The organism is Bartonella taylorii 8TBB, assembly GCF_902825155.1.
Lineage (GTDB): Bacteria > Pseudomonadota > Alphaproteobacteria > Rhizobiales > Rhizobiaceae > Bartonella > Bartonella taylorii_A.
Genome location: NZ_CADEAG010000001.1, coordinates 173,015 through 230,685 on the forward strand (window position 1 = coordinate 173,015; position 57,671 = coordinate 230,685).

At 39.9% G+C, this 57,671-nt stretch carries 51 protein-coding genes and 1 pseudogene (2 of these 52 running past the window's edge); 32 read left to right on the forward strand and 20 right to left on the reverse strand.

Translation table 11 applies throughout. The features are described 5' to 3' along the window. Positions 1–2,562: the 5' portion of a leucine--tRNA ligase gene (gene leuS / locus J7R13_RS00870; protein WP_208437046.1), read on the reverse strand. 81 nt of this gene lie to the left of the window's left edge; only the first 2,562 of its 2,643 coding nucleotides appear in the window; its start codon is at positions 2,560–2,562; its stop codon lies beyond the left edge, outside the window. Positions 2,563–2,724: 162 nt separating this feature from the next. Here leuS and J7R13_RS00875 point away from each other — a divergent pair, with 162 nt between their 5' ends. The 5 genes from J7R13_RS00875 (at position 2,725) to J7R13_RS00895 (ending at position 8,689) form a co-directional block, all read left to right on the forward strand. Beyond that, positions 2,725–3,426, forward strand: coding sequence for a YggS family pyridoxal phosphate-dependent enzyme (locus J7R13_RS00875; RefSeq protein ID WP_208437047.1), 702 nt, complete (start codon positions 2,725–2,727; stop codon positions 3,424–3,426). A 648-nt stretch (positions 3,427–4,074) separates the two neighbouring features. Continuing rightward, positions 4,075–6,033: an acetate--CoA ligase gene (gene acs / locus J7R13_RS00880; protein ID WP_208437048.1), complete on the forward strand. Its 1,959-nt coding sequence runs from the start codon at positions 4,075–4,077 to the stop codon at positions 6,031–6,033. Positions 6,034–6,410: 377 nt separating this feature from the next. Continuing rightward, complete coding sequence (gene ftsE / locus J7R13_RS00885; protein WP_007552938.1) at positions 6,411–7,070, forward strand: cell division ATP-binding protein FtsE; 660 nt, start codon at positions 6,411–6,413, stop codon at positions 7,068–7,070. After that, positions 7,063–8,016 (forward strand): cell division protein FtsX, encoded by a 954-nt coding sequence (locus J7R13_RS00890; RefSeq protein ID WP_208437049.1) that lies wholly within the window; start codon positions 7,063–7,065, stop codon positions 8,014–8,016. Before ftsE ends, J7R13_RS00890 begins: the two co-directional genes overlap by 8 nt. Positions 8,017–8,113: 97 nt before the next feature. Beyond that, positions 8,114–8,689, forward strand: a complete 576-nt coding sequence (locus J7R13_RS00895; RefSeq protein WP_425523220.1) for a YdcF family protein — start codon at positions 8,114–8,116, stop codon at positions 8,687–8,689. Here J7R13_RS00895 and J7R13_RS00900 read toward each other — a convergent pair. The 8 genes from J7R13_RS00900 to J7R13_RS00935 form a co-directional block, all read right to left on the reverse strand. Then, a complete protein-coding gene (locus tag J7R13_RS00900) occupies positions 8,662–9,000 on the reverse strand; it encodes a hypothetical protein (RefSeq protein WP_208437051.1) in 339 nt (112 codons plus the stop codon). The two genes, J7R13_RS00895 and J7R13_RS00900, sit on opposite strands and share 28 nt — an antisense overlap. Positions 9,001–9,142: 142 nt before the next feature. Next, complete coding sequence (locus J7R13_RS00905) at positions 9,143–14,101, reverse strand: DEAD/DEAH box helicase (protein ID WP_208437052.1); 4,959 nt, start codon at positions 14,099–14,101, stop codon at positions 9,143–9,145. 966 nt (positions 14,102–15,067) lie between these two features. After that, entirely contained in the window at positions 15,068–17,050 is a 1,983-nt protein-coding gene (locus J7R13_RS00910) for a MacB family efflux pump subunit (RefSeq protein WP_208437053.1), read from the reverse strand. 3 nt (positions 17,051–17,053) lie between these two features. After that, positions 17,054–18,280, reverse strand: a complete 1,227-nt coding sequence (locus tag J7R13_RS00915) for an efflux RND transporter periplasmic adaptor subunit (RefSeq protein WP_208437054.1) — start codon at positions 18,278–18,280, stop codon at positions 17,054–17,056. Further along, complete coding sequence (locus J7R13_RS00920; protein WP_208437055.1) at positions 18,277–19,761, reverse strand: efflux transporter outer membrane subunit; 1,485 nt, start codon at positions 19,759–19,761, stop codon at positions 18,277–18,279. The genes J7R13_RS00915 and J7R13_RS00920 overlap by 4 nt, the downstream gene beginning before the upstream one ends. Before the next feature lie 60 nt (positions 19,762–19,821). Continuing rightward, positions 19,822–20,637 carry an exodeoxyribonuclease III gene (locus J7R13_RS00925; protein WP_208437272.1) on the reverse strand — a complete coding sequence of 272 codons (816 nt, stop codon included), beginning with the start codon at positions 20,635–20,637 and terminating at the stop codon, positions 19,822–19,824. 30 nt (positions 20,638–20,667) lie between these two features. After that, positions 20,668–21,276, reverse strand: a complete 609-nt coding sequence (locus tag J7R13_RS00930) for a LolA family protein (protein WP_208437056.1) — start codon at positions 21,274–21,276, stop codon at positions 20,668–20,670. A 115-nt stretch (positions 21,277–21,391) separates the two neighbouring features. Continuing rightward, entirely contained in the window at positions 21,392–23,827 is a 2,436-nt protein-coding gene (locus tag J7R13_RS00935; RefSeq protein WP_208437057.1) for an FtsK/SpoIIIE family DNA translocase, read from the reverse strand. 474 nt (positions 23,828–24,301) lie between these two features. Between J7R13_RS00935 and J7R13_RS00940 the strand changes: the two genes are divergently transcribed. Next, complete coding sequence (locus J7R13_RS00940) at positions 24,302–25,582, forward strand: ubiquinone biosynthesis hydroxylase (RefSeq protein WP_208437058.1); 1,281 nt, start codon at positions 24,302–24,304, stop codon at positions 25,580–25,582. A gap of 921 nt (positions 25,583–26,503) precedes the next feature. On the opposite strand, the gene J7R13_RS00945 is transcribed toward J7R13_RS00940, so the two are convergent. Continuing rightward, the gene (locus J7R13_RS00945) at positions 26,504–26,791 is read right to left on the reverse strand and encodes an H-NS histone family protein (RefSeq protein ID WP_208437059.1); all 288 of its coding nucleotides are present in this window, start codon (positions 26,789–26,791) and stop codon (positions 26,504–26,506) included. A 725-nt stretch (positions 26,792–27,516) separates the two neighbouring features. Between J7R13_RS00945 and J7R13_RS00950 the strand changes: the two genes are divergently transcribed. The 20 genes and pseudogenes from J7R13_RS00950 to virB11 all read left to right on the forward strand — a co-directional run bounded on the left by J7R13_RS00950 (position 27,517) and on the right by virB11 (position 41,947). Then, positions 27,517–28,173: a lysozyme family protein gene (locus tag J7R13_RS00950; RefSeq protein ID WP_208437060.1), complete on the forward strand. Its 657-nt coding sequence runs from the start codon at positions 27,517–27,519 to the stop codon at positions 28,171–28,173. A gap of 128 nt (positions 28,174–28,301) precedes the next feature. Continuing rightward, positions 28,302–28,604, forward strand: a complete 303-nt coding sequence (korA, locus tag J7R13_RS00955; RefSeq protein ID WP_208437061.1) for a KorA family transcriptional regulator — start codon at positions 28,302–28,304, stop codon at positions 28,602–28,604. Further along, positions 28,564–28,878, forward strand: a complete 315-nt coding sequence (gene trwL / locus J7R13_RS00960; protein ID WP_208437062.1) for a VirB2 family type IV secretion system major pilin TrwL — start codon at positions 28,564–28,566, stop codon at positions 28,876–28,878. The genes korA and trwL (J7R13_RS00960) overlap by 41 nt, the downstream gene beginning before the upstream one ends. Positions 28,879–29,015: 137 nt before the next feature. Beyond that, positions 29,016–29,330 (forward strand): VirB2 family type IV secretion system major pilin TrwL, encoded by a 315-nt coding sequence (trwL, locus tag J7R13_RS00965; protein WP_208437063.1) that lies wholly within the window; start codon positions 29,016–29,018, stop codon positions 29,328–29,330. A 147-nt stretch (positions 29,331–29,477) separates the two neighbouring features. Then, entirely contained in the window at positions 29,478–29,792 is a 315-nt protein-coding gene (gene trwL / locus J7R13_RS00970; protein ID WP_208437064.1) for a VirB2 family type IV secretion system major pilin TrwL, read from the forward strand. A gap of 146 nt (positions 29,793–29,938) precedes the next feature. Continuing rightward, positions 29,939–30,184, forward strand: coding sequence for a conjugal transfer protein (locus tag J7R13_RS00975; protein ID WP_208437065.1), 246 nt, complete (start codon positions 29,939–29,941; stop codon positions 30,182–30,184). 211 nt (positions 30,185–30,395) lie between these two features. Beyond that, positions 30,396–30,707, forward strand: a complete 312-nt coding sequence (locus J7R13_RS00980) for a conjugal transfer protein (protein WP_208437066.1) — start codon at positions 30,396–30,398, stop codon at positions 30,705–30,707. Between the two features lie 12 nt (positions 30,708–30,719). Continuing rightward, on the forward strand, positions 30,720–31,028 hold the full coding sequence (locus J7R13_RS00985; RefSeq protein ID WP_208437067.1) for a VirB3 family type IV secretion system protein: 309 nt from the start codon (positions 30,720–30,722) through the stop codon (positions 31,026–31,028). Positions 31,029–31,030: 2 nt separating this feature from the next. Then, positions 31,031–33,502, forward strand: a complete 2,472-nt coding sequence (locus tag J7R13_RS00990; RefSeq protein ID WP_208437068.1) for a VirB4 family type IV secretion/conjugal transfer ATPase — start codon at positions 31,031–31,033, stop codon at positions 33,500–33,502. After that, the gene (locus J7R13_RS00995) at positions 33,499–34,257 is read left to right on the forward strand and encodes a TrbJ/VirB5 family protein (RefSeq protein WP_208437069.1); all 759 of its coding nucleotides are present in this window, start codon (positions 33,499–33,501) and stop codon (positions 34,255–34,257) included. Before J7R13_RS00990 ends, J7R13_RS00995 begins: the two co-directional genes overlap by 4 nt. A 245-nt stretch (positions 34,258–34,502) precedes the next feature. Further along, positions 34,503–35,393, forward strand: a complete 891-nt coding sequence (locus J7R13_RS01000; protein WP_208437070.1) for a TrbL/VirB6 family protein — start codon at positions 34,503–34,505, stop codon at positions 35,391–35,393. 186 nt (positions 35,394–35,579) lie between these two features. Further along, positions 35,580–35,723, forward strand: a complete 144-nt coding sequence (locus J7R13_RS01005; RefSeq protein WP_208437071.1) for a TrwH protein — start codon at positions 35,580–35,582, stop codon at positions 35,721–35,723. Next, positions 35,720–35,815, forward strand: a pseudogene (locus tag J7R13_RS01010) (TrwG protein); the annotation flags it as partial. The gene J7R13_RS01005 and the pseudogene J7R13_RS01010, both read left to right, overlap by 4 nt. Positions 35,816–35,888: 73 nt before the next feature. Next, on the forward strand, positions 35,889–36,758 hold the full coding sequence (locus tag J7R13_RS01015) for a TrbJ/VirB5 family protein (RefSeq protein WP_246786249.1): 870 nt from the start codon (positions 35,889–35,891) through the stop codon (positions 36,756–36,758). Between the two features lie 245 nt (positions 36,759–37,003). After that, entirely contained in the window at positions 37,004–37,894 is an 891-nt protein-coding gene (locus J7R13_RS01020; RefSeq protein ID WP_208437070.1) for a TrbL/VirB6 family protein, read from the forward strand. A gap of 186 nt (positions 37,895–38,080) precedes the next feature. Further along, positions 38,081–38,224: a TrwH protein gene (locus J7R13_RS01025; protein ID WP_208437071.1), complete on the forward strand. Its 144-nt coding sequence runs from the start codon at positions 38,081–38,083 to the stop codon at positions 38,222–38,224. After that, positions 38,221–38,919, forward strand: coding sequence for a VirB8 family type IV secretion system protein (locus J7R13_RS01030; RefSeq protein ID WP_208437072.1), 699 nt, complete (start codon positions 38,221–38,223; stop codon positions 38,917–38,919). Before J7R13_RS01025 ends, J7R13_RS01030 begins: the two co-directional genes overlap by 4 nt. 13 nt (positions 38,920–38,932) lie before the next feature. Beyond that, a complete protein-coding gene (gene virB9 / locus J7R13_RS01035) occupies positions 38,933–39,754 on the forward strand; it encodes a P-type conjugative transfer protein VirB9 (protein WP_208437073.1) in 822 nt (273 codons plus the stop codon). Continuing rightward, positions 39,754–40,911, forward strand: a complete 1,158-nt coding sequence (gene virB10, locus J7R13_RS01040) for a type IV secretion system protein VirB10 (RefSeq protein ID WP_208437074.1) — start codon at positions 39,754–39,756, stop codon at positions 40,909–40,911. The genes virB9 and virB10 overlap by 1 nt, the downstream gene beginning before the upstream one ends. Next, positions 40,886–41,947 (forward strand): P-type DNA transfer ATPase VirB11, encoded by a 1,062-nt coding sequence (gene virB11, locus J7R13_RS01045; protein WP_208437075.1) that lies wholly within the window; start codon positions 40,886–40,888, stop codon positions 41,945–41,947. The genes virB10 and virB11 overlap by 26 nt, the downstream gene beginning before the upstream one ends. A gap of 1,116 nt (positions 41,948–43,063) precedes the next feature. Here virB11 and J7R13_RS01050 read toward each other — a convergent pair. From J7R13_RS01050 to rimM, 7 genes are all read right to left on the reverse strand, one after another. Next, positions 43,064–43,843 (reverse strand): succinate dehydrogenase iron-sulfur subunit, encoded by a 780-nt coding sequence (locus J7R13_RS01050; protein ID WP_208437076.1) that lies wholly within the window; start codon positions 43,841–43,843, stop codon positions 43,064–43,066. A gap of 14 nt (positions 43,844–43,857) precedes the next feature. Beyond that, positions 43,858–45,702, reverse strand: coding sequence for a succinate dehydrogenase flavoprotein subunit (gene sdhA / locus J7R13_RS01055; protein ID WP_208437077.1), 1,845 nt, complete (start codon positions 45,700–45,702; stop codon positions 43,858–43,860). A 5-nt stretch (positions 45,703–45,707) separates the two neighbouring features. Then, complete coding sequence (gene sdhD / locus J7R13_RS01060) at positions 45,708–46,094, reverse strand: succinate dehydrogenase, hydrophobic membrane anchor protein (protein ID WP_208437078.1); 387 nt, start codon at positions 46,092–46,094, stop codon at positions 45,708–45,710. Between the two features lie 15 nt (positions 46,095–46,109). Continuing rightward, positions 46,110–46,511, reverse strand: a complete 402-nt coding sequence (gene sdhC, locus J7R13_RS01065) for a succinate dehydrogenase, cytochrome b556 subunit (protein ID WP_208437079.1) — start codon at positions 46,509–46,511, stop codon at positions 46,110–46,112. A 475-nt stretch (positions 46,512–46,986) separates the two neighbouring features. Next, on the reverse strand, positions 46,987–47,427 hold the full coding sequence (rplS, locus tag J7R13_RS01070) for a 50S ribosomal protein L19 (protein ID WP_208437080.1): 441 nt from the start codon (positions 47,425–47,427) through the stop codon (positions 46,987–46,989). A 211-nt stretch (positions 47,428–47,638) separates the two neighbouring features. Beyond that, positions 47,639–48,337, reverse strand: coding sequence for a tRNA (guanosine(37)-N1)-methyltransferase TrmD (gene trmD, locus J7R13_RS01075; RefSeq protein ID WP_208437081.1), 699 nt, complete (start codon positions 48,335–48,337; stop codon positions 47,639–47,641). Between the two features lie 267 nt (positions 48,338–48,604). After that, on the reverse strand, positions 48,605–49,147 hold the full coding sequence (gene rimM, locus J7R13_RS01080; protein ID WP_208437082.1) for a ribosome maturation factor RimM: 543 nt from the start codon (positions 49,145–49,147) through the stop codon (positions 48,605–48,607). Positions 49,148–49,276: 129 nt separating this feature from the next. Between rimM and J7R13_RS01085 the strand changes: the two genes are divergently transcribed. Together J7R13_RS01085 and J7R13_RS01090 are read left to right on the forward strand one after the other, a co-directional pair. Then, on the forward strand, positions 49,277–50,098 hold the full coding sequence (locus J7R13_RS01085; RefSeq protein ID WP_208437083.1) for a SapC family protein: 822 nt from the start codon (positions 49,277–49,279) through the stop codon (positions 50,096–50,098). A gap of 2 nt (positions 50,099–50,100) precedes the next feature. Continuing rightward, positions 50,101–51,069, forward strand: a complete 969-nt coding sequence (locus J7R13_RS01090) for a tyrosine recombinase XerC (protein WP_208437084.1) — start codon at positions 50,101–50,103, stop codon at positions 51,067–51,069. A gap of 24 nt (positions 51,070–51,093) precedes the next feature. Here the strand turns inward: J7R13_RS01090 and J7R13_RS01095 are convergent, their stop codons facing one another. Next, entirely contained in the window at positions 51,094–51,372 is a 279-nt protein-coding gene (locus J7R13_RS01095; protein ID WP_004857923.1) for a BolA family protein, read from the reverse strand. A gap of 121 nt (positions 51,373–51,493) precedes the next feature. Here J7R13_RS01095 and J7R13_RS01100 point away from each other — a divergent pair, with 121 nt between their 5' ends. The 3 genes from J7R13_RS01100 to cobT all read left to right on the forward strand — a co-directional run bounded on the left by J7R13_RS01100 (position 51,494) and on the right by cobT (position 55,478). Further along, complete coding sequence (locus J7R13_RS01100) at positions 51,494–52,114, forward strand: J domain-containing protein (RefSeq protein WP_078691565.1); 621 nt, start codon at positions 51,494–51,496, stop codon at positions 52,112–52,114. A gap of 464 nt (positions 52,115–52,578) precedes the next feature. Beyond that, positions 52,579–53,565 carry a cobaltochelatase subunit CobS gene (cobS, locus tag J7R13_RS01105; RefSeq protein ID WP_208437085.1) on the forward strand — a complete coding sequence of 329 codons (987 nt, stop codon included), beginning with the start codon at positions 52,579–52,581 and terminating at the stop codon, positions 53,563–53,565. A 14-nt stretch (positions 53,566–53,579) separates the two neighbouring features. Continuing rightward, the gene (gene cobT, locus J7R13_RS01110) at positions 53,580–55,478 is read left to right on the forward strand and encodes a cobaltochelatase subunit CobT (RefSeq protein WP_208437086.1); all 1,899 of its coding nucleotides are present in this window, start codon (positions 53,580–53,582) and stop codon (positions 55,476–55,478) included. A 403-nt stretch (positions 55,479–55,881) separates the two neighbouring features. Here cobT and J7R13_RS01115 read toward each other — a convergent pair whose 3' ends face one another. Then, entirely contained in the window at positions 55,882–56,568 is a 687-nt protein-coding gene (locus tag J7R13_RS01115) for a VUT family protein (RefSeq protein WP_208437087.1), read from the reverse strand. Between the two features lie 117 nt (positions 56,569–56,685). Then, entirely contained in the window at positions 56,686–56,991 is a 306-nt protein-coding gene (gene rpmB / locus J7R13_RS01120) for a 50S ribosomal protein L28 (protein ID WP_208437088.1), read from the reverse strand. Between the two features lie 281 nt (positions 56,992–57,272). Here rpmB and J7R13_RS01125 point away from each other — a divergent pair, with 281 nt between their 5' ends. Next, positions 57,273–57,671, forward strand: the 5' portion of a protein-coding gene (locus J7R13_RS01125; RefSeq protein WP_208437089.1) for an SURF1 family protein. 378 nt of this gene lie beyond the right edge of the window; 399 of the gene's 777 nt are visible here — the first part of the coding sequence; the start codon lies at positions 57,273–57,275; the stop codon falls past the right edge of the window.

Sequence of the window (57,671 nt, forward strand, 5' to 3'; positions counted from 1 at the left end):
ATCAAGAGCCAAAACAGCTTCTTCAATCATCGCTTCATTTGCCGTTGCCAAAACAGTCACTTCACCACGCTTTTTACCATTAATCTGTACCGGCAAAATATAGGAATCTTCAACAATTAATGCAGGATTATAAACAGGCCAAGGAATCTCACAAATCAAATTTTTTCCTCCCAAAGCAGCATGACACTCTTCTGCCAAATGAGGCATTATAGGTGCAATCAATACAAGGAAAAAATCCATTGCTTGACGCAAAGCTTCCTTCATCTCACTCTCAACATCCTCTACCTTATTTAGTAAAGGCGCCATAATATTCAAGAATTCGTAAAGGCGCGCAATTGCCCGATTAAAGGCGAACTTTTCCAAATCGTCTTCCACAGCATGGAGCGTGCGATGCGCCACTTTTGAGAGTTCTAAAGCCGCACCCTGACGACCAGCACAAGGCACCACTTCTCTTAAAACCGGAGCACTCAAAGCCACACAACGCCAAACGCGTTGCACAAAACGATGCGCTCCTTCAACACCAGATTCTGTCCAAATAACATCTCGCTCAGGAGGAGAATCCGACAAAACAAACCAGCGCACAGTATCGGCTCCATAGGAGGCAATAATATCATCAGGATCCACAACATTCTTTTTTGATTTTGACATTTTTTCAATCAAACCAATCGTCACCTCACTTTGATCGGTCAATTTATAAGCCTGACGTTTTCCATCCTTTTCAACAATAGAAATTTCTTCTGGTGAAACCCACCCTTGGTCATCACGATAGGTTTCATGAACAACCATCCCTTGGGTAAAAAGCCCTTTAAAAGGCTCATCCACGCTCATATGCCCAATCAATTTCATAGCACGCATAAAAAAGCGTGCATAAAGAAGATGGAGAATCGCATGTTCAATTCCACCAATATATTGTTGCACAGGCAACCATTCGGCTATCGCTTGCTTGTCGACAGGTTCTTGTGCAAAAGGCGCAGTAAAGCGGGCATAATACCAAGAAGAGTCAACAAATGTATCCATGGTATCAGTTTCACGTTTGGCAGACTGACCACAGACAGGACAGGTTACTGTTTGCCATGTTTCATGACGCACAAGAGGATTGCCAGGCTGCTCAAAAGTGACATCATCGGGCAACACAACCGGTAAATCAGCACGCGGAACCGGAACCACTCCACAAGCCGCACAATGGATCATAGGGATAGGGCATCCCCAATAACGTTGACGCGAAATACCCCAATCACGCAAGCGAAATTGCACGGTCTTTTGCCCCTGGGGCTGCCCCCCAAGTATTTGCCCTTCAAGCCGTTTAGCTGCTGCTTCAAAAGCTTGTTGCGGTGTCAAGCCATCCAAAAAGTCTGAATTGATCATCACGCCATCACCAACATAAGCTGTTTCAGCAATCACAAAATCTTCCCTCTCAACCCCCTTTGGCAAAACCACCGGTCGCACGGGGAGATCATATTTACGTGCAAAATCCAAATCTCTCTGATCATGGGCAGGACAGCCAAAAACAGCTCCTGTTCCATAATCCATAAGCACAAAATTGGCGATATAAACGGGAATATGCACCGTTGGATCAAAGGGATGAACCGCCAAAAGTGATGTGCGAAAACCTTGTTTTTCAGCTGTTTCAAGCGCCGCGGTTGTTGTTACACCACACCGACAATTTTCGATAAAAGCATCAAGCGCTTTATCCTTTTGCGCTAAGGCTTTTGCAATGGGATGATCAACAGACAGCGCCAAAAAAGCAGCAGCAAAAAGCGTGTCAGGTCGTGTTGAATAACAGACAACTTCGTTAAACTCCGCACACCCATCATCAACATCATCTACCGACTTTAAAGCCCAACGAATCAGCAAACCTTGTGACTTCCCAATCCAATTTTTTTGCATAGTGCGAACTTTTTCCGGCCATTGCTCAAGCTCTTCAAGCCCTGCCAGTAAGTCTTCACTAAAATCACTAATTTTGAAAAACCACTGCGTCAATTCACGCTGTTCAACCAACGCACCAGACCGCCACCCCCGACCATCAACAACCTGCTCATTTGCCAAAACGGTGTGGTCAACAGGGTCCCAATTCACTTTAGCCACTTTACGTGCAACCAAGCCCTTTTGATAGAAATCAAGGAACAGTATTTGTTGGCGATGGTAATAATCCACATCACAAGTTGCAAATTCACGCGACCAATCTAATGAGAGCCCTAATTTCTTTAATTGCCCACGCATCACAGCAATATTTTGATAAGTCCACGTTTTTGGATGCACTTTATTCTGCATAGCAGCATTTTCAGCCGGCATACCAAAAGCATCCCACCCCATGGGATGAAGCACATTAAACCCCTTTGCACGTTTATAGCGCGCAACAACATCTCCCATGGCATAATTGCGTACATGCCCCATGTGAATGCGCCCAGAGGGATAAGGAAACATCTCTAAAACATAATATTTTTCACGACAATCTTCCTCCGCGGTCTGAAAAATCTTCTTTTCATCCCAAATCGTTTGCCATTTTTGTTCGTGGGCACGAGGATTATAGCGTTCACCTAAATTATAACGTTCAATCGTCATTCCTATTATACTCTTTATAAAATTGAACTAAAAAACTTGTTTTATGCTTCACCATGGATTACCCCCAAGGTCAACATTTTCAGTGAATATTTCACTAAGTATTTTTCAAAGTTCTCACGAACCATTATTTTATTGCTAAATAAAAACAGAAAGCACGAAAAAATGAGCACCCACACGACCCCTCATGCCCCCCCTCATGCCCCTTGTGTTGAAGCATGGAAAATCCTTCAAAAAGAGATTGCTGAAATATGTAAAGACTATAATCGCTCTTTAGAAGAGGTTCAACTTCTCGCTGTTTCTAAAACCGTCTCGGCAGATAACATTTTCCCCCTTTTGCAAGCAGGTCAAACGCGTTTTGCAGAAAACCGCGTGCAAGAAGCCCAAAAAAAATGGCCGCACTTGCGTCAACAGTTTGAAAATATCGAACTTCACCTTATCGGCCCCTTACAATCGAACAAAACAGCAGAAGCCGTCAAAATTTTTGATGTCATTCAAACGGTTGATCGCGAAAAAATAGCCAAGAGCTTGGCCGAAGAAATGCAAAAACAAAAAAGAACTCTCCCCTGTTATGTTCAGGTCAATATTGGCTTAGAAAGCCAAAAAAGTGGTATCGCACCACAAGAAGTGGTTTCTTTTGTTACCCAGTGTAAAAATCACTATGGTCTTGATATTATCGGACTAATGGCAATCCCCCCAGTGCAAGAAAACCCTGGTCCCTATTTCGCCCTTTTAGCAAAACTCGCAAAAAAAGCTGGTCTTCCAAAGCTTTCGATGGGTATGTCCAATGACTTTAAAACAGCTCTTCAATTTGGCTCTAACATTCTTCGTATTGGTTCTGCTTTATTTGGAAAACGCCCTGTCTGACAGCCTCTCTACTGAAATGTAGCGCAAAAAAAAACCATTTATAATAATGAGAACGATAAAGGTGCATGAGGTGCATTGCACATTTATAAAAAAACACCGCAAAATAAATGACCACAAAAAACATTCAGCACAGTTGTCGTAATAGCTCCCATAAAAACCACAGATTATATCAACCTCTCCAATCCGTGTGAACAATTCACCCACTTACCAAGTGTGTAAAGCAGACAAAGAGATGTTTATGGATGCACCCCCGACCCTAGAGCAAACCTACCAACTCAATAAGCCCCCTAAAATGCCAGATAGCGTAGCAATAGCTGTATTCAACAGCATGATAGCAACCTAAGGATAACAGAGAAACTTTCCGCACACTAGAAGGTAAAATACTGTCGATAATGCCTAAAAATAAATGGATTTACCAATGCGTGCACACAAGACAAGAGCTACGAAACTGAGTTCAGTATAAGCATCCTAAAACAGCATAAAAATCCCCTCTTAAATACAAACGCATCAGATTTGAAAAATTAACTATTTCAATATTTGTAATTTCGTCTAATCTCAAAATGAAAAGCTTATTGGGAATAACTCTGCCAAAAAACACAAAAATATAATGGCTGATTTTTCCAAATAATAAATGAGGAGAGGGAACATATGTCTGAAAAAATCTATCCAATACCAGATAATATCAAAAAAAATGCTTTGATCGATGAAGAAACTTACCACCAATGGTATCGAGAAAGCATCAATGATCCAGAAAGCTTTTGGGCAAAACACGGTCAACGCATTGAATGGTTTAAGCCTTATACAAAAGTAAAAAATACTTCATTTAATGGAGATATACCGATTCAATGGTACGAGGATGGAATAACAAATGTTGCCTATAATTGCATTGATCGCCATTTAAAAAACCATGGTGATAAAATTGCCCTGATTTGGGAAGGAGATAACCCTTACCATGATAAAAAAATAACCTATAAAGAGCTTTATCAACATGTCTGTCGTTTTGCCAATATCTTAAAGAACCACGGTGTAAAAAAAGGCGACAAGGTTACCATTTACCTCCCCATGATTCCCGAAGCAGCCTATGCCATGCTCGCCTGTGCCCGCATTGGCGCCATTCATTCAGTCATTTTTGCAGGTTTTTCTTCTGAAGCAATAGCACAACGTCTTGTTGATTGTGAATCAACCTTCATCATTACTGCCGATCAAGGCTTACGTGGAGGAAAACAGATAAACTTAAAAGAGACCGTTGATCATGCTATTGAAATAGCAACCCACCAGAATGTGCATGTCAATCAAGTCATGGTCATACGGCGCACCAGTGGAACAATTCATTGGGTAGAGGGACGTGATTTTTGGTACCATGAAGAAATACCTCATACCAAAACAGATTGCCCTGTAGAAGAAATGAATGCTGAAGATCCTCTATTTATTCTTTACACCTCAGGTTCAACAGGCAAACCAAAAGGTGTTGTACATACAACAGCAGGCTATCTCGTTTATGTATCGATGACACATCAATATGTTTTTGATTATCATCCTCATGAAATTTACTGGTGCACTGCCGATATTGGCTGGATTACTGGCCATTCGTATTTGGTTTATGGACCTCTATGCAACGGTGCTACCACTCTAATGTTTGAAGGAACACCAACCTTTCCAGACAAAGGCAGATTCTGGGAAATTGTCGACAAACACAAAGTAAATACGCTCTACACAGCACCAACTGCTATTCGTGCCTTAATGGGTGCAGGAAATTCATTTGTTGAACGCTCGACAAGAGCATCCTTGCGCCTTTTAGGCACCGTAGGTGAACCCATTAATCCAGAAGCATGGGAATGGTTTTATCATATCGTTGGAAACAATCACTGTCCCATTCTCGATACATGGTGGCAAACAGAAACAGGGGGGCATATGATCACCCCCCTTCCTGGTGCCACAAACTTGAAAGCAGGCTCAGCCACCCGTCCTTTTTTTGGTGTTCAACCACAAATCATTGATGCCCAAGGAAATATTCTGGAAGGAGAAGCAGAAGGCAATCTTTGCATTATTGACTCATGGCCCGGACAAATGCGCACCCTCTATAACGACCATGCGCGTTTTATTGAAACGTATTTTTCATCCTATAAAGGGAAATATTTTACAGGCGATGGGTGTAGGCGTGACAGCGATGGCTATTATTGGATTACAGGACGGGTTGATGATATTCTCAATGTCTCTGGACACAGGCTAGGAACAGCTGAAATTGAATCAGCGCTTGTTCTACATCCTGCTGTTTCAGAAGCAGCAATTGTCGGTTACCCTCATCCCATTAAAGGACAAGGAATTTACAGTTTTGTCACCTTAATGGAAGGCACAACCTCAAGTGAAGCATTGCAAGAAGAGCTGATTAAACATGTCAGAAAAGAAATCGGCTCCATTGCCATATTGGATAAAATTCAGTTTGCCCCTCAACTCCCCAAAACACGATCAGGAAAAATTATGAGACGCATTTTGCGAAAAATCGCCGAAAATGATTTTGGTAATCTAGGAGATATTTCAACTCTTGCCGAACCACAAGTTGTTGATGATCTTATTGCCAATCGCCAAAATAGAAACGCCATTGCTTAACGCAAAACACCAATGGTGGCTTTAGCCTTCCTGCTAAAATTATCTCGGCATTCTTGCTAAAGTCACCAAGAAAGGGTGAAGAAGAAAAACACCAGTAAACGAAAAAGATCACTGCTAAACCGACAAAACTCGAGTGAAAGCCTTCATGTTTCTGCTAGAAACACCTTGGAATTCCTGCTAAAATCATAAATAAAGGTAAAATAAGGAGATGTGACGATCAACAATATTCTTACAAGCAATATTTCTCAATAAAAAATGAGAAATTGTGAAAGAAAAAATATTGAGAACTGTAAAGTATAAACCGAACAAAAACCTAGAATAATGGGAGCAAAAATCCTTACAATGGTGCAATATAAAAGCAGAAGTGGTAACGAAAAGTGATTCATTTTGAGAATGTTGGTCTGCGCTACGGAATGGGCCCTGAAGTCCTTCGTGATATTAGCTTTCATATTCCTCCTGGATCATTTCAATTTCTCACAGGCGCCTCTGGAGCCGGTAAGACGTCATTGATGCGTCTTATGTTTTTGGCACTCAAACCAACCCGCGGTCATATTGATCTGTTTGGAAACGATACAGCATTACTCAAACGACAAGAGCTCCCCGCACTACGACAACGTATCGGTGTCGTTTTTCAAGATTTCCGTCTCCTTGATCACATGACCACTTATGAAAATGTCTCTTTACCTTTACGCATTAAAGGGCAAGAAGAAGCAACTTATCGCAGCGAAGTGGAAGATCTTCTCTGTTGGGTAGGACTTGGAGATCACATTCATGTTTTACCACCGGTTCTTTCTGGCGGCGAAAAACAAAGAGTAGCCATTGCGCGTGCACTCATTGACCAACCCGAAATCCTGCTTGCCGATGAACCGACAGGAAATGTTGATCCACCTTTGGCAAAACGCCTACTTCGCTTGTTTATAGAATTAAACCGTTTTGGAACGGCTGTCGTCATTGCCACCCATGATATTGCACTGATGGAACAAGTCGCAGCACGGCGTATGCTTCTCCATAACGGACGGATGACAATTCATGAATAAGTCTTTCCCTATTTTTACAAGCAATCAAAAAAACGCAACAGCTATTATTCCCAGCAGCAACATTTCTGGTCAAGCACTTGTTGCAGTGATTGCTATTATGACATTTCTCTCAAGCCTCACATTAATCGGTGTTGATTTGGTACAGCGTGCTGCTAACAGCTGGAGCAATCAAATCAGCTATGAAGCAACCATTCAAATACGCCCCATTGACAATGTTGATATCGAAACAGCCCTTCGTGATGCAGTTAAATTGGTTAAAACATTTCATGGTGTGCGAGATGCCACCATTGTTGATCAAACAGCTACGGAAAAATTGCTCGAACCATGGCTTGGAAAGGGATTAAGCTTAAATGAACTGCCCCTTCCCCGCCTTATTATCGTAACACTGAAAGAGAATGAAGAAATTAATTTTCGTGCAATCAATGACGCCATTAAAACACAAATTCCAGGAGGCCAGTTTGATGATCACCGTGTTTGGGTAAACCGTTTTTCAACAATGGCACATACAACAGTTTTTATTGGCTTTTCAATTTTAACATTGGTTCTAGCCTCACTGATACTCACAATTATCTTTGCCACACGCAATGCGCTGGCAGAGAATGTCCATATTATCAATGTCTTATATTTTCTAGGCACGGAAACCCTTTTCATTGCACGACAATTCGACTGGCATTTTTTTAAAACTGCACTACGTGGAGCGTTATACGGTGGTATCACAAGCGCATTTCTGTTTGCCGCTTTTACCTTGTGGACCAACTATAACCTAGGGAGAGTGGAAACCAGCCAAATAACCGCTTTGTTTGGATATATTTCTATAAGTTCTCTTCCCTATGGAAAGATTATTGGCCTTATTTTTTTCGTTTCTTTTCTTACCACACTGACAAACCGAATGACTATTCTGGCACAGCTTAAAAAAATAGATCAATGTGAAAACGGCTTATTTTAATTTTTATAACTTACGGCTCATATAATTCCAAATCATGACGCAAAGCAATTTAGAGCACCCTCAACAGAAACATACCAATCTATGGCATCTTTGCTATTTGTTGCGCTATTTCCCACCAACAGCATTTGCCCTTTTAATGGTCATTCTTCTTTTTTGTGTCGGTTTTATAGTTTTTTCTGAAAAAACCGAACAACTTCAACCACCAAATCCTTTGCCAAAAGCAGATGCAATCATCGTTCTTACGGGAGGAGAAAAACGCATAGAAGCAGGACTAAAACTCTTACAAAAGGGGCTTGGTTCGCGGCTCTTGATTAGTGGAGTCAACATAACAACCAATCTCCAGAGACTGAGGCATAATACGCATATCACCTCGCAGCTCTTTACCTGTTGCGTTGACATCGGACATAAAGCGATTAACACAAAAGGCAATGCCGAAGAAAGCGCAGATTGGATCAAAAAACACCGCTACCAAACAGTTTATATCGTCACCCACGATTACCATATGTGGCGCTCTCTGCGTGAGCTTAAATATCTCATGCCTAACGTCAATTTCATTGCTTATCCTGTTAAAAAGAGCGGCAATGAAAACACAATACAACAGATCAATCAAATACGTATTCTGTTATTCCAATATATCAAAACAATTCAAGTATACATCAGAACCGCATTCTGATCTTTGCCCTTCGGGTTTTCTAAAAAATTTGCCACTTTTTTTAAAAAATTTGTCACAAGCGGCACCATTGCTCTTTGCCAACCCGATGCAAAAAGCACTCGAAAACATTCATAAAAGGCATTTTTACGTCTTTCTTCAGTCTCCAAACGCAGCCCCACACCTATGACGCGCAAGCGAATAATTTTGATGACTAAGAGGAATTGATTTCCTCTCCACCCTAAAAAATAAAGCTTCTTAATCTCCTTCGATTTTTCAACAATCCGGCTTCTTATCTCATAAGTTCCACCTGCTGACCACGCACCGCAGTTCACTCTATGAAGCTCGACAAGCAATCCCTGCCCTAAATATTCATCACACCCGCTAAAAACACCTCACGTAGAAAGCTTTCCATAAGCTCTATCTCAAGGCCTTCTATCGAAGCTGTTTTCTCACCGCACCTCAAAAAGCGCTGTTTTATGGCCCAATGGATAGCTTAACATTTTCAGTTTCTCTCACTTCCAATTTTGGCAGACTGCGAACAATTTTCATTGTTTCCAAGCTTACCATAATAACCCGCTGAAACAATTCCAGAGGATAGGCCGGATTACCCACCGTTTCAACAGCATAGTGATTAGCATCATTAACAATCCCACTCGCTTTGTCCGTTTTGACAATCTGGCGTTCCATAACCCATTCAAGAGCGGGTCTGCCATTGACCACATACTCATAAGCTTCAAGAGGAATATTCTGCATCGTGATATATGCATTATAAACCACTGTACTTTTATCAATAGCACCGCGCCTACCGGCAAATTTCATCGCTTCAACATGATAGAAACTCTTCTCATCAGAAATCATCCAAGTGCGTGGATCACCTTGTTTATAGGTAACAGGATAGGGCTCAACCTCTTCATAATTCATATGCAAGTCACCAAGCTTCCGCCCCGCTGTCACAAAAGCCCAAAAATCCTCTACTCTTTTGACCGTTGGAATACGTGGCAATTCTTTAGACAAATTATGCGCATAACGCGCACGGTAATCTTCAGAATGCAAAATCCCATAAACATAATAAAACAAATCATCCTTTGTTATCATTTCACCAGGATAGGCAGCCTTAAAATATGCCAACCCTTCATCCGTGAGTGCATCACGCCGCTGCAAACCAGCTTTTTTGCTTTCCTCTGCAAAATTTGCAAACAAATGAACCTGATCCTCCTCTTGCTCTTCTAAAGATGCAGCATCTTCATAAATATATCTTGGAAAACATTGACCTTTTTCCATTGCATCCAAGTTGGGTAAACTCTTAGTCATCAGGACAGAAAAACCACTCCTTGCTCCAACTCCTGTAACTTGTATTACCCTGTTCTCAACCGCTGTTTCCATAGGGAATATACGCGGCATTTGATAAACTCTCTCATTAAAGATACGATTATAATAGAGCCACTGTCGTGTAAAAGGACGATAAAGACTTTGCACTAAACAATTACTTCTAAATTCGGAAAAATTTCCCCTTATTAACTCTTCTTTAAGACTACTACTCCAACTGATCTTTCTAGCATCTGTATTGACACAATCATTTACAGCATTTGCACGCACTTTTCGGTCAGAATGCGCATAAGCATTATTAAAATGTTCCACTTCATTGTTATAAAAAGTTATCGTGTTACGCATATTATCCGCTAGGTATTCATGACTAAAATTATATGTCCACGCATCACGACTAGTTGAAATACCACAAGAGAAATTTTCAAAGAGCTTTTTATCACTGCCCTTCTTATCACCTAAGGCTAGAAATTTTTCAAAATCACTGTTGCGCTGATCCAGCCAATCACCATGCTCATCTGGCGTAATCATCTGCCAGTCGTGTTCACGCTTAATCCCACCAACACTGCACAACCGCTGAAGTTTAGAGAGTTTGTCTTTTGTCGTGAGATTATCACCAATGTCATAATAGTAAATTTCGCACTGCTCAGTGACATTTGGATTTTTGATAAACAGTGTCACAGCAATACCTGTCATGCTTCCACTTCCGAAAACATTTTGTCCTTCTTGAGCAAGCCCTTTGCTCAACATATTTTTGCGAATATCACCCCGCAAATTGAGAACATAAATACTCGAAAATTCCTCACTCAAATTTTTTCTGAGTCCATCCATTGATAATTTTTCAACATAACCTGAACCAGAAACAAAACCAATAACACCACAATCTTTTATGCGATCACTTGCCCAACGAATGGCACGAATATAACTGTCATAAAGTTTATTAAGATTGCTCGCACTAGATTGAGCGGCATAGGTTTCACGAATGCGACAATCCAATTTAGGATAACCAATATTTTTCGCATTGTCGTTTTCACTTTTTTGCCCTACCGAATAAGGAGGGTTGCCAACAATAACACGAATATCCAGTTCCTTCTGGCGTGATCGACGTGTGCTGTTATCCACCAGCAAATCACTGATTAGGTCTTTTTCTTGCTCATAAAGCTGGAATGTATCGGTTAAACAAATTCCCTCAAAGGGAACATAATCTCCCCCCATCAGACCATGATAGGTTGTCTCAATATTAATGGCTGCAATATAATAGGCTAAAAGCACAATTTCATTGGCATGAATTTCATGACAAAATTTGTGCTTCATTTCTTCTGGTTTTATCAGACCCGATTGTAAAAGCCGCGTGATAAAAGTCCCCGTTCCTGTAAAGGGATCCATGATGTGAATACCAGATGAGCCAAGCGTTTGCCCAAATTCTTGCTCTAAGACATCATTGACAGAGTGCAGAATAAAATCCACAACCTCAATGGGGGTATAAACAATGCCTAGTTTTTCTACAGTGCGTGGAAAAGCATAACGAAAGAATTTATCGTAAAGCTCTATAATCAACCTCTGTTTTGCTTTTGGATCCGTAATTCCACTAGCGCGTAACTTTACACTTGCATAAAATTTCTCGAGGTCTTTGGATTCCTTATCAAGATTCGCCTCATCAAGCACATCAAGCATACGCTGCATAGCACGCGAGACAGGATTCTCACGTGTAAACTGATACCCCTCAAACAACACCTGAAAGACAGGACGCGTAATAATATGCTGTGCCAACATCTCAATCGCATCAGCCTCTGTAATCGCATCATTTAAATCATCACGCAGTTCTGCTACAAACTTGTCAAAGGCTTGACGCGCCTCAGTATCTGGCTCTGCCAGAATACCTGTTAACCGCGTGATATGATTCTTGGCAATCTCAGCAATGTTGCTCGCCCAATCTTCCCAATAATCACGTGTCCCACATTTCTTGACGATCTTTGCCATGATCGCACGAGAAAGTTCATCCACAGAGAAAGAAAGCTCTCCTTGTGCTTCATCGGTAAGAGTGAAATCATATTCCGGTGTTCCAATTCCCGCTCGTGCGGGTTGTGCGCGTAGTGGAAGATTGTCTACAACAGCCGTAACAGCCTGTAACTCAGTACTCTGCGTGACGCCAATAATCTCAATCTTACTGCTGATATCTTGCCCTAGTGATGCCTTATTAATTGTAGCATCAAAACGATCATCATGCGCCCGCAAAGCATTTAAAATTTGCCAAACAACCCGATATTTATCATTGTTGTTCAAAGCCTGTTCCACTGGAGTCCCAGAGGGAATACCAATCGGCAAAATGACATACCCCATCTTTTTGCCCTCAGAGCGACGCATCACACGTCCAACGGATTGCACAACATCAATCTGACTCTTGCGTGGATTTAAAAACATGATCGCATCAAGAGCCGGAACATCGACCCCCTCAGACAAACACCGAGCATTGGTCAAAATACGACAAACATCTTCACCACTATCAGCTTTCAGCCAATCAAGTAATGCACCACGATCCTTCGCATTGAAAGTGCCATCAACATGCTCAATTTCACACTTCAGAAAGTGCTCATTTTCCGTATTCTCTTTCGTATACTCAAGATATTCTCTAACAACCCCAGAAAATTCATCACGCACCAATTTAGAACTTTGAATAGTTTTACAAAACGCCAAAGCACGATGCATAGGGTGTGGATCCGCACCAACATCAGCCTTCAGATCTTGTTTTGTCAGCGCCTTATAACAGCCAATAATCTTTGTTGCATCATCAAGAACAAGCTCAGACTTGCCATCACTAAGACGCTTCTGAACAGCTGAACTGACCAATTGTTCGTCCACTGCTAAGACAATAACCTTATAATCCGTTAAAAGATCATTTTGTACTGCCCATGAAAAACCCCTATAAAAAACTGTTTTACCAAAAAGCTTTTCATCATCCATCGAAGCAAGAACCGCATCAACTTCATGAGCGCGACTTTTGACGTTATCACCAAAAATGCGCGGTGTTGCTGTCATATAAAGGCGCTTCTTAGCACGAATAACATCATTGGAATGCACCTTAACAAAATTGGATTCATCCTCTCCAACCAGCGTTGCCCCTGTTGTACGGTGCGCCTCATCACAAATAATAAGATCAAATGTTGGTAAACCATAATTTTTTTGAGCATCCGCAACCACCTGAATCGAGTGATAGGTTGCAAACACAACGGTCATTCTATCTGCAACACTCTTACCCACCTTTTCTGCAAGTTTAGCAGCATCGGTTGTCGCCGGAAAAGCAAGATCAAACACATCAATTTCAGCAACATCATCACTATTTTTACGACGCTTTCCCACTTGTGTATCTGAACAGACAGCAAAGGAGCGTAATCCGATTTCTGCATCCGTTGTCCATTCACGAACCGTCTGTGACATCAGCGCAAGAGAAGGAACAAGAAACAAGACAAACTTGCCTTCACCCACCAAATCCTCAGAAATTTTAAGACTGGTAAATGTCTTACCGGTACCACAAGCCATAATGAGCTTACCCCGATCTGCTTCCATAAGCCCAGCACGCACATCACGCAATGCCTCCTGCTGATGTGGACGGATTTTCTTTTTATCCTCCAGCACAATTTTGCCCTGGGCTGCAAAAGTTTCCCAACGGATCGGACTTTGTTGCATATTGGAAAGACTAATCCGTATAACAGGAATATCCTGCCCCCGTATCATTGTTTCAGCGTTATCACTCCAAGCACTTTCAGTACTGTCTATAACAACACGCCGCTTGAATGGAACTTTTCCTGATGCCGAAATAAAACTATCAATATCTGCTTTTTTAATCCGATATGCTGCATCATAAAATTTACATTGGATTGCCGCAAACCCCTCTTCATCGCGAAGCTTTGCCACAAGATCGATACCAGTATCACGACCATCCCAATCATTTTCATGCGCCCAATCTTTAAAGGTTTGAACCTTTTCATACTGATCAAACTGAAGAGGATCATGCGTCAAATAAGCAAAGGCAAAACGCTCAAAATATGTACCTTTGTCTCGTTCGGTACGCGCTTCATCACGATATGTCTGTAAAAGCGATTGCAGCGTCATGCTTTCCCCCCATTAAAAACATCTCTAACTATCGAGTCTAGAAAAATTGGTCAATGCTTATTGTTCCATCCAAAAGACTTTAGATAACTCGATTTACTGAATGCGCTGACTCTTTACAAGAGAATATTACGCGCAACAAAATAAACTGAGAAAGTTTTACTTATCAGCAAAAGAGTAGAATCTGCTTTCTCCTCATCTCTAATAAATATCAAGTAATTACTCACAAGAATGTAGAGATTTGCTTTATTATTTTGGTGAGCTTCTTTTTGATGTTTATCTATTGGAAAAATTTAAGCTCAATATCGTCTGGTGCTAAACGCAATAAAAGCATATCATAAAACCAATTACCGGCTATACCGACACATAATAATACAATGCAGTTATCAACATTCCCAGCAGTATGAGCCCCTAAATGTATTCATCTCATTCTTCCTACGCAGCTCCAGCTTCGTAGGAACCTATATCTCCGTCACATACAGCCATAAAGCATCCTAAACCAAACGGTTACCAATACCCACATCCCTCCCTTTACCATACAATTTATGAAAAAAAGAACCCGTCTACGAATAAACAAAAGGAAAACTACAGAGATCAACACGCTTTGTATACCAATTCGTTTTTTGAATATAGCTGTTTGGTGTTTAGACGCATTTGTTTATTATTTTATCGTTAACAGACACACTCTTCACGCCCCCTTTCCCCTTCTATTTTTAGATTAAAACCCTCAAGTCATCACACACCATATTTGTATAGCTACAAAATATAAGGGCAATTTATTCATGATAGGTTGTGCCGTAAAACTTCATCCTTTAACGTTATATAAAACACGCTCCACTTAACGAAGTAAGCATTTTCTAAAAAGGGCAGCGAATAATGCTAAACTTTGCCCCGCCATGTTTCGCTTCATAAACGCTTCATCCAAATAAAAAGCATAACAACAACCGTATTAACTACAATGATTAAAGCTTAATCGCGTGAGAGTGCGACAACAGGATCCAAACGTGAAGCTTGCCGCGCTGGCGAAAAGCCAAAACATATCCCAATAAGGGTGGAAAAAGTAAGGGATAGGATGATCGAATCGATTGTATAAATCAGGTGGATAGGCGCCTTAAATAGAAGAAATAAACCACCGATAGAAAGCCCAAACAGAATCCCAATACCACCACCAATCATACAAACCAAAATTGCTTCAATGAGAAATTGCTGCAAAATATCACTTTGGCGCGCTCCTACTGCCATACGCACCCCAATTTCATTAATCCGTTCAGAAACAGTGACCAGCATAATGTTCATCACTCCAATACCACCGACAATCAGTGAAATAGCTGCAATTGAAGACACTAAAAGCGTTAAGATATGTGTGCTTTCCATAATACGCTCACGAAAAAACTCTGAACTTCTAATAAAGAAATCTTCTCCACCATGGCGCATAATGAGAAAATGCCGCACCATCTTTTCAGCTAAATGTGAATCAATATGATCAGCAAGTTTAACCGTAATTGCCCGAACTTGTGTCGTTCCAAGAAAACGCGTTTGCACTGTCGTATAGGGCAAATAAACCTGCAACGTATTTGAAGTACCTCCCATATGTTGCGGATCTACAACACCAAGAATACGCACGGGCACATTACCCACATGCACAACCTTTCCAATGGGATTCTCATGACTATGAGGGAAAAGCACAGAAAGTGCTTCTTTTTCGATCACGAGATCAATGGCTCGCTCATGCACACTTTTCTGATCAAACAATCTCCCTTGAACAGCTTTGAGTCCTTGTGTTTGAAAATACTGTTCTCCCACCCCAGAAATCATAGCATTAGCTGCAACGTCACCAAAACGTATGGTAGAACTCGTTGAAAGTTGAGGTGTTACACCAGAAATATAAGGTAATCCAGAGAGAGCTTCTGCATCCGCTTCCACCAAGCTTGTTATTTTTTCTGCTTGTGGATCAGAGAGGCTTTTTCCAGGTAAAATTGTTAATGTATTAGAACCCAAACTTTTAAAATTTTCTAGAATTTTCTCTCGTGTACCATTTCCCAAAGCCACCATAGCAATAATCGCCCCAATACCGATAATCACCCCAAGCATTGTTAAAAAAGTCCGCATGCGATGCGCATTCATTGCCAACAAAGCCATAATAAAGGCTTCACGAAAACGCTCCGTAAAAGAACGAAAAAAACCAAGCAACTTTTGGTCTTTCAGATTTTGTTTTTCCTGAAGAGGTTTGTCCTCACGCCTTTTTTTTATAACTTTTGAGACATTATCAGCAATAATTTCTCCATCACTGATTTCGATAATACGCTCTGCTCTTTCAGCCACCTGCATATCATGCGTTACAATGATAATGGTGCGCCCTTCTTGATGAAGCTCATCCAAAATACGCAACACTTCTTGACCACTCTGTTTATCCAATGCACCGGTTGGCTCATCAGCAAGAATAACTTCTGCATTATTCATCAGGGCACGGGCAATAGACACACGTTGTTGCTGACCACCTGAAAGTTGATTTGGACGATGATTTACTCTATCCCCCATACCTAAACGCGTTAAAAGATCTTGTGCACGTTTTTTTCTTTCGCTCGGTGCACACCCTGCATAAATAGCTGGAATTTCGACATTGCCAAGAGCTGTCAATTCATTCAACAAATGATAACGCTGGAAAATAAATCCAAAATGATTGCGCCGCAAAGCAGACAATTCATCAGCAGTAAGAGAGGCTGTTTCTTTTCCTGAAATCCAATAGCGCCCAGAGGTTGATCGATCAAGGCAGCCTAAAATATTCATCAAGGTGGATTTTCCTGAACCAGAAGCCCCCACAATTGCCACCATTTCACCACGCTTAATGGTTAAATTAATATCTTTCAAAACAGTGACAAATGTTTCGCCGGCGGGAAACTTGCGCACAACATTTTCCAACACGAGGACAGCATCTGCTTTCTCTGCTTTCATGCTTTAGCTCTCATCTTCGTGATGTTCATCAGGAATATCTGGCATCACTCCATCGCGCGAACCTGTAATCACCACATCACCCTCATTAAGTCCTGAAACAATCTCTGCCATAACTTTATTATTAAGCCCAACAGTCACCTGTCTTGCAACCACCTTATCTTTCCCCTCCAAAACAGAAACCCATGCTTTACGTTCTTTTGTCTCATCGCGTAAAGCATCACTTGGAACCAACAAAACATTCTGAGCACGCCCTAAGATAATGTGAACTTGTGCGGTCATATAAGTCCGCAAAAAATTATCCGCATTATCAACATGCACAACCCCATTATAATAGATAGCCGAAGATATGAGAGCGCTAGAGCCCCCCACAGTACCGGGATTAATACTCACATCAGCGCGAATTGATTCGGGAGCCGGATCTACCCTTTCTAAAACGCCTTCATAACGACGCTGCGAATTTCCCAAAACGGTAAAATAAAGAGGTTGTCCGGCTTGGACTTTAAGAATATCGACTTCTGAAATTTGTGCTTTAATTGTCATTTTTGACAGATCACCTAAAATAACAATTGTTGGTGCCGATTGAACCGCATTAACATTTTGCCCTTCTTCTACAACCGTTGCTAAAACTGTTCCCGCTGAAGGAGCAGTTATCCGAGTATACCCTAGATTGACCTCTGCACTGTCCACATCAATCTGTGCTTGTACAATCTGCTGCCGAAGCTGAGCAATCTGCGCTTCGCGTATTTTCACTTGTGTTGCAGCATCATCGAGATTAGCCCGTGAAATTGCATGTGATTCAATCATTTTTTTCTGACGCTCTAAATTTTTCTGCGCAAGAGAAAGATAAGCTTCTTGTTCTACCAAACTCGCATAATAATGGGATAATGCTGCTTTTTTTCTTTTCAGATCATTTTCTTGATCTGTAGGATCAATTTCTGCCAAAAGATCCCCTTCTTTCACAACACTTCCTGGGAAAACGCGCATTGACACCACCCGCCCTGTTGCACGTGCACCAACAGCTACCAACCGATAAGGACGCACAAGACCAGAAGCCAAAACACTTTCCTCGATATCACCACGCTTCACCACTGCTGTCATATAAACCGGCGATGATGTGCCCCAAAAAACAGAACGAAGCCATAAAAAAAAGAGGAGAAGAAGGATACCAGTTAAAAATAAGGAAAGTTTTTTGTGTTTTGTAATGAAATTTTTTATAAAACTTTTTTTCATTGCCCTACTCTCGTATGCGAACGGGGTGCACCATCAACGACTTCCGGACGTGAAACATCAACCACACCATCCCAACCACCACCCAATGCCTTCATCAAGGTAATATATTGAGTAACCAAAGAAACACGGCTATCTTTAAGCGCCATTTGCGAAGAATAATAAGAGCGATTAGCATTTAACAATTCAAGGAAGCTGGTATTTCCATTTTCAAAGAGACTCCGCGAAAGTTCTAATGAATGGAGCGAAGCTTTATTTGCAACAATAAGCTTTTCTAATCGCTGGTGCTCTTTTGTCAATCTCACAAGCGCATTTTCCACGTCTTCTAGAGCTCCTAATACAGCAGCCCGATAAGTAATAAAAGCTTGATCACGCTGTGCACGTGCTACCGCCACAGACGCCACAACCTGCCCTCCATTAAAGAAAGGAAAACGAATCCCCGGTCCAAAAGACCATCCAATCGTTGAATTTTTCCATAATTGATCGATTGCCGTTGCACCTGTAGAAATATTCCCAGTCAAAGAAAGAGAGGGATAGCGATCCGCTTCACGCTGACCAATGCGTGCTGTCGCTTGGGCATATTGACGTTCTGCCCGTCGCAAATCCGGACGCGTCAACAAAATATCAGCTGGAATCCCCGCTGGTATTGGCCACTTTGGCTGCGGAATCTTTGCGTGCTTAGCATTCTTTTGCAAAAGGTCCTTCAAAGCCATAGGCACACGACCAGTTAAAACAGAAAGGCGATGAATGCTCATCGCTAAATTCGCTTCCATTTGTGAAATATCTGCTTCTGTATTTGCCATTTGTGCTTGGGCATTTGAAACATCAAGCTCAGAAATATCACCAGCCTTCAATTTGGCACGCATCAATTCATATGTTTTACGCTGAGATAAAGCAATTTGTCGCACAATCAACAATTTCTGTTGCCAACCACGCATTTGAACATAATTTGTTGCCACATCTCCCAACAGCGTCACCATTGTTGCACGCATATCTTCCACAGCCGCGTCAAGACCATAACGTGCTGCTTCCACCGCCCGCTTACGCCCACCAAAAAAATCAAGTTCCCAACTCGCATCAAACCCACTACGATATTGACTGAAAACCGCATCAGATTGCTCAGAATGACTACGTGTTCCTGAAATTGAACTTGACACACTGGGCAAAAGAGATCCCACAGCTTGCCCTAAACTAGCCCGCGCTTCACGAACCCGTGCTTTGGCAACGGCAACACTATTATTTTCAGAAATCGCATAATTCATTAAGGCATTTAAAACAGGGTCATTTAAACGCCGCCACCATCCTGCAAGCACATCCGCACGCCCAGACGTCTGCGCAGTTTGTTCACCCCAACTTGTTGGAACACGAAAAGATGTTTTCTGGTAATTAGGACCAACCATACATCCTGATAATATAAAAAAACACAGCAAAACACTATAGAGTAATCTATTAAAAGCAATACTTTTGCGATTTCTGATATGCATTTAATCTCCTGCATTTTTTCAGAATCAATACTATTATTAATACTTTATTTACTTCTTATTTCAGACTTGACGTGAAAAATCAAATATAGTTTGTACTGGAACATGATCTGAAGGCTGCTTCCACCCGCGTGCAACACGAAAAACCGCAAGATCTTCCATAAAAGGAACGAGATCTGGAGAAGACCAAATATGGTCAAGCCGCCGCCCACGATCCGCAAGCGCCCAATCACGTGCACGATAACTCCACCATGTATAAAGCTTGGTAGGAATGGGAATATGCAACCGCATCAGATCCACCCACCCACCTTGGCAACATAAAGCCTGTAAACGCTCAGTTTCAATGGGTGTATGGCTTACAACCTTCAACAATTGCTGATGAGACCAAACATCCTCTGCCAAAGGCGCAATATTCAAATCACCCACCAAAAGGGAAGAAAGACCATCTCCCTGATCAGCGCGAATGGAAGACATTTCTTCTAAAAAATCAAGTTTATGACGGAATTTTTCATTCACATCGGCGTCAGGAACATCACCCCCAGCGGGAACATAGAAATTATGGATCCTCACATCTCTGCCATGGGCTTCAACAATAACCGAAATGTAACGGCAATCTTCCTTTTGACAAAAAGAACGCTTTTCAACACTCTTAAAAGGCAAACGGGATACAACCGCTACACCGTTGTAAGATTTTTGTCCGCTCAATGCGATATGCTTATATCCAGCCGCTTCAAAAGCCTCAACTGGAAATAAAGCATCTGGACATTTTGTCTCCTGTAGACACAAAACATCTGCCGCAAAGATATCCAAATACTGAAAAACCTGCGCAAGACGCAAACGGATAGAATTAATATTCCAAGTCGCAATACGAAAGAACATTCGTTTCAATTCCGATACTATAACAGTGCACTATTTTTTTGAGGGAAGCGTGAACATCCCATCAGCAAACCTAAGGCCCGTCCGTACATTCATGATTTGAACAGTAGTTTCCAGATTTTGTTGATCAACAATTGTCCACTGCCGTAAAAGTGTGTTTTTAGAATCAAACACCATCCTTATTTGCCCTGCTCCAATGCTTTTATCCCGCAGAACAATTGTCACCGCCCCTGGATCTTCACGAAATGCTAATAAACGCCCTGTTGAAACATTAATCTTATCATCCAACAAAAACTTCATTGGCGTTTGAGAAAGCTGTGAAAAATTCCACGTATTCAGAGCACGATTGTTAATGCCAACAAATTGACCATCTGCAATGATCTGTAAAGGTAATTTTTTGTAAATAAAACGAATCTTTCCTGGACGCTCTAAATAAAATGTCCCCTGAGACGTTTTTCCCTTTGGACTAAACTGAATAAAATCACCTGTCATTGTTTTAATCGCTGCAAAGCGATTGACAACGTTCTGCGCTCTTACCACTTGTTGAGATGATTGTGAAACAGCAGGAAAAGTTAAGCTCCCAAAAACAATAATTCCAGCAAATGCAAAGATTTTTCTCCGCAGTAAAAAAAACGTTCCCATAAAAAAATGCTCCCAAGCGATACTGTTTTACCTTGCTAAAACAGCGAATGATAGATAAATACCCTCCTTTAAACGAGAAAGATATTGTTTTTAAAAACTATACAAAGCTTTTATTTTAAAAGCGTTCTTCTTCGGCAGGCACCAAAATTTCCCGTTTCCCTGCATGATTTGCCGGACTAATAATACCCTCTTCTTCCATCCGCTCAATCAGTGAAGCAGCACGGTTATAGCCAATGCCTAAACGGCGTTGAATATAAGAGGTTGAGGCCTTACGATCACGCAGAACAATAGCAACCGCTTGACTATAGGGATCATCTGCTGCAGAAGAAATCGAAGAAGTATCTGTATCATTTTCTGAAATCTCCTGCGTAATGTTTTCCAAATAATCGGGCCGTGCTTGCGCTTTGAGATGCACCACAACCTGCTCAACTTCATCATCAGCCACAAAAGGTCCATGAACACGCTGAATACGCCCTCCTCCCATCATGAAGAGCATATCACCTTGTCCCAACAACTGCTCAGCTCCCTGTTCACCAAGAATTGTCCGGCTATCAATTTTTGAACTTACAGAAAAAGAAATACGTGTAGGAAAATTGGCTTTAATCGTTCCAGTAATCACATCCACCGAAGGACGTTGTGTCGCCATAATCACATGAATACCAGCGGCACGCGCCATTTGCGCTAAGCGCTGCACAGCCCCTTCAATGTCTTTGCCGGCGACCATCATCAAATCAGCCATTTCATCAATAATGACAACAATATAGGGCATAGGACTAAAATCAAGCGTTTCTGTCTCATAAAGAGGTTCACCCGTCTCGTGATCAAATCCAACTTGAACTGTACGAGTTATTGTTTCTCCCTGATTTTCGGCTTCTTTGAGACGCGCATTAAATCCATCAATATTGCGGACACCAACTTTTGACATTTTGCTGTAGCGCTCTTCCATTTCACGAACAGCCCATTTAAGCGCAATAACGGCTTTTTTAGGATCTGTTACCACGGGTGTTAACAAATGGGGAATGCCATCATAAACCGAAAGTTCAAGCATTTTCGGATCCACCATGATGAGACGACACTGTTCGGGTGTCATGCGATAAAGAAGTGATAAAATCATCGTATTAATAGCAACAGATTTTCCCGATCCTGTTGTACCAGCGACCAAAAGATGCGGCATTTTTGCTAAATCTGCGATAACCGTCTCACCCCCTATAGTCTTGCCCAAAGCAAGCCCTAGTTTTGCTTTACTCTCAATAAATTCTTGTGCCTGCAACATTTCCCGTAAATAAACCATCTCACGCGTTGCATTGGGCAGTTCTATTCCAATCACATTACGTCCTGGAACCACAGCAACACGCGCTGAAATCGCACGCATCGAACGTGCAATATCATCTGCCAAACCAATGATACGGGAAGACTTAATACCAGCTGCCGGTTCAAATTCATACAAAGTCACCACCGGACCAGGACGTGCATCAATAATTTTTCCCTTCACTCCAAAATCTAACAAAACACCTTCAAGTTCCTGTGAATTTGCTCTTAAGGCAGCAGGAGAGAGTTTTGCATCCCTTACTGCTGGAGGTGGAATAGAAAGATAATCCAAAAGTGGAAGAAGAAACCCCCCGTTGGAAGAAGCCGTTAAAGACTTTAAAACACGGGTTTTCACGGGAGAACCGAGTGCCTTATCTTGCCTTTCTTGATCTTTCATTTTTTCATCAAGAAAAACCGGTTCAATCCGATCAAATGACTTTCCTTGTCTCTTAAAGCGACTTTTGAAGGAGAAAAGGCGAAAAAAGCGCGCTTGTAAAAAATAAAAAAGATGTAAAATGGCTCCAAAAGTTGTAACAAAAAAACCGTGCTGCACCCCCTCTGCGGCATATTCTGTATCTTCTGATACTTCAAAAACTTGATAAACGTTTTCGTTCTTCTGAGCACTTTTTGCTTTACTTTTCTTTGTCCGGCGTCGCCACACCACATTGCCTGCAAAAGCAGCAATAAAAAAACTTAAAAGGAGAAAAGGCATACTCAAAAGCACATTTTGAAATGGAGAAAGAAAAACAGGAAAGATGAAAGAAGCAGCACTTAAAACTTTATCCCCCAGAACTCCCCCCAAGCCCATCGGCAATGGCCAATACGTAAAAGAAGCAATAGGTGTCATAAGGGCAAAAGAAATTAAAAAACAAATTGTAGATACCACCCATAAAAAAAGGCGAAAAATCAAATTGTGGATATCCTTTTGTGCCAACAAAAGAAACGACCAAAATAGTGGCGGTAAAAGAACACCAAGACTTGCCAAACCAAAAAACTGCATAACAAAATCTGAAAAAATTGCCCCTGGCCACCCCATAAAGTTTGTAATCTTATTTGTATTTGCATAGGTTAAGGATGGATCTGCAACATTCCAAGTTGCCAAAGCAAAAACGCAAAAAACAACGAAGCCAAAAAGCCCAAGCCCAATGAAAACACCAATCTGGCGTAAAAACATCTCAATAAGCCGTGAACTGTAAGATTTTTGCGCTTCTAATGAATCATAAGGAGAAGAACTTTGGTGCATCCATTAATTCCAAATACAAAATTTTCGCATTAAAGAGTTGTAAAATTATGACCGCAAAACATTAATACAGTTTTAACCATCATAGTCATAACAAATGCTTACCCTGTAGAGTGTCATAAAAAATTATCCTTCAAAATAGTGATACTAAGACATCTTCATGCATCATGAAAAATAGAATGTCATCGTTGTTTGATTTCAGTTTTCTTTTGCATCAACTAAGTATACAAGTATACAAAGTGTAAAGTTAAACAGAATATTTAGGATAAGATTTGCTTAGTGAAGCTATGAAGTAAATCCCATAAGTGGTTATCAGGAGGAATAAACCAAAAAGTCTTCTTGTTTCATAGATCTGTGTAAATCAAGGAATCTAGTTCTGTAGAGCAAAGAGAAAACCACGATATTATGAAAAGGGCATGTTAAAGAAAAATATCCTGTTTAAGAACAAACAAATTACCAACAATGGAATAAAATATTGTGTATTCTGATCTTAATAAAAGTGAAAAAAACAATAGAAAAATAAAATCCAATAAAAATATAAAACAATGCGATCTTCTCATTGCTGGGGGAGCGGTTGTCGGTTTAACACTGGCAATAGCACTCAAGCAATCAGCTCCTGAACTGAAAATTAATATCGTTGATGCTGCTCCTCAAGAAGAATTCCCCGCTTCCAATATACGAACTATTGCCCTTTCTGCTGCTTCTATTCGTATGTTAGAACAATTGCAATGTTGGGAACATATAAAACCTTATGCCCAACCCATTCATTCTATGATCATCACGGATTCATGCACAAATGATCCAGTCAAACCAATTTTTTTAACCTTTGAAGGAAATATCACCCCCAACGAACCCTTTGCTACTATGGTGGAACATGGAGAGCTCATCCATGCTTTAAAAAAGCGTATAAAAGATCTCGACATCGCTGTTATTTCAAACATGCGAGTCATTGATTTTCACCAAGAAGACCAACATACAACTATCACTTTAAGCAATAAAGACATTTGGCAAACGAAGTTGCTGATTGCAGCCGACGGAGCACATTCAAAATTACGTGAAAAAGCAGGCCTGAAAAACTTTTCTCATCCTTATAAACAAACGGCAATTATCTGCACTATTGAACATGAAAATCCCCATCATGGACAAGCAACTCAACATTTTTTACCTGCCGGACCTTTCGCTCTTCTCCCTCTCAAAGGCAATCGATCTGCTATTGTATGGAATGAACACCATAAAATGGCGCAATATTACCTCAAAGCTGACGCTCTTATTTTTGAAACAGAACTCGAAAAACGCATTGGTCATAGACTTGGAAAACTTTCCTGGAATGGAGAGCGTCAAGCTTTTCCCTTGAGTCTTTCTTTAACACGTCACTGCATCAAACCTCGTTTTGCTCTCATTGGCGATGCTGCCCACACAATCCATCCTCTTGCAGGACAAGGACTCAATTTAGGGCTACGTGACAGCGCCGCACTCGCTGAAATTATTATCGAAACAGCACGGTTGGGTCTCGATATCGGATCCCTCATAGCTCTAGAACGCTACCAAAGCTGGAGACGTTTTGAAACTGTGCGTATGGCTTTAAGTAATGACTGGCTTAATAAACTTTTTTCTAACGATAATCTCTTCTTACGAATGTTCCGTGATACTGGTCTTGGAATTGTCAATCAGGCACCAAAGCTAAAAAAATATTTTATTCAGGAGGCTGCCGGACTCACTCCTAATGCTCCGCGCCTCCTTCATGGGCTTCCCATTTAAGAAAAATGAATAAAAGTCGTACTCTTTTATTTTTTGTCATCACGAATAAGACTCTCTTTCTTTTATCAAAAGAAGCTCTCTGCTTAATTTGAAATATCAAGATTTTAAGAAAATTCGTTATGATATACAATAAAGCTGCCAATACCCTATGCCATCATATTATGTAACAACTGATACGTCGCAATCTACCACTTCCCACACAAAAGAAATGTAGATAGAAGTTAAAAAGTTTCTCCACCTTTTTATTTTCAACGCGCTCTTTAAATTCCATTAATACAGATAACAAAACCTGATAACAAACATTTCACAATGTGTCACAAAATTATATTAGACTAATATTAGCCACAAAAATTTTATTTTCTAAGATATTTTCTCATCAAAACCACACGAACAATAAAAAGATAAAATATGATGCCTAATGTATATAATTTTAAAAGAGAAAGACCAGTTAACTTCATAAAAGCACCAGACTAATGACGAAGCAGAATTTCAAAAATATAAAGACATGCGCCTGACAAAATATTATTTACAACGGTAATTTATCAATTTTACATATCGAGTTAAACCTTCAAATACAGTAAAATTCGTTGGTTTTAATCTTTTTATGACAAATCAACAAAAACTATTCTCTTGCACGTTACAAGAGGAAGCAATATAGAAACAAAACTATTTAAGATGAAGAGTAAAAACGCTTCTCCTACATCACCTTAATATGAGAGCAACTGCAATATTTTTGGCGAGCAAATAGAATAAAAGCAACAGTTATTATGTTGATATACTATTTGTATTTGAGCAAAGTTGTTGTGCTTTTATGACTTTATTTGATAACTTAGCTTTTTATACATTAAATCACCCAAAAAAATACACTTTTTAAGTTCATATTTCTTGCTATTCCTTCACTTTGCAAATATCGCATACGTATTATGTCACTTCTAATTCTTCAAGCGTATAACCATTCTCCAACCATTCTTTAATCCATTTAGGTCTACGCCCACGCCCATTCCACAATTCCCATTGGTTATTGGGATTTCTATAATGACGCTCTTTATTCACAAGATCAGCGATATCAATTCCATGTGCACTAGCAATTTCAAGAATTTTCCGCCGTGCATTCTGCCTCTCTTTTGCCTGCCGTTTTTTTAATTCCACATCGATTTGGGCACGCATCTCTTGTAACTCATCAAAATTCATATTTTTGAGATCATTCACCTTAATTACTCCCCTTGCAAAAAAAGAATTGTGATTTGCCATACTTTAAACACAATTATATACAAGTCTTGCCTATTTGTTATCGAAATTAAAACTATGACGAATATATCATTTTGATGGAGATGTGCTTTGAACCACGAAGAATTGTTCGTTTGTGTCTCAGTTGTCACAATCATTCCCTTTCTCAATTCGATCATTGAAATTGGTAACCGGAGTGTAAAAGAACTCCTGCACCTCTCTGAATCTCATGAATCAGCGGTCAGAAATGAATATAAATCGCCACTTTATAAACTATGGCAATACATGACAAAGGGCAAGCCTTCTTTACATAATGATAGTGCATTTTGTTCTAACAATAAAAAATACTTCCCGACACAACAGATTTCTTCTTCATATCCATACTTTCTTAAAAGGTTTAGACAATCGGAGAATTATACAAGACAATTAGCTTTTGTAGCTATTTCAAAACGATTATTGTTTAAAAGTAATTTCCCTTTCTACAAATATAATGACTATAATACTGGTTGTGGGTTTGTTTCATATATTTGCCCAGCCAATCGGATATTAGCATACGTTAAAAGTCAGATCTATGGTTGCAAAAAATATTCTAAGCTGAACGATTTCGCTTTGCGAATCTGTAGAAACGTAATGGAGCAGCAGTCAGAGAAGCTACGCAGATTCAATACTTACATCAGTAAAATTTTTTATCATCGGATGTATTGCTTATGACTGTTCCAAATCTCATGATGCTTACTGCTTTCTGTACGTCTGTTGCATGTCTTATGTCGTTTTCGACTGTTATCATGCAGGAGGCGCGGAATGATATCTACACAACGGGTGTGAATGATAATCGTGGATTATCACATCAGATATCCCTGTTGAAAGAAGCAATCGTAATAGCTGATCAATTTAGACAGGATAGACATAATTTTGACGCAAACTTACGACAAATTGATGTCGGAAATCTGGGGCGGTTTGGTGTCTCTTTCTCTGATATGTTTAGTCTTTGTAAGAGTCTTAAAGTTGTAGGAACTGTTTTAACACGTTGTTACGAGCAAATGGCATCGAGATATGAGTCTGAGCGAACTGCATTGCAGGATGCGTTGGGTTTTTATAATGTGGAAAATTTCGAAAATGATTTTACTGGTACTGATGTGCAGAGAGTTGCTTCACGTGTCCGAGTGAAGAATCTTATGCTTTTAGATGAGGAATCGCAAGAACCTGTGAAGCTTTATGCAGAAGAGTCAAAACAGAAAATTGAAACGAAGTCTCTTTCGACCTCCTCAGAAGAATTAGCAGATGTGTTTGCCCATAAAGCAAGTGGTGTTCATGATGCTTTCACAGTAGAAGATTCTTCTTCATCGGAAAGACAACAGGAATAGTGCTGACTGCATTTATGGATTAGAACTATGACTTTGATAAGATACAGAGATGGAAAGTAGATAAAGAAGTGTTAAAGCTCTAATTAGTATAAGATTGAGTAAATTTTTTCTAATTAAGGGCAGAAATAATGAAAATGATAGAACAAAATAGTGTTGATATAGCGTTTAATCAAAAGGTAGCGCGTGAGATTACGATTGTGATGTGCTCAGAAAGAAAGTGGTACTTTACATTTGTTGCAGATGATCCAATAACCGGCAGTCCCAATAAATATACGCTTCTTACACAAAGAGGTAAATTGAGAACTTGGGCTGATCCGAAATATCTCTTTAAATTTCTTCATGAAAGAGGAGTTGTTTATGGCAGTTTTAAACTTAATCAGGACGAAAAACATGAAACAAGCAAATATTCTTCTAACAACAGTGAATTATAAAATCGTTGAAATTGTTGTAATTTTGACTACGTTTCTCATGGCTCATCCTGTATGTGCCCAAGCACAAAATTTAAATAAAGTAAAAACTATTTTAGAAAAATTCAAGACCGAGTTGGGCACAATTATTCCTATTGCCGCTGCTGTAATTCTTCTGTGCTTAGCAATTGGTTATGCCGGACGTTACATAGAAAAGGATACATTTGTACGGTGGGCAATCGGTGTTGTCATTGCGGGATCTGCAGCTGAAATTGCCAATATGTTATTTACGAAATGAGAATGAATCATAGAAGAAAATCGTGCGAAAAGAAAAACCTAGATTTCAATGTCTTTGTACATATCAATGAAGATATTATTTGCATAGAAAAAAAGAGGTTATTCGTACCAGTTATAATCTGAATTGGGGTAAATAATATGAAACAATCAAATACTCTTGGAGCAATAGTTAATTATAAATTCATGAAAATTATGGCAATAGCCGTTGTGTTTTTTATGACTCATCCTTTATGTGCTCAAGCACAAAAACTAGATAAGGTAAAAGGTATTTTAGAAAAATTCAAGGGTGAGTTGAATGTAATTATTCCTATTGCCGCTGCTGTAATACTTTTGTGCTTAGCAGTTGGTTATGCAGGGCGTTATATTGAAAAAGATACGTTTGTACGGTGGGCGATTGGCGTTGTCATTGCGGGATCCGCAGTCGAAATTGCCAACGTCTTGTTCAAACCATGAGTATAGATCGTGATATATTCTTTCTTATTTAAGAGGATTTCTGAGTTTCAATAATTTTATAGAGATCTGTATATATCGATAAGGATTTTATTTATAGCAAAAAGAGAAACTCTTCGTATCAATTGTAATATGGATTAGGGAAACAATATGAAAAAAATAAATATTCTTCAGGTGGTAGTTAATAATACAATCATCACAATTGCCGCAATGACAGCTGTGTTTTTATCATCTCCTGTGTATGCTCAAGTAAATGGTTTGGGAAATACAAAAAAGGTTTTAGAGACTTTTAAGGACCAATTAATTACAATTATCCCTATTGCCGCTGCTGTAATACTTTTGTGCTTAGCAATTGGCTACGCAGGGCGTTATATCGAAAAAGATACGTTTGTACGGTGGGCGATTGGTGTTGTTATTGCGGGATCTGCAGTTGAAATTGCCAGTTTGTTGTTTAAAGGTAACTAAGAGTGATATGTAGAATTGTTTAACATAAAGTGTTTTTTTATATCAAGAGAAGCTTTTATTCTATTAATTTTATGCTTATCGATGGAAGCGTTTCTTGTTCTGCAAAAAACTGTTTATGCCAACTAAATTTCATGAGGTTGAGCAATATGGAACGATTAAATAATTTCCAATCAAAAAATGACAACAGAGGTAATATAATTTTTGCAGTTGTTGTTGTGTTTTCTATGATGAGTCCTTTATATGCTTCAAAAATCCTAAAAAATGCTAAAAAACCTTTAGATGCTCTGAAAATAGAAATTTCTATAATCATCCCCCTTGCTGCTGTTGTAATATTTTGTGCTTCGGCGATTGGTTACGCAGACCGCTACATCAAAGGAGATATGATACGATGAGCAGCCTGTGTTGTCGTCACAGATTCTGCATTTCATTCTAACGGCATGTTGTTTAATTCTAATTGTTACTTATTGCAAAGCACGGATAATACAAAATGTTTTAAACGTCTTTTATACATCCTATTGTAGATATAGCAGTGGTGATTTTCGTTTATGCTGTGAATGAATGAACGTCTTTTATGACAACTTCAACCATGATGAGAATAAAAGTATGAAATACGCCAATACTCTTCAAACAAAAATTAGCAGAAAAGTGAGTACTGTTTTAGCGGCTCTAACTGTATTTTTAACGATTCAGCCGACATGTGCCCAAGAAAAAATGAGTAAGTTGGATATGCTCATAGTTCTGCAGTATGAGCTTAGTATTATTATTCCTATTGCTGGTGCTGTTATGCTTTTATTTCTATTGCTCATTTATGCATTTCGCCTCATCACAAAAGCTACATTCTTACGATGGGCGTTCAGTATTATCATAGCGAGTGCAGCATTTTATCTTAGCAGGATATTGTTTTATATCATTTAATTGGAGTTCCTGATGAAACCGCAAAAACATAAAACATTCCCCTTATTTAAAGGAGCCACTCGCGTTCCAACAGTTTGGGGTGTACCAATGATGCCGCTCATAACTATGGTTGTAAGTATAGCTGCCATTGCCATGACGGTAAGTATTTTTTTATGGATTATTGCATTACCATTATGGTTCATTATGGCACAAATTACCAAGAATGATGATAAGGCATTTCGGATTTGGTGGTTGTGGATCGATAGCAAATTCCGCAACCGCAACAAGAGCTTTTGGGGTGCATCAAGTTACAGTCCCTCTAACTACCGTAAAAGGAGGTAAGCATGACGGCTGTTGAAAGCAACAAGCGTCTTGTGTCAGAGACGCCAGTAAGCCTGTTCATACCTTATTCACACCATATTACAGATACGATTATCTCTACCAAAAATGCAGAGTATTTGTCGGTTTGGAAAATTGATGGGCGTTCACATCAAAGTGCTTCAGAAGAGGATATTTTTCGATGGACTAAGGAGCTAAACAACACTCTCCGTGGTATTGCATCGGCCAACTTGTCATTGTGGACACATGTTGTGCGCCGTCGTGTTTATGAATATCCTGCTTCAACATTTGATAAAATGTTTTGCCACCAGCTTGATGAGAAGTACCGGCAAAGCTTTACTGGTTATAATCTGATGGTTAATGACCTCTATTTGACTATCGTTTTCCAGCCGGTGGCTGATAAGGTTATGTCATTCTTTTCTAAACATGAACGTGAAACGCTCGAGCAGAAAAAGATGCGGCAAGAATCATGTATCAAAGCGCTCAATGATATTAATCGTACTTTAGGTCAATCGTTAAAACATTATGGTGCAGAGCTTCTTAGCACTTATGAAAAAAATGGTTATGTTTATTCTTCTGCACTTGAATTTCTTGGCATGCTTGTCAATAGCGAATACCATCCTATGCCAGTCTGTCATGACCGTTTTGCTGATTATATGTCTATTAATCGGCCTTTTTTTTCAAAGTGGGGAGCATTCGGTGAACTTCGTACAATTAGTGGAATGCGTCGATTCGGAATGATAGAAATTAAAGAATACGACGTGGTAACAAAACCAGGTCAGTTCAATGTTTTGCTGGAAAGTGATTTTGAGTTCGTCTTGACACAGAGTTTTTCAGTGCTCTCGCGACATGCGGCTAAAGATTATTTGCAGAGACATCAGCGCAATCTTATCGATACCCGCGATGTGGCCACCAGTCAAATTGAGCAAATTGACGAAGCACTAAATCAGCTCGTAAGTGGACACTTTGTCATGGGTGAGCATCATTGTACACTAACCATCTATGGTGATACAATTCAACAAGTTCGTGACCATATGGCAAAAGCAAGTGCAGCACTTCTGGATGTTGCCGTGTTACCAAAACCCGTAGATTTGGCTATAGAAGCTGGTTATTGGGCACAACTTCCTGGAAATTGGAAATGGCGACCACGCCCCGCACCAATCACGTCATTGAACTTTTTGTCATTTTCATCCTTTCATAATTTTATGTCAGGCAAGCCGAGTGGAAACCCTTGGGGACCGGCCGTTACAATTCTTAAAACAACAAGTAAAACGCCGCTTTATTTCAATTTCCATGCCTCTAAACTTGAAGAAGATGCAACAGATAAGCGCTTACTTGGAAATACTGCACTCATCGGGCAATCTGGTTCCGGTAAAACTGTGCTGCTTGGATTTTTATTAGCACAAGCGCAAAAATTCAAGCCGACAACTGTTGTTTTTGATAAAGATCGTGGTATGGAAATTGTCATTCGAGCGATGGGTGGTCAATACCTATCATTTAAAGCTGGTAGACCAAGTGGTTTCAACCCATTTCAACTTCCCCCTACACAAGATAACCTGATTTTTCTAAAACAATTTGTTAAAAAATTGGCAGAATCTGGTGGTAAAGTTACACACCACGACGAAGAGGAAATTAATCAAGCTGTCATGTCTGTCATGAGTAGCAATATTGACAAATCATTGCGTCGCTTGTCTTTTTTGGTGCAATTTTTGCCAAATCCGCATTTAGGTGACCATAATGCACACCCTTCTGTTCACGCTCGTTTGATAAAATGGTGTGAAGGAGGTGATTATGGATGGTTATTTGATAATCCCAATGATGCACTTGATCTCTCTACACATCAAATTTACGGCTTTGATATTACCGAATTCCTAGATAACCCAGAAGCTCGTACACCTGTTATGATGTATTTGCTGTACCGCACGGAAGGAATGATTAGCGGACAGCGATTTATGTATATTTTTGATGAGTTTTGGAAACCTTTACAAGACCCGTACTTTGAAGATTTAGCAAAGAATAAACAAAAGACCATCCGTAAACAAAATGGTATTTTTGTTTACGCTACGCAAGAACCCAGTGACGCTTTAGAAAGCAATATCGCCAAAACCCTCATTCAGCAGTGTGCAACCTATATTTTTCTAGCAAATCCTAAAGCAAATTACGAAGATTATACAGAAGGTTTTAAGCTAACAGATACTGAGTTTGAATTGATTAAAGGACTTGGTGAATTTAGTCGTCAGTTTCTCATCAAACAGGGTGATCAATCTGCACTCGCAGAACTTAATCTTGGAAAATTCCATATAACGGTAAATGGAGAAACTATCGAACACGATTTTAGTGATGAAATCTTGGTGTTATCAGGTACACCTGATAACGCAGAATTGGCCGAAAGCATTATCGCTGAGGTAGGCAGTGATCCCGCAGTATGGTTACCAATTTTTTTGCAACATGTAAAAGCTGATAGGAGGGAAATATGAAAAAGGTAATTATTGCAGTAGTACTAGTAGTAACTTTAGGAACTCTAAGGGCAGCAGTAGCTTTTACATGGGGGGCAGGAGCTGCAGATTTAAGTGCTACAGTTCCAACAGGGTGGCCCAATATTTTTGGATCATCTAAAAAACCATCGCCTAAAAAACCTTCTGTCCCACAGCATTATGTAGATATGATCAATTTGATGAAACAACAACTTGAAATGAATAAAAAGCAACTCGAGAAAGCGGAAGAAACCTATAAATCTATAACAGGAAGTCGGAATTCCGGTACTGGACAAGCGGATTATTCTAGTTTTTTTCTCAAAGATCCAAAATCAATCTATAATAAAGAAAAACGTTCAGGAATAGTGGCATCACTCACAGACATGCAGCGAAAAGAAGATCTTATTGGGTCTGCCAGTGACATGCGTAAATCTATCGAAAAGCGCATCTTATATACAACAGTTATAGACAAAAATATAAGTGAGGAAGCTTTTGAGAACACAGACGCTCGTTTAAATCATATTTTAGTATTATTAAATAAAATTGATGAAACAAAAGATCTAAAAAGCATTGCCGATCTGCATGTTCGTATAAAAAGCATGTTAGCTATGATCCAAAATGAAGCTGTAAAATTGCAAATGGTTGCACATTTACGCAACACTGAACAAGAACTTATCAAACAGCAAAAGCACAAACGAAATCTAAAAATTCTTAATAGTCAAAATAAACAAATGCCAATTATACGACCTATTCGATGAGTTTTTATAATGATCTTCTCTCGTGCCATAGATCTTTTCTCCCTTCACTTGTGGGAAAAAATCAATGCATAGTGTTGAGAACAATTCTAAAAATTGGAAGGAATACACGGAAAATTTGATCCACTCCCAAACGGTTCCGATGAAAAGTGCTTATAGCAGAGCGCATAAATGCACCATAAAGCACATACCACGCATCTATGTCCCAAAGATAATAAAAAACTGAAAATTCACTAAAGAGGAATGCCATGGACTTCAAAATGTTCACGCAACTGTTCACTGCAATTGATACAGCGACAGAAACATATGTCATAGACACTTCCTCAAAAGCAATTGTTGCCATTACACCTATCGTATCAGTCGGCCTCACCATCGCCTTTATCGTGTATGGATGGCTCGTTATCCGCGGTGCAATAGATATGCCAGTCTCTACATTCCTGAGCCGTTGCCTGCGTGTAAGCATTATTACTTCAACAGCACTCACTGTAGGGCTTTATCAAAATGAAATTGCAAATTTGATAACCGAAATGCCTAACCAACTTATAGAGACACTCATAAAAAACCCACAAAACAAAAGCAGCAACCAATTCGCCAGTTTTATTGATGATGTTGCACAAGAAGGATTCAAACATGCAAACGAAGCTTTTGAAGAAGCTGCTTTTTTAGATGCTGATGGGCTTCTTTACGGTCTCTTCGGTATCCTCATCTTGCTCGCAACAAGTTTTCTCGTGGCAATCGGTGGTGCATTCATCTTGCTGGCAAAGGGCTCACTCATGCTTCTTGTCGGGCTTGGACCATTTTTTATCATTGCTTTGCTCTGGCAACCAACCCATCGCTTTTTCGAACAATGGGTAGCGCAAATCCTCAGCTATACAATTTTTATTGTGTTCATAGCCAGTATATTCAGTCTGATGATGAACATCTTTGCAAATTATATGTCTGATCTGCAATTTGATGGAAAACAAAATGTGGGTTATGCGCTTGGTGGTGCTCTCATCTTGTCCATTCTCTCTATTGTACTGTTATTTAAACTATCAAGTATTGCCAGTGCTTTGGCAAAAGGCATTTCCTTTGGACATCTCTGGAAATTAAATGCTGTAGGGGGAAATATTTCTCGCAAAGGCCGTATGACTAAATAATCAAAATACCTCTGTCACGTAGTGGAGAGTATCTACACTACAATTGGGTATCACCGTGAATAAAATAATAAAATTAAAAAAAAGAAACAAATGCAAACTATATGCTTTTATTTTATAATCAAAATTGAAATAATGATAGAAAAGTGTTATGAGAATACATTACGGTTATAAAAAATGAGTGTTAAAATGAGAAAGACCACTTTTACAATTTTGATTGCCGGTCTTTTATCGGCTTGTGCATTAGCACCAAAGCTAAAGCAACCAAGTGGCTGGAACCGCGTGCCTATTAATAAAACAGTCCCTGCCGAAATTCAGCGAGGAGCAATATGAGAAAAAAACAAGCTAAACCAGTAAAAGCAGAACGACTTAATAGTTATTATGAAGAAAGTCGAGGTTTGGAACGTGAACTCATAAGTGAATTTTAAGGTCATCGGTAACTAAGCAATAATGATTATCAATCCTTCTGCAATATATGCAAATTAAAAGGAACTGAATATGAAAAAGCTGATTGTTACAGCAGTATTGAGTGTGGTTCTTGGAACGTCATGTATGGCGTTGGCAGATTCGAGTCAAGAACGGAAAAATTTAATAGATTCAATACGGCAAAAATACCATTCAGGTCGATTGCATGAAGTAACATATGATCAAATAGAAAATTTATTGCGTACTCAAGAATTCCGTAACGCATTTCAAGATTTAGATACGGATGAGTTTAGGAAGGCAATATTGGCTAGACTTGGAGAAGGATTAGAACAAGGAAATACAGGATATGGCTCCGAAAATCGGAATAATATTCAGCCAACAATATCCAAACAAAAATCTGATACGCAGGATGAAAATTTCGGGCAAAAAATATATGATTCTATAACGGGCTCTCGAACAGTCACCGCGGTACCCAAAAAAGATAGCAGTTGGTTTTTGTTGGGACCGCAATTCATTTACGATAAGACTAAAAAGTCGTATGTTGCCACGCAAATTCCTACATTGGTCGATAAGATCATCACAGAAGAAAATTATTTTCGCCCTCAATCACGTGATTCTATTAACCACCGCAGCCAATATGCAGCAGTCATTGATAAAGCTGTAAGTCTGCAGGCTTTTCAAGAAACAGAGAATCGCCTTAGTCAAATCACACAATTATTGATGGACGTCGATGAAACGAAAGATCTAAAAAGCATTGCCGAATTACAAGCGCGTATTAAGGCCATGCTAGCCATGATTCAAAATGAAACCGCAAAGTTACAAACGATTGCACATTTGCGCAATGCTGAACAAGCACTTATCAGTCAATTAAAACGCGAACGGAATATAGGAATTCTTAATAGTCAAAATAAACAAATGCCAATTATACGACCTATTCGATGAGTTTTTATAATGATCTTCTCTCGTGCCATAGATCTTTTCTCCCTTCACTTGTGGGAAAAAATCAATGCATAGTGTTGAGAACAATTCTAAAAATTGGAAGGAATACACGGAAAATTTGATCCACTCCCAAACGGTTCCGATGAAAAGTGCTTATAGCAGAGCGCATAAATGCACCATAAAGCACATACCACGCATCTATGTCCCAAAGATAATAAAAAACTGAAAATTCACTAAAGAGGAATGCCATGGACTTCAAAATGTTCACGCAACTGTTCACTGCAATTGATACAGCGACAGAAACATATGTCATAGACACTTCCTCAAAAGCAATTGTTGCCATTACACCTATCGTATCAGTCGGCCTCACCATCGCCTTTATCGTGTATGGATGGCTCGTTATCCGCGGTGCAATAGATATGCCAGTCTCTACATTCCTGAGCCGTTGCCTGCGTGTAAGCATTATTACTTCAACAGCACTCACTGTAGGGCTTTATCAAAATGAAATTGCAAATTTGATAACCGAAATGCCTAACCAACTTATAGAGACACTCATAAAAAACCCACAAAACAAAAGCAGCAACCAATTCGCCAGTTTTATTGATGATGTTGCACAAGAAGGATTCAAACATGCAAACGAAGCTTTTGAAGAAGCTGCTTTTTTAGATGCTGATGGGCTTCTTTACGGTCTCTTCGGTATCCTCATCTTGCTCGCAACAAGTTTTCTCGTGGCAATCGGTGGTGCATTCATCTTGCTGGCAAAGGGCTCACTCATGCTTCTTGTCGGGCTTGGACCATTTTTTATCATTGCTTTGCTCTGGCAACCAACCCATCGCTTTTTCGAACAATGGGTAGCGCAAATCCTCAGCTATACAATTTTTATTGTGTTCATAGCCAGTATATTCAGTCTGATGATGAACATCTTTGCAAATTATATGTCTGATCTGCAATTTGATGGAAAACAAAATGTGGGTTATGCGCTTGGTGGTGCTCTCATCTTGTCCATTCTCTCTATTGTACTGTTATTTAAACTATCAAGTATTGCCAGTGCTTTGGCAAAAGGCATTTCCTTTGGACATCTCTGGAAATTAAATGCTGTAGGGGGAAATATTTCTCGCAAAGGCCGTATGACTAAATAATCAAAATACCTCTGTCACGTAGTGGAGAGTATCTACACTACAATTGGGTATCACCGTGAATAAAATAATAAAATTAAAAAAAAGAAACAAATGCAAACTATATGCTTTTATTTTATAATCAAAATTGAAATAATGATAGAAAAGTGTTATGAGAATACATTACGGTTATAAAAAATGAGTGTTAAAATGAGAAAGACCACTTTTACAATTTTGATTGCCGGTCTTTTATCGGCTTGTGCATTAGCACCAAAGCTAAAGCAACCAAGTGGCTGGAACCGCGTGCCTATTAATAAAACAGTCCCTGCCGAAATTCAGCGAGGAGCAATATGAGAAAAAAACAAGCTAAACCAGTAAAAGCAGAACGACTTAATAGTTATTATGAAGAAAGTCGAGGTTTGGAACGTGAACTCATAAGTGAATTTATAAAATCACGTAGGACTGCATGGCGGGTAGCAGGTGTTGTTGGCATTTTTGGGTTGTTCGGTATGATGTGTGGAGTTGTCGGTTTCTCCCAACCAGCTCCAACGCCCTTGGTGCTACGCGTTGATAATACAACTGGCGCGGTCGATGTAATTTCTGTAATACGCGAACATGAAACCAGTTATGGTGAAGTTGTAGATAGGTACTGGCTCAACCAATATGTGCTCAACCGCGAAACTTACGACTATGATACCATTCAGCTGAGCTATGATACTACGGCGCTTTTAAGTGCACCAGCTGTTCAACAAGAATTTTATCAAATCTATGAGGGTGAAAATGCACGTGACCAAGTGCTTTCCAATAAAGCACGCATCACGGTTAAAGTACGATCGATCCAGCCTAATGGACGTGGTCAAGCAACTGTACGTTTTACAACACAACAACATGAAAGTAATGGTATCGTTGGACCAAAACAACACCAAATCGCAACAATTGGCTACACCTATGTTGGGACACCGATGAAATCATCTGATCGATTACTTAACCCCCTTGGTTTCCAAGTGACAAGTTACCGTGCTGATCCGGAAATACTGTTAAATAATTAAGGAATTGATTATTATGAAAAAACTTGCGTTTATTGTTCTATTGTCGTTTTTTTCCTTTCTTTATACGGTACCCGTGCAAGCACTTAAAACTCCATCTAGTTCACAATATGATCATCGCATTCGCTATGTAATGTATAACGCAGCTGATGTCGTTCAAATTGAAACTGTTCTTGGCGTAGCCACACATATCATCCTTGAAGAAGGTGAACAATATATCACTCATGCCTTTGGTGATTCGGATGCTTATGCCTTTGCACACAAGGGACGGCATATCTTTATTAAGCCAAAAGCAGAGCTTGCCAATACAAATCTTATCGTTGTAACTGACAAGCGCAGCTATAAGTTCCGGCTACAATTTCGGAATGATCGTGCTGGTTCCACCTATGAATTAGCCTTCCATTATCCTGACGCCAATACACAAAAACAAGAAGGAAATGACCAACAGATTGCCGACCAGCAGCTTGCCATTGAGCGTGGTTTTCATAAAGGCGTGAAAGGTTATAACCTCAGCTATACCATGAGCGGCAATCAAGATATTGCTCCAATAAATGTTTGGGACAATGGACGTATTACCTATTTTAAATTTTCTGCTAACATGGATATGCCATCAATTTACGTAGTGGATGCTGAAGGCAATGAAAGCTTAATACCGCGCACTGTTGTAGGTGCTTCCAATGATATTATCGCCGTTCATAAGGTCAATCCCAAGTGGCTCATACGGCTTGGCAAGCGTGCTTTAGCTGTTTTTAATGAAGCCTATGACCCTAATGGTATACCAAATACAACTGGAACAATATCTTCGGTGGTTCATCGCATCAATAAAGGAGAGAAATAATGTTCGACGATAAGAAAGGGGATGATATCAATAAAGGTGCGGAACTGGGCTACATAGAGCAGGAGCAAATTGATGGTGCGTATGGTAGCTCCGAGCTAGGTTTAGAGCGCCGTCCAACGATTCCTGGTGCGCGTATATTGTTGATGGTAGGGTTTGTTGTCATAATCATTATACCAATTGCTCTAACCTGGAAAGCTTTAAAAATGCGTAATACTGTAGAAGTAGAGGAAGAAAAACCTCAACAGACAGTGCAACAAATTATACCACACTATACTCCTCGCGTTATAGAAGAGCCGCAGGTTGTAGAGGAAATCGAAAAACCAACACAAACGGAGGACTCAACACAGGATATTCCAGCGGCTTGGGCTAAACTTCTTCAAACAACAATTCCACCACATTTAATTAAAGATTCTGAAGAATTAGCGCGCAAACGTATGTTAAGTTCTAGTCTTAATAACGGTGGGAGTGAGGGCACTGCAGAGTATTCGAAAAATGATACATCTGACGGTGATAGAAATAATAGCTTGTTATTCAATAACTTACAACCCGTGCGTTTAGATCAATCACACGCAGTTCAACTTCGTAATCGTGATCTCCTAATTACACAGGGGACACAGATAGATTGCACACTGGAAACGAAAATCATTACATCACAACCAGGAATGACAACCTGTCATTTAACACGTGATGTTTATTCCACAAGCGGTCGGGTTGTTCTGTTAGATCGCGGTTCTAAAGTTGTTGGTTTTTACCAAAGCGGCATACAACAAGGGCAAACGCGTGTCTTCGTGCAATGGTCGCGCATTGAAACGCCTTCTGGTGTTATTGTCAATCTTGACTCACCCGGTACTGGCCCTCTTGGAGAAGCTGGCATCGGTGGTTGGATCGATACACATTTTTGGCAACGGTTCGGTGGCGCAATTATGGTAAGCATAATCGGTGATTTAGGAGAATGGGTAAAAGATAAAATTGGGCGAGGAAGTAAGGAAAAAACACAATCTCAGAGTGTGCAGAATGCTGAATCGGTAGTGACTGACGTCCTTCAAAATTCAATCAACATTGTCCCAACACTCTACAAAAACCAAGGCGAGAGAGTGAATATTTTTGTTGCTCGTGATCTGGATTTTAGTAATGTCTACAGCCTCGTTACACGTTAACAAAATACAGAAAGATCAAGCAGTTGCACAGCTTTTACAACCGCTTGATCACTTCTTAGAAGATCCGAAAATTACTGAATTATCAATCTGCCGCCCTTGCGAAGTGTGGACAAAAAGCTTTGAGGGTTGGCAAGTACATAGTGTACCAGAACTAACGACTGCTTTTTTGCAGACGCTTATTACGGCCATTATCGTTTATAACGGTATGGCTCCTAGGAGTATTAGTTATGTGCGCTTACCCGGAGGGCAGCGCGGTACAATTGTACAAACACCAGCTGTTATCGATGGTACACTCTCTTTTGTGATTCGTAAGCATTCCCTCACGGTTAAAACGCTAGAGGAACTCAACGAAGAAGGTGCATTTGATGCTTTTACCGATGTAAGCTTTAATAAGCCTTCAGAAAAAGAAGCAAATAACTTGTTATTGAAGCAAGATTTCACACGGTTAGAGCCATTTGAAGTGCAACTCTTGCATCTTAAACGTGATAGAAAAATTCTTGCGTTTTTAGAAGAATGCGTACTTCACAAACGTAATATTATTATCGCAGGCAAAACAGGGTCGGGTAAAACGACATTTGCTCGTTCTTTAATTGAAAAAGTACCTATAGAAGAGCGCATTATCACGATTGAAGATGTTCATGAGCTTTTTTTACCCAATCATCCAAACCATATACATATGCTTTATGGTAACGATGTGGGCCGTGTTTCAGCTGATGAGTGTCTAGATGCGTGTCTGCGTCAATCGCCTGACCGTATTTTTCTTGCGGAACTGCGGGGCAACGAAGCGTGGGAATATCTCAACTCCTTGAACACTGGGCATCCAGGATCAATTACAACAACACATGCCAATAATGCTTTACAAACATTCGAACGGTGTGCCACATTGATTAAAAGATCAGAAGTTGGTCGTCAACTCGATCTAGAAATGATAAAGATAGTGCTTTACACTACAGTAGATGTAGTATTATTTTTTAAGAATCGGAAACTTTCTGAGGTTTTTTATGATCCCATTTTTTCTAAATCAAAGATAGTTTAAGAAAACCCTTCAGTATCATACGCCCCACAACAGCTGCAATAAATTGTTGTAGTTATTTATTAATCTTTTTAAATAAACTTTCATCCCCACTTACTTTTCTAGTGAGCCTTTTATACTCTTATAACAAAGGAGGCAAAAATTGATGATACAACCCCAAAGAAAAATCACTACACAAAAAATCTTTCAACAAAAGAGAGAGCTCTCGATTTACATATCAACGTAACTTCTATGAAATATTTACGCTAGAAAACTACAAATGATTGTCGTCATAAAGACGATAGCTTATCGCTCCAAAATTCTAACGACCTTCTCATCATCAACACAGACGTCTTTTACTGAAACCACTTCCTTACAAAATCTACGGAAATAACTTACATTCCAATTTGCTAATGGATGACGTAATATATTGGCCTCATCACCGCGTAGTTACGGGTAATTGCCATTAAAATCTTCTTTCGCCATACTCTATTTTTTATAACAAACCAGACTTGCATCTGAAAATATCTTGAAACCAATTTTACTATCTTTTGATGCCAATTTACCCTATTTTTGGCTCCCTTTTGAGCATAATTTTGCAGTATTGCAATCACTTTTTAACCACAGGAACGATTCATATAAGCTTTTTCTCTGAAAATCCCAACCTATACTTTCCTACCTAAATATTGTAAAAAAAATAAGATGAGAAGGCATTTTCGTTATTCAAATAACTCTCTTATACTTGCATACCAATAACAATAAAGTGCGATGACAAACTGAGAGCCTAAACTACAGCAGACATTTTTATCTTCTACGAAGAAACGTGAAAGAATGTAAAATTAGCCACCCATAAAACTTCATCAGGATTAAACATTAATTTCTGTGAAAACCACAACTGCTCAAGCCGCGTCACTTTCTTATGACTTGTTATTCTATATTCAAGATATATTTTCTCAGTGAAGCATCTTTTTTGCTTAAAAGGACAGATATTCCTTTTTTAAAAGCGATAAACACCGTTTTCTTAATTCTCATATAAAAGTCAATAAGCTTTTACAGATTAAGTCACGTGTATCACTTCAAAGACATAAAGACCGTACACACCACCTCTCCTCTCAGGTTCTCCTGATAACTGTTAAATTTTTAAAGGCGGCGTTCAACCATAAGTTTTTTAATCTCAGCAATTGCCTTAGCTGGATTTAACCCCTTTGGACAAGTTTGCGTACAATTCATAATCGTATGGCACCGATAAAGCCGAAAAGGATCTTCCAGATTGTCAAGACGTTCTCCGCACATCTCATCACGCGAATCAGCAATCCAGCGATACGCTTGGAGCAAAATAGCTGGTCCCAAATAACGATCACCATTCCACCAATAGCTAGGACATGATGTCTGACAACAAGCGCACAAAATACACTCATAAAGGCCATCAATTTTTTGGCGATCGGAGTGACTTTGTAACCATTCTTTTGCTGGCTCCGGTGAAACAGTTTGCAACCAAGGCTCAATCACACGGTGCTGCGCATAAAAACGCTTCAAATCAGGAACCAAATCTTTGACAACCGGCATGGAAGGCAGTGGGTACACTTTAATAGGATGCGCCACATCATCCATACCTTTAGTGCAAGCCAACGTATTTGTCCCATCAATATTCATTGCACAGGAACCACAAATACCTTCACGGCACGATCGACGAAGAGTCAAAGTTGGATCAATATGATTCTTAATAAACAAAAGCCCATCAAGAATCATTGGACCGCAAGCTGAACGATCTACATAATAGGTATCAAGATGAGGATTTTCCTCATCATCTGGTGACCAACGGTAAACATGAAATTCTGTCAGTTGTGTAGCACCTTCAGGCTTAGGCCAAACCTTTCCAGCTTTCACTTGTGAGTTTTTGGGAAGCTTAATTTGTACCATAATTTATTCTCCCCTTAGTAAACGCGTTTTTTAGGCGCAATACGCTTTAAATCAATACCGCCATCTACTTCAGATGTTAACGGCTCCACATGGACAGGACGATACGACAACGTTACCTTTCCTTCTTTTGATAAATGTGAAAGTGTATGTTTACGCCAATTTTTGTCGTCACGCTCTGGATAATCTTCACGTGCATGCGCTCCCCGACTTTCTAGACGTGCTTCTGCTGAATAAACAGTTGTTATTGCATTGGCCATGAGATTTTCAAGTTCTAATGTTTCAACCAAATCAGAATTCCATATCAGTGAGCGATCTGTCACTTTGAGATCAGACAGTTCACCCCAAATTTGGCTTATACGCTGACATCCCTGTTGCAAAGAATCTGCTGTACGGAATACAGCAGCATCTTCCTGCATAGTGCGTTGCATTTTTTCACGCAACACGGCGGTTGGTGTCCCCCCTTGAGCAAAGCGTAAACGATCAAACCGCGCCATAATTTCGTCAACGGCTGATTCATTGAGAGGTGGAATTTCTGCATCGCGGTCAATCACTTCACCAGCACGAATCGCAGCTGCACGCCCAAACACAACAAGATCAATCAATGAATTTGAACCCAAACGATTGGCTCCATGGACAGAAGCACACCCAGCTTCTCCCACTGCCATCAAACCTGGTTGAACACGATCAGGTGAATCTGCCGTTGGATTGAGAACTTCCCCATAGTAATTGGTGGGAATACCACCCATATTATAATGGACTGTTGGAAGAATGGGGATAGGTTCCTTTGTTACATCAACACCTGCAAAAATCCGTGCTGATTCAGAAATCCCCGGCAAACGCTCATGCAATATAGCAGGATCAATATGGTTAAGAACTAAATGAATATGATCCTTCTTCGGACCAACACCACGTCCTTCACGGATTTCAAGCGTTATACAACGCGAAACAAGATCACGTGAAGCCAAATCTTTAAAGGAAGGCGCATAGCGCTCCATAAAGCGTTCACCTTCAGAATTGACCAAATAGCCACCTTCACCACGCGCCCCTTCTGTGATTAAGCAACCAGAACCATAAATACCTGTAGGATGGAATTGAACAAATTCCATATCTTGGAGTGGCAGCCCAGCACGCGCGATCATTCCACCACCGTCACCCGTACAAGTATGTGCTGATGTTGCCGAAAAATAAGCACGCCCATAGCCACCCGTTGCGAGAACAACCATTTTAGCAGAAAAACGGTGTATTGTACCATCATCAAGATTCCACGCCACAACACCTGTACAAACACCATTTGTCATAATCAAATCAAGAGCAAAATATTCAATAAAAAACTGCGCATTATGCTTTAAACTCTGCCCATAAAGTGTATGCAAAATTGCATGCCCCGTACGATCAGCTGCTGCGCAAGTGCGCTGAACTGGCGGCCCTTCTCCAAACTCTGTCGTATGTCCCCCAAAAGGTCGTTGATAAATTTTACCTTCTTGCGTACGAGAAAAAGGCACTCCATAATGTTCTAATTCGTATACAGCGGCAGGTGCATTACGCACCAAATATTCCATTGCATCGGTATCACCCAGCCAATCAGACCCCTTCACCGTATCGTACAAATGCCATTGCCAATTGTCAGGCCCCATATTCGAAAGTGACGCTGCGATACCACCCTGTGCTGCAACCGTGTGCGACCGAGTTGGGAAAACCTTTGTGATACAGGCTGTTTTCAAACCTTGTTCCGCCATTCCAAGCGTTGCACGTAAACCTGCACCACCCGCACCAACGACGACGACATCAAATTTATGATCCACAGTGTGATAAGGAGCATTACCTGCTCTAACCCCCAGAGATGATACTTTGCTCACCATATCGTTTAACCTCCCAATGCAATCTTTAAGAGAGCAAAAATGATGACACCACCTAGAGCAAAACAAAACAAAATATTTAATACCAAGAAGAATATTTTTAGGCCCTCACGCGGAATATAATCTTCAATAACAACCTGCATTCCAAGCTTCATATGATAAAGAACCGAAAGAGTCATTAATCCCATTAAAACAGTAACAACAGGATGCGCAAGTCGTGCACGCACAATGCTATAGTCCTTTCCAACAAGTGAGAGAATAAGAACAATGAAAAATATTAAAAGCGGCAGATTTATAAAACCTGTTAGACGCTGTAGCCAAAAATGCTCTGTTCCTTCATGCGCACTTCCACGTCCACGGACTTTCCCAAGTTCTGTTCGAAAGTCTTTTTTCATATCTCTTTCCCCCAACTAGACAATGCTATATCCAATAATCCAAATCACAAAAGTAACAATAAGAGAAATAAACACTGTCGCCCAAGCAGTTACTGTTGCCTTTTCTTTAGCCAAAAGGCAAGGTTTTAGGTCCCAAACAATGTGACGAATACCACCAACCATGTGATGAACCCCCGCAAGAGTATAAAGAAACAAAATACAAAGCCCAGGCCAAGAACTATAAATCTTATGAATTGTTCTGAACATCTCAGCCCCACAGCTGACTGAAACTAACCAAAGAGCAAGAAAGACTATTCCGAAATAAAGAGCCATACCGGTGATACGATGCGCAATCGACATTGCCATCGTAATAGTCCAACGATAAATACTCACATGAGGAGAACGAGGGCGCTCTTTCATCCTAATTGTCTCTGTCATAAAATATCCTGACCTAGCTTTACTGCAACCACATCATGAGCGATAAAATTCGCACAAAACGATCCAGTGCATTATCACTTTCACTTATTTAGCATCTTAAAATGCCAACATTGCAGGTCGGTTATCTCAAATAACGGATTAAAGGTCACGCATATAAAAAACCGATTGTTCTACAGACGCAAGCCACAAAGCTCGCTTCAATCTAATACAATTTTATCTTCACGTCAAAGGTCTAACGTCGTTTCTCAAATACAAACATACATTTTTTTAACTACATGCATGCCCATTTTTAAAATATCAAGGATATACCCTTCAAGGATCTGATTTTCAGCCGTAATTTAAGAGAATTTAAAACAAAAAGACTCGGGAGAAAATCAACGTTTTTATGCGCACGAAAAGCCATTCCTTTAACCACAAACACGAACCATGGAAGACATAAAAGCCGTTTTTGCATAAATTCTATGAGATGCAATATTTACTCAGCATCTTGCGTTGTAGCATTTGCACTAACAGCTGCCGTTTCTGCTCTCTCAGCAACCTTTTCACCCTTTTTGCGGTAATCTCTCTTTTCAGAGATACGTGCAGCTTTACCTCTCAAACCACGAAGATAATAAAGTTTTGCACGACGCACTTTACCTCGGCGCACAAGCTCAACACCTTCGATCAAGGGAGAATAAATCGGAAAGACACGTTCAACACCTTCACCATAAGAAATCTTGCGCACTGTAAAGGTCTCATTCAACCCACCACCTGAACGTGCAATACAAATTCCTTCATAAGCTTGAACACGTGTACGTGTACCTTCGGTCACGCGTACCATGACGCGGACTGTATCCCCTGGTTGAAAAGCTGGGAGCTGGCGTTTTGCTTCAATTTTTGCACATTGTTCAGCTTCAAGCTGTGCGATAATATTCATTTCTTTTATCCTTCATGTTCTTTATCGAACAGTCAGAGCGCTCAACTCTTGCCAAAAAGCTTTTTCATACAAAGAAAAGAAGTTCTTTAGGCTATGCCTTACGCAGGAGCGAATACACCATTCCTTCATCTTAATTTGGAATTATAGAAAACCCTTTACAGAAAAACTCTCCAAAAAGAGAGCCATGCAATACACTACCTTACAACATGAATCAAGTTTCCTGACGATTTTTATCATAAAGAGCATAAAGATCTGGACGACGTTGACGTGTTAACAATTCAGCTTGCTGTTGACGCCAATCCGCGATAGCTTGGTGATGGCCTGATGTTAATACCGGCGGAATACCCCGCCCTTCGAAAAGAGAAGGGCGCGTGTACTGAGGGTGCTCAAGCAAACCATTTTCAAAACTTTCACATTTTGCAGAAGCCTCATTGCCCATAACTCTAGGCAAAAGACGTATAATAGCATCCAAAATAACCAATGCAGCGGTTTCCCCACCGGAAAGAATATAATCACCAATAGACACTTCTTCTAATTCCCGCGCTTCTATGACCCGTTCATCTACACCTTCAAAACGTCCACAAACCAAGGTTACACCGGATTCACGTGCCAAAGAACGTGCATAAGTTTGGTTAAAAGGGCGCCCACGCGGACTCATCAACAACCTTGGCGAATCATGTGGGCAGCTATCAAGTGCAGCGGCTAACACATCTGCCCGCATCACCATACCAGCCCCCCCACCAGCTGGTGTATCATCAACGCTATGGTGTTTATCCAAAGCAAAATCCCTAATCTGCACTGTCTCCAGCGACCATATTCCTCGCTCTAAAGCTTGCCCTGCTAAAGAATAACCCAAAAAGCCTGGAAACATCTCAGGATAAAGCGTTAAAATACGCGCTTGAAACTTCATTTTTTCATTCTTTCATCCTTCGTTTTAGCAAAAACTATAACAGTACCAACCGGTTCTCTCATTAACACTACAGTGTTTATCCAAAGCAAGATCATTCATCGACTCTGTACAAAACACTCCGATACTCTGCTTTAAAGCGTGTCTTGCTAAGAATGCTCAAAAATTCAAGAAACATTTCAAGATTCTGCTAACCCATATGCTTGAAAGCACGTTCTTGCATTCCTTCATTTTTTGCCTTCATTTGTTTGGTTCGAGCTCTTTTTCCCTTTAATTTTTTTCTGCTGCATCACTTAAACCAGCAGCCACTGGATCAACAATAAGAAAATCAGAAGCAATGCAAATTTCTGGCACCGCCACTTTGCTAAAGGGAATAAGCACAGTTTCGCCCGTATTCAAACGTATTTCAAGCAAGTCACCAGCCCCAAAATTAAAAAAACCACTCACCTCGCCCAATATTTGACCAACACAATTCTGAACACGAAGCCCAATGAGATCAACTTGATAAAATTCATCCTCTTCCAAATCATCCACCAATTGGTCGCGGACAACATAAAGGCGAATCCCTTTTAAAGCTTCGGCAGCATTGCGATCTTCAATCCCTTTAAAATGCACAATAGCATTATTTTTTTGCATGCGAAGCGTTACAATTTCATAAGAGTGTCCCATATCATCATAAAGGGTACCATAAGCCTTTAAATGCTGTGGTTTATCACTTAAAGTTTTAACCAAAATGTCCCCTTTTATGCCATGGGGCGAACCAATAATGGCAAGATAGACTTTATTTTTAAGCTTTTTTTGATTATACTTCATGCGAAAATGTTATCTCTCGAAAATGAAACCTTCAATCTCGTAATTTTCTATTCAATCTTGTTGCCATATGAGACAATCTTCCTAAAAGACTTTTCTTGGTAACAAATAAATTAATAAAGGAGAAGTCTTATGGCAAATGTCATGCTGTTCTACAAAGATATTACCCCAATCAACAAAATTTCTCATAAAAATCTGAAGTTTGCTCCTCCAAGTGATATGTCTTTCGCCAAAGATACTCACTGGGTTCCTTTAGCAAGTAGTGAATATTTTCAAGCAGCACTAGACTATCCTATTCTGTTTATGTGTGCAGAAGACGAACAAAAGAAAAAACACTATACATCCGCTGCACTAGTAGGTCTTTCTAACGACGAAAATGACTACATTACTTCTGATAAAAGCTGGAAAACAAATACTTATGTTCCGGCTTTTGTCCGTCGCTACCCTTTTGTTCTTGCACAAATTAGCAATGAAAAAGAGCTTTCCGTTTGTTTTGATCAGCAATCAGGCATGTTTAATGAAGTTGCAGGCACGGAACTTTTTAATTCCGATGGTTCTATTTCACCTTTTATGGAAGAGCGTATTCAGTTTCTTGAAAGCTTTAAAATCGCTATGGAAAAAACCTCTGAATTTATTGATGCTCTTTTAGAGATGGATCTTCTCAGTCAAAAATCAATCAATGTGAAAAACGACAAAGGCCTTTCAGCACAATTGGAACATTTCTGGATTGTTGATGAGGAAAAGCTAAATAAACTCTCTGCAAGCCAACTAGCCAAGCTCCATAAAAATGGCTTTTTAGGATTGATTTTTGCGCATCTTATGTCAACGCATAATCTTTTAAAAATACTCTCTTTAAAAGGTGAAAAGCACCTCGGTAATCATGAAGAACAATTGCAAAAAAAGAGTGACGACTCTGAAAACGACACCCCTAAAAAGAAAGAGACTCTCAACTAGAGATGCCCGCAAAAAATGACGGTAGAAAAGATGAAAATGTCTTTCTGATTCCAGCTGACCATGCTGTTTTATCGGCAAGGAAAAATTGGTTAGATGGTCTTATAAGAACACGTCGCATGGCCACACAAACAGCTAAAGCCTATGAGCGTGACACACGACAATTTTTGTCTTTTCTCTGTCAACATTTAGGGCACCAACCGACCTTTAATGATCTCACCAATTTGCGCGTCATGGACTTGCGCGCTTATTTGGCTTATCGTCGCACGCACAATATAAGCGCCCGCTCTTTAAGCAGAGGGATGGCGGGTTTACGCTCTTTTTTTAACTACTTATCGCGCCAAGGAATAGTTAGCGTTCCTGCTGCTAAACTTGTGCGAACTCCAAAACAACCAAAATCGCTACCAAAACCTTTAGCGATAAAGTCAGCACTCCATATAGTCAAACAAGAAAATCAACAGGAAAATGAACCATGGATCACTGCCCGTAACGCTGCTGTTTTAACGCTTCTTTACGGCTGTGGAATGCGCATATCTGAAGCCTTAAGCCTCACACCAGAACAATTTTCCGATCCCCAAAGAACAAGTCTATTTGTAAGGGGAAAAGGTGGGAAAACACGCCTTGTCCCCCTCATTAAAGTCGTTTACGAAACTGTACACAATTATCTCAAATGCTGCCCGTATCCTTTAGTGGACACTCAACCAATGTTCCGCGGCGCCCGAGGGGGTGTCTTACAGCCAGCCATTATTCAACGAGCCGTTCGAAATTTACGTGTAAACCTTGGTTTACCAGAAACTGCTACCCCCCATACATTACGTCATTCTTTTGCCACCCACCTTTTGTCACGGGGAGGAGATTTGCGCACTATTCAAGAACTTCTAGGCCATGCCTGCCTCTCGACTACACAAGCCTACACCCATGTTGATACAGACTACTTGCTGGAAATTTATCGAAAAGCACACCCCCGCTCTTGAAAAAGTTTTAAACAACGAGGAAAATTAAACAGATTCAACCTCAAGTGCCAAAGCATGAACACAAGTTGCTAATTCTTTCTGTAAAACTTGATAAATCGCTCGATGTACCTCCACACGCTTCATACCAGAAAAAGAAGAAGACAGTATTTTCACCCGAAAATGCGTTTCCCCTTTACCATCAAAAGCATGCTCATCATGAGGATGCCCCTCATGAAGATGACTCTCGTTAATTACCTCAAGTTTCTGTGGATGAAAAGCGTCTTGGAGCTTCATCTGAATCGTTGTCTGGATTGCAGTAGACATTTTTTATTCCTTCATAAAATGAACAGTGTAATGCACCTTTTTCATTATTAAATGAGTGTGAAAATAAATTTTTCAAAAGTCAATTCTTGTCAAATCAATCGATTTTGCATAAACCAAAGATATGACAATAACATCTAAATTATTCGACTCAATTCGAATCAGCTCTAATAAAAAGCAAAAAGCTGAATCAGAAGCACAACAGTGTCAATGGGAAGGTTGTGAAAAAACAGGAATCCATAAAGCACCAGCAGGTCGAAATCACGAAGGGCAATATCTATACTTTTGTATTGATCATGTACGTGCCTATAATAAAAATTTTAATTACTTCTCTGGTCTTAGCGATAAAGATATTGCAAAGTTCCAAAAGGATGCTCTCACAGGACATCGTCCAACATGGCCTACCGATTTTAGCAATAGCACGTCGAAAAAAACAGCAGCCAATTATGCACAAATTCGCTCTGGTACAGCTGCCTATCAAAATCGTATGCGCGACCCACTTACACTGTTTACTGGGCGTCATTCAGCCAATAATTTCTCACGAAAATTAAAACCTTTAGAAGCCAAAGCTTTTGATACATTGGGATTACCAGCAAATGCTTCAGCTGAAGATATCAAAACAAAATATAAAGAACTGGTAAAGAAGCACCATCCTGATTCCAACGGCGGCAATCGTTCTTCAGAAGAGCGTTTTCGCGATGTTTTGCACGCCTATAATTTGCTCAAGAAAGCTGGCTTGTGCTAACAAACAGCGGCACACACCCAAAGGAATTTTCTTCTGAATCATCTTGTTCCCATTGTACATCCACCTTAACTTATGCAAGAGTCAAGCCAGCATCATTATTCTTCTTTACCAACTGATAACTTTGCAATTACTCTCATATTTAGACAATACATGAGAGGCATATTTGCTGCTGCCTTAAAAAGCTTGGTTCATACGCCAATCCAACTTATGCGTGCAAGTGAGTCATTTTTATTGATTCACCATAAACAGATTTGAAATGGAGAGAATATTCCTGTATTCGGAATTCTCGTTTAAGTTGCAAAATGATAAATTTGTCTATTATTTTTCAGAAGCATGTTAAAATATCTGCTAAAGCGTTTCTTTCCTATCCAAGACTCTCATTGTAAAGCATTGCATAAGTGTTCTAACTCTTGTATCGTTCTCAACGAACGAAAATAAATGGCGTCCTTCCTTCCAGAAAAACAATGAAAAAAACAAAACTTCCCGTCGAAAATGTGCCCGATATTACGCTCTGCGCTCGTGATCTGTTTAATATTGATACGGATATGAAAGTGCCTGCTTTTAGCACAAAAAGCCCCCACGTTCCCGATGTAGATCCCGATTATCTTTTTGATCAACAAACAACTTTAGCGATTTTAGCAGGCTTTGCATTTAACCGCCGTGTTATGGTTTCTGGCTATCACGGTACAGGTAAATCAACACATATTGAACAAATTGCCGCACGTCTTAACTGGCCTTGTATCCGAATTAATCTCGACAGTCATGTTAGCCGCATTGATCTAGTAGGAAAAGATGCCATTGTTTTAAAAGATGGCTTACAAATCACTGAATTTAAAGAAGGTATTTTGCCATGGGCTTATCAAAACAATATTGCCCTTGTTTTCGATGAATATGATGCAGGCCGTCCCGATGTTATGTTTGTTATCCAACGCGTCCTTGAAGCCTCTGGACGGTTAAGCTTGCTTGATCAAAGCCGTGTCATCACACCTCATCCAGCATTTCGTCTTTTTGCAACTGCAAATACCATTGGCCTTGGTGATACGACAGGACTTTACCATGGTACACAACAAATTAATCAAGCGCAAATGGACCGCTGGTCTATCGTGACGATACTCAATTATTTGCCCCATAATAAAGAGATTGATATCGTTTGTTCAAAAGTCAAATCTTTTCAGACAACAGAAGGGAAAAAGACAATTTCACAAATGGTTCATGTTGCTGATATGGTACGTCAATCTTTTATTAATGGAGATCTTTCAACAGTCATGAGTCCACGCACTGTCATTACTTGGGCAGAAAATACAACAATTTTTCGAAATGTTGGCTTTGCCTTTAAGCTAACCTTTCTCAATAAATGTGATGAACTCGAACGCGCTACTGTCGCAGAATTTTATCAACGTGCCTTTGGGCAAGAACTTCCCGAATCACTCATTCATGGTGTTTTGCCTTAAGGGATATGTCAATCATGGCTACCGACACTGGCGACAAGAGCGAAAATCTCACAAACGATTCTCCCAACAACACTCTTGATGCTGAGGCTTTTAAAAAAGCACTTTCAACCTGTATTCGTGCAATTGCCGGCACGCCTAACCTTGAAGTTTCCTTTAGTCATAACAGACCCTCCTTAAGTGGAAACAACGCACGCTTACCAGAATTACCACAGCATGCAACAGATAAAGATATAAAAATTACCCGCGGATTAGGTGATTCTATGGCTCTACGCAAAGCATGGCACGACAACAGCATCCACACACAATTTGCACCACCAGAATCAGAAGCACGCGCCATCTTTGACGCTCTTGAACAAACACGTGTTGAAACAATCGGCACTTTAGCCATGGAGGGAATTGCACAAAATCTTGATGTAATGCTCGCCGATAAATATCAAAGAGCCCATTACCAAAAGATTAGCAGCCAAAGTGAAGCGCCTATACAAGAAGCAATTGCACTTTTACTACGCGAAAAAACAACAAAACGTCCTCCTCCAAAAGAAGCAGGACCTGTCTTGGAGTTATGGCGTCAAGAAATCGAACAAAAAGCCGCAACAGAACTGAACAAACTGACACATTATATTCATAATCAACATGCTTTTGCACAGATTGTTCGTCAAATGCTTGTTACACTCAAAATGGCAGAAAAACTAGAAGAAACTTCTGATAGTGAAAACAATAAAAAATTAAAAAACAGCTGTGAACCACAAAATCAAACAGAAGAAGAAAGCCAAAACAAAAAACACGCCCAGAGCAAAGAAAAAGCAACAACTGAACAAGAAAGCGATGCGCAAGACAAAGGAAAAACGCAAGCGACACAATCATACGACAATGATAAAGTCGAGGAAGAACAAGAAAGAAGCCCTTGGCAAGGAAAATCAAACAAATCTAAACGCTTTCTCGCCGATTCAGAACAAATGGAAAGACTTGGCAATTATAAAGTTTTTACCCGTCAATTTGATGAAGTTTTGGAAGCAACAGATTTTTGTTCTGAAAGCGAATTGGATCGCTTGCGCCATTATCTTGATAAACAAATCAATCATCTCCAAAACATCGTTGGACGCTTAGCAAACCGCCTACAGCGCCGCCTTATGGCACAACAAAATCGTAATTGGAATTTTGACCTTGAGGAAGGATACCTCGATACAGCACGACTCCCACGCCTTATCATTGATCCCACACAACCGCTTTCTTTCAAAATGGAAAGTAATACGCAATTTCGAGATACTGTTGTTTCACTCCTCATTGATAATTCAGGCTCAATGCGAGGACGACCAATTACTGTTGCAGCAAGTTGTGCGGATATTTTAGCACAAACTCTTGAACGTTGTGGCGTTAAAACTGAAATTTTAGGCTTTACTACCAAAACTTGGAAAGGGGGAAAATCGCGCGAACAGTGGCTTAACCAAAACAAACCCCATAACCCAGGGCGCCTTAATGATTTATGTCATATCATCTATAAAAGTGCTGATACACCATGGCGTCGTGCACGGCGTAATTTAGGTTTAATGATGCAGGAGGGATTGCTGAAAGAAAATATTGATGGTGAAGCATTGATTTGGGCGCATCAACGCCTTTTATCACGGCGCGAACAGCGTCGTATTCTCATGGTTATTTCTGATGGAGCTCCTGTTGACGATTCAACACTGTCCGTTAATTCCAGCAATTATCTTGAAAGGCATTTACGCGCCGTGATTCAAGAAATCCAAACACATTCGCCTATAGAACTCATTGCCATTGGAATTGGTCATGACGTCACACGCTATTATCAACGCGCTGTAACAATCATGAATGCCGAAGAACTCGCCAATGCTATAACAAAACAATTAGAAACGCTTTTTAGCGATAAAAAAACGCATCCGCATAAAAGGTAAAAAAGCTTTTTAAATCAGCAACACGATAGCATATTGTGACATTGAAATACGCATCTATACAAACCGATACCGTCACTCTATTTTCCAGCTATCAATATTGCCAAAACTTCCACATTTAAATGATTCATGAGAAGTATTCTTAGCTTTTTCTTAAACGATTTTTACCCACACATCTCTTGTGACGCACAAGTGAACAATTTTTATTGATTTGTGATGAGAAGATTTGAAATCAGAGAATCTTATTGTATTCGGGACTCTTATTCAAGTTGAAAAATGATAAACTATCATTTACAAATTAATGTGTTATTATAAAAAACATCTATACTGTATATACTGCTAAAGTACCTCTCGCAAAAGACAAGGCAGCCTCTCCCGCCTTCAAGAAGAAGAGGATCAATAAATGTTACGCGTTACGAATAAAAGATGATTCATCTTTTGAATGATTTTTACAAAGAGGGATTTTTACAGCTCTAAGGATTGTTCCATAAGGAATCAACATAAACAGACTCATAACAATTTTTACCGAAAAATCGCCAAAAGCAAGTAAGAGCCAAATTGGAATCTCAACCTCTCCCAAAATAGTAGCCCCTGGGAGAGAATTATCGATATAACCTGTAATCTGATCGATAAAAGAAAAACAACTAGAAAAAGCAAGAGCAAAAAACACAACCGTATCCAAAGCTGAACCAACTAACGCTGCTGCTAACGGCGCTTTCCACCATGTTTTACGTCGCAAAGGAGTAAAAACAACAATATCGAGGAGTTGCCCAAATAAAAATGCTAAACTGGAAGCAATTGCAAGCCGCGGCGTAGCTAAGATCCAAGAAACAAAAAAGCCAGCAAAAAAACCAGCATAAACCACACGCCGTGCAGCAGATGGACCATAAAAACGATTGGTCAAATCATTAACTAAAAAAGCAAAGGGATAGGTAAAAGCGCCATAGGTCAGAAGTTCATTCAACCCAAACCAATAGACAGGATACTGAACCAAAACATTAGAAGCAGTCACAGTAAGACACATTGCAAAGATAGAAAAAGCAATAAACCTTTTCTCTTGCTGTGCTAATAAAAAATCGGGCGCTGAAGACATTTTTAAAACCTGAGACACGGAAGGAATCAAATACAACGATCAAAAAACAGCAAACCAAAAGACACTGTCTTCATAGAACGGAAACAAATGACTAAGCCTTGTCGTAAAAAAAGGTAATTACGCTGCTTGTTCAGTTTTTTGTTCAGCTTTCTTCTTAATGATTTGGCGCTTTAACAAACGGGCACGTTGCGACAATTCTTTATCATCGGCTTTGAGTAAAAAACCATCCAAGCCACCGCGGTGCTCAACAGAACGCAAAGCACTTGCTGAAACACGCAAACGGTAATTTTGCTGTAACACTTCCGAAATCAACGTCACATTGCAAAGATTTGGTAAGAAACGACGACGGGTTTTATTGTTTGCATGGCTAACATTATTACCATACAGAACCGCTTTTCCTGTCAATTCGCAAGCACGAGACATAAACTTCACCTTTGAACTCTAAAAAACTCTTTAAATCCCACTACCTACAAAACAGAATGAACGCAAAAAACGCACAACACTACCTTGAACGGGCATTATTAGGAAGTTGTGCTTTCTAATAGGGTGTCGACAACAAAAGGTCAAGTCTTTTGTAAAGCCTTGTGCATTCCTTACCGATTTATTTTGCCGCCTTTTCTTATCAAAGACATACAAAATGTTTTTTTTTCACGCTTACCATGTTAAAAGAAGAATACGCACCATCCTAAAAGGAAGCATCAATCATGAACCAAACAGATCCTTCCATGACAGAGCTTCAACACAAGCACACCGGTTTCTCTTTACTGCCGTTCGGCATTTTATGTATATGTTTTTTTCTTCTCTTTAGTGCACTAGGTGTATGGCAAATACAACGATTAAACTGGAAAACAAACCTTATCATCAGTGCCAATCAACGTGTTCATTTGCCTCCCATAAAAGCACCACCGCAAGATCAATGGGCGCATATCACTTTTGAAAAAGACGAATATCGACCTGTCATCATCACAGGAAAGTTTCTGACAGATAAAAATATTTTTGTCACTGCCGTTGCTCAAGATACCACAGGGTACTGGGTTTTGACCCCTTTACAAACAGCGGACAACACACTGACCTTTGTGAATCGTGGTTTTATCCCCATGGAT

Coding starts and splice junctions, on each gene's coding strand:
- J7R13_RS00935 (WP_208437057.1), bottom strand. CDS start 23,827: ATGCACCAAAGTTCTTCTCCTTATGATTCATTAGAAGCGCAAAAATCT.
- J7R13_RS01005 (WP_208437071.1), top strand. CDS start 35,580: ATGAGAAAGACCACTTTTACAATTTTGATTGCCGGTCTTTTATCGGCT.
- rplS (WP_208437080.1), bottom strand. CDS start 47,427: ATGAATATTATCGCACAGCTTGAAGCTGAACAATGTGCAAAAATTGAA.
- J7R13_RS00990 (WP_208437068.1), top strand. CDS start 31,031: ATGACGGCTGTTGAAAGCAACAAGCGTCTTGTGTCAGAGACGCCAGTA.
- virB9 (WP_208437073.1), top strand. CDS start 38,933: ATGAAAAAACTTGCGTTTATTGTTCTATTGTCGTTTTTTTCCTTTCTT.
- J7R13_RS01100 (WP_078691565.1), top strand. CDS start 51,494: ATGACAATAACATCTAAATTATTCGACTCAATTCGAATCAGCTCTAAT.
- J7R13_RS00905 (WP_208437052.1), bottom strand. CDS start 14,101: ATGACGCTGCAATCGCTTTTACAGACATATCGTGATGAAGCGCGTACC.
- trwL (WP_208437062.1), top strand. CDS start 28,564: ATGAAACAAGCAAATATTCTTCTAACAACAGTGAATTATAAAATCGTT.
- trwL (WP_208437063.1), top strand. CDS start 29,016: ATGAAACAATCAAATACTCTTGGAGCAATAGTTAATTATAAATTCATG.
- cobT (WP_208437086.1), top strand. CDS start 53,580: ATGGCTACCGACACTGGCGACAAGAGCGAAAATCTCACAAACGATTCT.
- acs (WP_208437048.1), top strand. CDS start 4,075: ATGTCTGAAAAAATCTATCCAATACCAGATAATATCAAAAAAAATGCT.
- J7R13_RS00925 (WP_208437272.1), bottom strand. CDS start 20,637: ATGTTCTTTCGTATTGCGACTTGGAATATTAATTCTATCCGTTTGCGT.
- J7R13_RS01095 (WP_004857923.1), bottom strand. CDS start 51,372: ATGTCTACTGCAATCCAGACAACGATTCAGATGAAGCTCCAAGACGCT.
- J7R13_RS00985 (WP_208437067.1), top strand. CDS start 30,720: ATGAAACCGCAAAAACATAAAACATTCCCCTTATTTAAAGGAGCCACT.
- J7R13_RS01015 (WP_246786249.1), top strand. CDS start 35,889: ATGAAAAAGCTGATTGTTACAGCAGTATTGAGTGTGGTTCTTGGAACG.
- rpmB (WP_208437088.1), bottom strand. CDS start 56,991: ATGTCTCGTGCTTGCGAATTGACAGGAAAAGCGGTTCTGTATGGTAAT.
- J7R13_RS01050 (WP_208437076.1), bottom strand. CDS start 43,843: ATGGTACAAATTAAGCTTCCCAAAAACTCACAAGTGAAAGCTGGAAAG.
- J7R13_RS00995 (WP_208437069.1), top strand. CDS start 33,499: ATGAAAAAGGTAATTATTGCAGTAGTACTAGTAGTAACTTTAGGAACT.
- J7R13_RS01090 (WP_208437084.1), top strand. CDS start 50,101: ATGCCCGCAAAAAATGACGGTAGAAAAGATGAAAATGTCTTTCTGATT.
- J7R13_RS01000 (WP_208437070.1), top strand. CDS start 34,503: ATGGACTTCAAAATGTTCACGCAACTGTTCACTGCAATTGATACAGCG.
- J7R13_RS00875 (WP_208437047.1), top strand. CDS start 2,725: ATGAGCACCCACACGACCCCTCATGCCCCCCCTCATGCCCCTTGTGTT.
- korA (WP_208437061.1), top strand. CDS start 28,302: ATGAAAATGATAGAACAAAATAGTGTTGATATAGCGTTTAATCAAAAG.
- trwL (WP_208437064.1), top strand. CDS start 29,478: ATGAAAAAAATAAATATTCTTCAGGTGGTAGTTAATAATACAATCATC.
- sdhC (WP_208437079.1), bottom strand. CDS start 46,511: ATGACAGAGACAATTAGGATGAAAGAGCGCCCTCGTTCTCCTCATGTG.
- cobS (WP_208437085.1), top strand. CDS start 52,579: ATGAAAAAAACAAAACTTCCCGTCGAAAATGTGCCCGATATTACGCTC.
- J7R13_RS00920 (WP_208437055.1), bottom strand. CDS start 19,761: ATGCATATCAGAAATCGCAAAAGTATTGCTTTTAATAGATTACTCTAT.
- J7R13_RS01115 (WP_208437087.1), bottom strand. CDS start 56,568: ATGTCTTCAGCGCCCGATTTTTTATTAGCACAGCAAGAGAAAAGGTTT.
- J7R13_RS00980 (WP_208437066.1), top strand. CDS start 30,396: ATGAAATACGCCAATACTCTTCAAACAAAAATTAGCAGAAAAGTGAGT.
- J7R13_RS01085 (WP_208437083.1), top strand. CDS start 49,277: ATGGCAAATGTCATGCTGTTCTACAAAGATATTACCCCAATCAACAAA.
- J7R13_RS01030 (WP_208437072.1), top strand. CDS start 38,221: ATGAGAAAAAAACAAGCTAAACCAGTAAAAGCAGAACGACTTAATAGT.
- J7R13_RS00950 (WP_208437060.1), top strand. CDS start 27,517: ATGACTGTTCCAAATCTCATGATGCTTACTGCTTTCTGTACGTCTGTT.
- J7R13_RS00975 (WP_208437065.1), top strand. CDS start 29,939: ATGGAACGATTAAATAATTTCCAATCAAAAAATGACAACAGAGGTAAT.
- virB11 (WP_208437075.1), top strand. CDS start 40,886: ATGTCTACAGCCTCGTTACACGTTAACAAAATACAGAAAGATCAAGCA.
- J7R13_RS00915 (WP_208437054.1), bottom strand. CDS start 18,280: ATGAAAAAAAGTTTTATAAAAAATTTCATTACAAAACACAAAAAACTT.
- sdhD (WP_208437078.1), bottom strand. CDS start 46,094: ATGAAAAAAGACTTTCGAACAGAACTTGGGAAAGTCCGTGGACGTGGA.
- virB10 (WP_208437074.1), top strand. CDS start 39,754: ATGTTCGACGATAAGAAAGGGGATGATATCAATAAAGGTGCGGAACTG.
- J7R13_RS01025 (WP_208437071.1), top strand. CDS start 38,081: ATGAGAAAGACCACTTTTACAATTTTGATTGCCGGTCTTTTATCGGCT.
- sdhA (WP_208437077.1), bottom strand. CDS start 45,702: ATGGTGAGCAAAGTATCATCTCTGGGGGTTAGAGCAGGTAATGCTCCT.
- J7R13_RS01020 (WP_208437070.1), top strand. CDS start 37,004: ATGGACTTCAAAATGTTCACGCAACTGTTCACTGCAATTGATACAGCG.
- J7R13_RS00910 (WP_208437053.1), bottom strand. CDS start 17,050: ATGAAAGCAGAGAAAGCAGATGCTGTCCTCGTGTTGGAAAATGTTGTG.
- J7R13_RS00930 (WP_208437056.1), bottom strand. CDS start 21,276: ATGGGAACGTTTTTTTTACTGCGGAGAAAAATCTTTGCATTTGCTGGA.
- trmD (WP_208437081.1), bottom strand. CDS start 48,337: ATGAAGTTTCAAGCGCGTATTTTAACGCTTTATCCTGAGATGTTTCCA.
- J7R13_RS00890 (WP_208437049.1), top strand. CDS start 7,063: ATGAATAAGTCTTTCCCTATTTTTACAAGCAATCAAAAAAACGCAACA.
- rimM (WP_208437082.1), bottom strand. CDS start 49,147: ATGAAGTATAATCAAAAAAAGCTTAAAAATAAAGTCTATCTTGCCATT.